A 57,671-nucleotide genomic window follows, 5' to 3' on the forward strand; every position below is an offset into this window, starting at 1 on the left:
CATTGTGTTTATTCGCTTTTATCAGCTCACGCTTTCATCATTGATTGGCAATCAATGTCGCCATCTACCCACATGTTCTGAATATACTTATGAAGCAATAGCGCGTTTTGGACTTTGGAACGGCGGTTTTATGGGGTTATTTCGTATTATGCGTTGTGGCCCGTTTGGAACCCATGGAATTGACCCTGTGCCGGTTGTTTTGGATGATTATTATAGATGGTATTTACCATGGCGGTTTTGGAAAATTGCAAAGCAAAAAAAAGATTCGAAAAAATGCAATTGCAAGGATAAGGTTGAGTGATTATTTATTCAAAGCAATTGGTTAAGTTTGAATTTCAATCTTGTTTATGAATGTTTTTAGCCTGATTTTTCTAATTGAAAAAGGCTTCATTAAAGAATGAAGCCTTCTTATCATTTTATAAATTTTATATATCTTATTGCAGTCACTTGTTATGGTTTAAGCAATTTCACCAAGGCAAACATATTTAATCTCAACAAAGTCATCAATGCCGAAATGTGAACCTTCGCGGCCAAGTCCAGATGACTTGATACCTCCAAATGGTGCTTCTGCCGTTGAAATGAGGCCGGTATTAACCCCAACCATGCCATATTCTAATGCTTCACTAACGCGGAATACGCGGGCTAAGTCCTTAGCATAGAAGTAGGATGCAAGACCAAATTCCGTATCATTTGCCTGTTGGATAACGTCATCCTCATTGAAAAAGCGGAAAAGAGGTGCAACAGGGCCAAAAGTTTCTTCACTGGCAACTAGCATATCCTTGGTTACATCGGCAAGAACGGTTGGTTCAAAGAAAGTGCCACCAAGGGCAGATGGCTTACCACCGGTTAATACACGTGCACCTTTGCTGACCGCGTCTTTAACATGCTGCTCGACCTTTTTAAGGGCAGGCTCATCAATCAGCGGTCCAAGAATAACATCTTTCTCCATACCATTGCCAACTTTTAATTTGGCAATAGCATCAGTTAATTTTTTAGCAAATATGTCATAAACGCCATCTTGTACGTAAATACGATTGGCGCATACGCATGTTTGACCATTATTGCGGAATTTGGCAATAATGCTACCGGCAACAGCTGCATCAATATCGGCATCATCAAAAACGATAAAGGGTGCATTGCCACCAAGTTCTAGGCCAAGTTTTTTAATTGTCGGTGCGCATTGCGCATAAAGCTTTGCACCAACTTCAGTAGAACCAGTAAAGGTCAGTTTGCGCACAATTGGGCTATCGGTGATCACCTTACCAATTTCTCTCGCGCTACCAGTCACCACAGAAAAAAGACCGGCAGGGATACCGGCACGCTCGCCAAGTATGGCAAGGGCAATGGCTGAAAACGGAGTTTGAGACGCAGGTTTTAACACCATGGCGCAACCAGAAGCTAAAGCAGGGCCGGCTTTTCTGGTAATCATTGCATTTGGAAAGTTCCACGGTGTAATAGCGGCTACTACACCAATTGGCTGCTTCATCACGAGGAGACGTTTGTCCCGCTGATGGCCGGGGATGATTTCACCATTAATGCGGCGTGCTTCTTCAGCAAACCAGTCAATAAAGCTTGCACCATAGTCAATTTCGCCAATAGCTTCATTAAGTGGTTTACCTTGTTCAAGGGTGAGAATTTTGCCAAGATCTTCGCGGTTCTCTACCATAAGATTGAACCATTTACGCAAAATAAGCGAGCGTTCCTTAGCCGTGCGTTTTGCCCATTCTTTTTGAGCCGTTTCAGCAGCTTTAATCGCTTCCAGAGTCATTTCCTGTGTACAGTTAGGAATATAGCCTAAAATTTCGCCCGTTGCAGGGTTAGTAACTTCTGTGCCATTATCTTTGCTGCCTGCAATCCATTTGCCAGCGATATAGGCGGCCTGTTTAAAAAGTGTATTGTCTTTCAACATAATATCAATCCTATCCCATTGCTTCTTATTCAATATTTTTGGCTTTACGGGAAAGCCAATCTGCTTAATTACAGCGAGAAAACTAGAGCACCTAGTTGTTGTAACTTAAATAATTGTGCTCTAGTGTCTTTTGTATTTAATGCTAGGTATTGAAAAAGCGCAAATTAACTTGTTGCTTTAACTTCGCGGATTGATTGCTCTAAAATATCAAGGGCTTCATTAAAAATCTTATCATCAACCGTGATTGGCGCCAAAAAGCGGATAACATTGCTATAGACACCGCAGGTAAGTAAGATAAGCCCTTTTTCAAGAGCCTTAAGGCGGATTTTTATTAGCAAAGTCAGCTGATGGCTTGCCGTTTTTGTCAAAAAATTCAACTGCGGTCATGAAGCCTGGACCACGGATATCCTTGATTTCCGGTACATCGTCCTGAATGGAAGCCAAACGTTGGCGCAAGCGCGAGCCAAGCTGGTTTGCTCTTTCACAAAGCCCTTCTTCTTCAATTACATCAAGCACAGCTAGAGCTGCTGCAATGGCTAATGGATTACCGCCATAGGTGCCACCAAGGCCGCCTACGCCTGGGGCATCCATGATTTCAGCCTTGCCAGTAACCGCTGATAGTGGGAAACCGCCAGCTAAGCTTTTTGCCATAGTGATAAGGTCTGGGGCGACGTCATAATGATCCATGGCAAAGAGCTTGCCTGTTCTGGCAAAGCCTGTCTGTACTTCATCAGCTATCATAACAATGCCGTGTTCATCACAGATTTCGCGAACTCGGTTCATTAATTCTGCTGGTGCTTGATAAAAAACCACCTTCACCCTGAACAGGTTCTAGAATAATAGCTGCAATGCGCTTTGGATCAATATCTGCTTTAAGCAGCGTATTTAACGCATTTATACTATCTTCAACCGTTACACCATGTACTGAATAAGGGTAGGGAATATGGTAAATATCACCAGGCATTGCGCCAAAGCCAACTTTATAAGGGACGACCTTACCAGTTAAAGCCATGCCCATAAATGTACGGCCATGAAAACCACCGGAGAACGCAATAACGCCATCACGCCCTGTATGTGCGCGAGCAATTTTAATCGCATTTTCAACTGCTTCAGCGCCGGTAGTTACAAAAACAGTTTTTTTCTTAAAATTACCGGGTGTTGCTGCATTGAGTTTTTCAGCAAGCTCCACATAATTCTCATAAGGCACAACCTGATGGCAAGTATGGGTAAAGCGATCAAGCTGCTTTTTTACCGCTTCAATAACTTTTGGGTGGCGGTGGCCAGTGTTAAGCACTGCAATACCCGATGCAAAATCAATAAAGCGGCGGCCTTCTGCATCCCAAAGTTCAGTATTTTCTGCTTTATCTGCAAAAATTGGCGTAGTTACACCAACGCCGCGCGCAACAGCATCTGAGCGGCGCTTTGAAAGTTCTGCATTTCCCATGATTAAATCCTCCATATTCGCTTAAAAAACTGTATGATTGGATCAAAAGATAATTTAAGTGAAACTATTAGGGATCGACACTGCACTTATCATTTTGACACTTGTTGAGGATAGATTAACCTATTTTTTGTCAAAAAATATAGACAATCTGTATAATTATATTTTATTATTTATACGTTTGGGATATTGGTTGGCTCTTTTATTATTGAAATTACACGGAAAATATTTTGGCAATTTTTAAAGCGAGCCATATTTTATTGCGGTTATCAGCATTTTGGATATCAAGACCGGTAAGGTCATTAAAGCGTTCCATGCGGTTGCGAATAGTGTGGCGGTGGACATTAAGCTTTTGTGCCGTTTCATGGAGGTTAAAACCACTATCTAGCAACATCTCGATGGTCGTAAGTAATTCAGCAGATAGGTCTTTGTGAAGTATGGCGTTTTTGAAAGCTTTGGCTGAGATGGGATCCAATAAACCAAGCATGGTTTCAATTGCCATATCATCGCTATCATAAAGGCCTGCTGTTGAGTTTTGCGCCAGCATTTGTGCTTGCCGTAAGCCCGTATGTAACTGATCTGCTTTAACTGGTTTACTTACCCCTATGCTACAATTGGGACAAATAGTCAGCAATGGTGCTAAAAGCTGTTTAGGAGGTAATCGTGATGAAATTGCAAAAAAAACAATAATTTCATTGTTGTAAATCTGAATTATCGAGTCTTTTGGTAAGTTAGTGGCAATTAAATCTGCTGTCTTTTTCAAATGACCATTAAGCGGTTTTACAAAAGCAAATCCGAAATTGCTATCAGGGTCAAAGCCAAGTGAAAAAAGCTTATGCCTTATTTCTTGTAAAGGTAAAAATGATTGCATCAGCATGGAAAATATATCAATTTTTAAACGGCTTTCAGCGCGGTTTACCGCATTGGTGCGATTGATAATAATTCTTGCTGCCAAAATCATTTCATGGATAAATGCCTTATCGGTTAATGAAAAATCTTGCGATTTGCGTTTAATGCGCAATTCAATTGTATTGGTGCAAGAAAAGCTGGTAAAATCATTATGTTGGTTTATTGCTTCCTTTGCTTTGGCGCCCTTACTGCGTACCGCCTCGGCTAAGATATTTTTATCCTGCTCAATAATTTGGCAGTCCGCCAATAAGCTATTGGCTAGCCGCATAGTAATATCGGAAAGCTGTAATTTTTCATCAATGGCATCGTCAAGAATTTGGCTGTAATAGGATCTATTGCCAAGTTGGCTTGGCTTATCGACAAGCTGTTCTGCTGCAATCTGTGTTATATGGGCAAAACTTAATTCATAAGGCACTTCGCATAAGGGTAGTTTAAGAGCATTTGCTCTTTCAATCATGATGGCTGGAATTTTACTAAATTTAAGCCCTATACCAAACCCAATGCCAGCAACTCCACTTGAATAGAGTTGATCCATGTAGCGGATCATTGCCGCATCATCATTAAGGTTCCAACCTGATATGAGATTAAACTCACCACCTCTTAACCAACGGCGTGGTTCGGGATTATCGGAAGCAATTACCCAGTTAATACGGTTTTTAAGCCCCTCAAGACCTGCAATGGGAATGAGAGCAGGTTTAGTCATGCTACAAAGGCGTTCAACGGTTAGGGGCATAATTTATAATCTTTAAGTTTTGCTTTTAGTTATTTACAATTAAATGAACTATAAATTTTTACATCATTTCAGCATATTCATTTATAGTATTTGCTCTAAAAATGTTTTTGTGCGTGCAATTTGCGGATTGGTAAAAAGATTTTTTGGGGTATTTATTTCCATAATTTGTCCCTCATCCATGAAGATAATGCGATCTGCTATTTCGCGAGCAAAAGCCATCTCATGGGTAACACAAATCATTGTCATACCAGTTTTGGCAAGTTCTTCGATTGTATCTAAAACTTCTTTTATCATTTCAGGATCAAGCGCCGAAGTCGGTTCATCAAAAAGCATGATTTTAGGGCTCATACACAAAGAACGAGCAATTGCTGCACGCTGCTGTTGTCCACCCGATAATTGTCCGGGATATTTATTGGCTTGATCCTTGATGTGGACCTTATCCAAATAATCCAGTGCTAAATCATTCGCAGTGCTGCGGTTCATATGGCGAACCCAAATTGGGGCTAAAGTACAATTTTCTAAAATGGTTAAATGGGGGAAAAGATTGAATTGCTGAAAAACCATACCAACTTCACTGCGAACCTTATCAATATGGCGGCTACTGGAATCAAGCTGGATACCCTCAACCGTGATTTGTCCGCTTTGATAGGCTTCCAATGCATTTATGCAACGGATCATAGTTGATTTACCTGATCCAGAGGGACCGATAACCACAATTTTTTCACCCACCGTGACAGATAGATTAATATCACGCAAAACATGGTTGTCACCAAACCATTTATTGACCGTTTTCATTTCAACGGCAAGTGGACTGTCATTTGTTTGGTCAATCATGATGTTATTCATTTCATTAGTTTTGTAATTTTCTTGAGGCATTGAGGTGGCGCTCGATAAAATGGGCATAGCGTGACATGGCAAAGCAAAATAGCCAAAAGATAAAGCCGGCAAAAATATAGGCGGTTGCAGGTGTTACGGGACTTATCCAATTGGGTTGTAAGGTAGCATTTTGGGCGGCACCCAATAAGTCTTGCATATTAATCGTATAGATCAAGCTAGTATCTTTAAACATTCCAATCAAAATATTGATGACACCGGGAATAACAAGGCGAAAAGCTTGTGGCACAATGATAAAGCTAATCATTTGCCAATAACGCAGCCCAAGCGACCATGCAGCTTCATATTGTGCCTTAGGTACTGCTTGCAAACCGCCACGAATAACTTCTGCAATATAGACTGAGGTAAAAAGCGCTACCGCAATAAGCGCTCTTAAAAAATTATCAAAATTTAAATCTTGCGGAAAAAACAATGGCAACATGACATTGGCGACAAAAAGCACTGCCACCAAGGGTACACCACGCAAGGTTTCGATAAAAATTACACATAAAAAGTGAATGATTGGCTTTTTCGATTGCCGTCCAAGTGCCAGCAAAGTGCCAAGCGGTAGCGAAACGATTATGCTGGAATAGGCAATGATTAAAGTTGCAAGTAAACCACCCCAACGCGCAGTTGGCACGCTCGTTAATCCAAATGCACCACCATAAAGCAAGATATAGCAAAAGATTGGTACAAAAATAAACGATAAAAGGGCGTTGATGACTTTGAACCTTACTCTCGGCATCAATAGTGGAATATTGACTATAATCACCAATAACAATGCGCAATGAACCCGCCATAATTCACTTTGTGGGTAAATACCATATAAAAATGAACTCATATTAGCGCGGACAAATGCCCAGCATGCGCCTGACCAACCATTGGGTTGAATGCCGCCTTGTATGATAGTTGCGCACGCCGCACGATCATTGCCTATCCAACTGGCATCAATAAACAACCAACGTAAAGTTGGAATGGAGGTGTAGATCAAGGCTATTAACAAAAATATGGTTATTAAGCCATCAAGTGGATTTGCAAATAGTCGGCGTTTTAGCCAGTGCAAAATACCACTTTGGCGTTTGGGTGGTGGCAGGGCAGGTAGCAATTGCTTACGAGTAAAGGCGCTAATTTTTTCCATTTTTAGCGTCCTTTCAAACTGGTTTTATAATTAAACCAATTCATGATCAGTGAAATAAGCAAGCTAAGGCTTAAGTAAACGATTATCCAAATAACGGTTACTTGGATGGGCTGCCCTGTTTGATTGTAGATGGTGTTACCAATGCGCATAATCTCGGTATAACCAACAGCTGTTGCAAGTGAAGTGTTTTTCATCAAGCTCATATATTGGCTGGAGAGTGGTGGAATAATGATGCGCAAGGCAAGTGGCAAAACAATAAGCCTTGTAATAAGGCGAGGCTTTAAACCAAGTGAAGCTCCAGCTTCCTTGTAACCATAATCGACACCTTGGAGGCCACTGCGCACAAGTTCTGCAATTAAAGCCGATGTGTAAATGGAAAGAGCTAAAAATAATGCGGTAAATTCTGGTGTTATACTTGTGCCGCCGCTGATGTTAAATCGCCCTGCTTGCGGTATATTAAAGCCTGAAAATTGTAAAATTGGCATAAGAAATAAAAAAGTGGCAGTAATAACTAAAATATAAAATGGCCATAAAATCTGGGCTTTACCGCTTTGCTCAAAGCGCTTTTTGCCCCAATGACGCAAAGAGATACATAATAGAAGGCTAATAATAACTGCTACTGCAAAACTCAGCATAATCAGCCAACCACTTTGGCCAAATATTGGCTGCGGCAAAAAGATACCACGTTGATTGATAAAAACATTAAACGGTAGTGCAATACTGTCACGCACCGATGGTAGTAAAGCTTGAATTATTGCAAAATACCAAAAAAATATCACCAAAAGCGGAGGAATATTGCGAAAAGTCTCAATGTAAAACAGGCAAATTTTTGAAACTAACCAATTATTAGACAGCCGACCAATGCCAATTAAAAGCCCCAATAGGCTTGATGCTATGATGCATAGAACGGCCATCACTATTGTATTGACAAAGCCAGCAGCTAGCGCTGTGAGATAGTTGGAATCTTCGCTATAGGGAATAAGACTATTGGGAATAGAAACACCCGCGCGCTGAAGTAGAAAGCCAAAGCCCGCAGTCATATTATTGGCTTGCATATTGGTAATCGTATTGGTGATAATCCACTGTGCCGTTAGTCCAATAAAAACAATTACTAGCAATTGAATAAGAAAACTAACACTCAATATGGAATGCAAAAAGGTGCGAAACGCACCTTTTTTTATCGGGGAGGGCCGTGGTTGAATAGGTACCAAGAGTACAATGCCTCATAAATTTATATTGGTAAGTAAAACAAATTTTAAAACAAAACGGGTGCGCAATACCCGATTTATTTACAAGGTTTTAACGAATAGGCACGCCATATTGTAAACCACCCTTGGTCCATAAGGCATTGATACCACGTGAAATTTTAAGCGGCGTATTTTGTCCTATATTGCGCTCAAAAACTTCTCCATAATTACCAACATTTTTAATGATTTTGATAACCCAATCCTGATCAAGTCCTAAGTCCTTACCAATATCGTTACCTTGTTCTGCACCAAGCATGCGCTTAATGTCGGGATTATCAGATTTTGCCATATCATCAACATTAGAACTGGTTATACCAAATTCTTCAGCGTTAACCATTGCATAATGAGTCCAACGAACAATATTTGCCCATTGTGCATCGCCTTGGCGTACAGCAGGACCAAAAGGTTCTTTTGAAATGATTTGCGGTAAAACAACATTTTTATCAGGATTTGCTAATTGCAAGCGAGTTGCATAAAGCGATGATTGATCTGTCGTATAAGCGTCGCAACGGCCAGCATCGTAAGCCGCATTGACTTCAGTGAATTTTTCAAAAACCACTGGTTCATATTGCATTTTATGGTTGCGGAAATAATCTGCTAAGGTCAATTCAGTTGATGTACCAGATTGAACACATATAGATGCACCAGAAAGTTGCAAAGCAGAAGTTACGTCTTTTAACCGGTCAGAATTTATCATAAAGCCTTGGCCGTCATAATAATTAATTCCAGTAAACTCGATACCAAGTGACGTATCGCGGCTCATTGTCCAAGTTGTATTGCGGATTAGCACATCAATCTGCCCCGATTGAAGCGCAAGAAAGCGCTCTTTGGCGGAAAGAGGCACAAATTCTACTTTGGATTTATCTCCAAAGATAGCCGAAGCAACTGCGCGGCAATAATCAGCATCAAAACCTGTCCAATTGCCTTTCCCATCTCTGATCGCAAAGCCAGTTAATCCTGTATTGACACCGCATACCAAATGACCACGGGTTTTTACTGCACGCAAGGTCGCACCAGCATTTTCAAGCTTAGGGTCGCCCAATGTTACTTTCATTTCGCTGGTAACAACAGTGCCTTTAACTGGTGCTTGAGCTGCTTCAGTTTGTGCATTTGCCAATTGACTTTGAAAGCCGCTTATCGTTGTTATCGCCAATAAAGCTGTCAGAAATTTGGTATTTATTGCCATAATCACCCTCTTAGATTTAGTTTGCAGTTACAATATCCATTTGGAACGTAGTTTGATTGCAAGTTCAAGCAATTTTTTTCCATTGTTTTCTTGCAAGTTAGCATAAAAATAATCTAACCTAAACATCAAATTTGGTTCCATAGGTCGTAGAGCCTAAAAAGAGGATAATAAGGCAATGGCAAAAACTAAAGATATGGATAATTGGGGTGTTAATACAAAACTCGCTCATGGTGGATATAATCCCCATGATTATCACGGTTTTGTTAATCCACCAGTGGTCCGTGCCTCAACCGTTCTTTTTCCTGATGCCAATACAATGGCTTTGGAGAACCAAGCCTATACTTATGGTACCCATGGTACGACAACCACCGATGCGCTTTGCCATGCAGTTGATCTTCTTGAAGGCTCAGCGGTTACCGTGTTAACGCCATCTGGTCTTGCAGCCATTACTATGCCGCTGCTTGGTGCGCTAAGCAGCGGTGATCACCTACTTATTACGGACTCCGTCTATTTTCCGACGCGTCGTTTCGCTGATACGATTTTAACGCGCATGGGAGTTGAGGTTGAATATTATGATCCGTTAATTGGTGCCGGTATAGAAAAGCTCTTTAAAGACAATACACGAATTGTCTTTACCGAGTCGCCTGCATCCAATACCTTTGAAATGCAGGATATTCCTGCAATTGCCGCAGCTGCCCACAAAATTGGCGCTATCGTTATGATGGATAACACGTGGGCAACGCCGCTTTTATTTAAAGCGTTAGATTATGGGGTTGATATTTCGATTAATGCGGCGACCAAATATCCTGCAGGTCATGCGGATGTGCTGATGGGGATGGTGTCCGCCAATCAAAAATATGCTGATCTTATCAAGGATGCCCACAAAATTACTGGCATGAGTGTATCGGGTGACGATGCTTATCTCGTTTTGCGTAGTATGCGCACCATGAATATACGCCTTGCTCATCAAAGTAAAACAACAATTGCTCTTGCTTCATGGCTAGAAACTTTACCGCAAGTTGCTGAAGTCTTGCATCCGGAATTGCCAAGCAATATGGGACACGCAATTTGGTGTCGTGATTTTAAAGGTTCAGCCACTATTTTTTCCATTGTTTTGAAAAATGGGGGTATAGAAGAAGCAAGTCGTTTCCTTGATAGCTTACAGCTTTTTGGGCTTGGCTATTCATGGGGCGGTTATGAAAGCCTTGCAGTTCATGTTAACTTAAAAGACCGTGTAGTCGCCAAAAAAGATTTTGCAGGGCCTGTTTTGCGCTTGCAAATAGGTATTGAAAATTTTGAAGATTTGCAAAAAGACTTACAAAATGCAATCAATGCAACTGGCTTATAATAACTCCATTTTTTAATTAATACCCAATGAAGCTATAAGACAATGTCTACTGATTCATTGGGTATTTAATGGATGGGAAGTCGATGAAGATGTGCAAAAACTGTCCCTTTACAACTGGCTTTGTGGCTTTCCTTGCTGTAATATCTATGTTAGCAAGCCTAGTTGCCAATGCATGTACTCGTTTTGTATATCATGGTGCAGATGATAAAGTTATTTCTGCTTGTTCCATATTCTATGTGAATGCAATACCAAAAAGTGAAAGTCCAATTGAAGCCATTGCAAGTGTTTTCAGTGTTATTTGCAATATATTTGTTCCTTATGGAATTACGACACCAAATGAGCCTAATATATCGTCAACGCGCTGGCGCGCAGTGCCGCATCATAAACGTAAGCTCTATTTTTTTAAGCAACCACTACTCCCAATATATTCTGGGCGAATTTGACAAAGGTAGATTTTACTAAGGTTACTGGTAAGGTCATGAAACTTGATTGGGGGCTCAACCATACGCATATCTATTCAGGCATGGCCAATAAAAATTTTTAAGGAAGCTGCTCCATTCAAGTTTTTTTGGACTATAATTTTTTTAGGCTATAAATTAAAGTGATTTGCACCCAGTTAAATTACAAAGCTATATCGAATAATTACATAAAATGGCTTTCGATCTTGATAATAAGCTAAGTGTGATAACCAACTTTATTGTGGCCGATGATAATGACAATATAATGATTGAACTGGTATCATTATTTAAAATGGGGGCAGGTTGAAATGACAAAGTTGGCAAAAGTTGAAGATGTTGTTAATTCATCAGAGTTAAAAAAGCGGCTTTATGAAGTCATTGGCGATGAAAAATCGAATTGCACCGATGTACAAAAACGCGAAGCTATAAGACGCGAATTAAAACAAGCTCTTGTTGCTGGACAAAAGGGCTGTGAAATTCAACTTTTGCTTGATGGTCACGGCCGTTTATGTGCCAAGCGTCTTAGCTTGTTAATTGATATTATTATCGATGCACTTTATGATGTGGTGATAAAAAAAATATTCAAATTGCAAAATCCGTCAAATGGTGAGCGTATAGCTTTAATCGCTGTTGGTGGTTATGGTCGCGGTACGCTTGCCCCTAGTTCCGATATCGATCTTTTGTTTTTGCTTCCCTATAAGCAAACGCCATGGGGCGAACAAGTCATGGAATTTATCCTTTATATGCTTTGGGATATTGGCTTAAAAGTTGGACATGCAACGCGCAATATTGATGAAACGATACGTATGGCGCGTGAAGATATGACCGTTCGCACTGCACTTTTGGAAATGCGTTTTTTAAACGGCAATCAACCACTCTTTCAACAATTATCTGATCGGTTTAACGCAGAAATAGTGAAAGACACAGCACCACAATTTATCCGCGCTAAATTGATTGAGCGCGATGAGCGACATAAAAAAGCAGGACAAACACGCTATTTGGTTGAACCCAATGTTAAGGAAAGTAAGGGGGGGCAGCGCGATTTGCAAACACTCTATTGGATAACGCGATATTTTTATGGTGTTAAAACCCCAGAGCAATTGGTTAAAATCGGAATTTTATCGCGTCAAGAATCCAATATCTTTAAAAAGGCCGATGATTTTTTATGGGCTGTGCGTTGCCATATGCATTTTTTAGCCGGCAAAGCCAATGAACGTCTGTCTTTCGACATTCAGCGTGATATCGCACATCGACTTGGCTATACTGCCCATCCAGGCCAAGAAGATGTCGAACGCTTTATGAAGCATTATTTTCTGGTGGCTAAACAGGTTGGCGATCTAACCCGCATTATTTCAGCAGCGCTTGAGGAAGATCATGCTAAAGCAGTGCCAGGCATAAACCAAATATTTTTAACTTTTTCTAAGCGAAAGAAGAAAATTAAAGGTAGTGATGATTTTATCATTGATAATCAGCGTATTAATATTGCCAATGCCGATGTTTTTTCAACAGACCCAGTTAATTTGATCCGTATTTTCCAAATCGCTGATCAACATGGTTTTGAATTGCATCCCCATGCTATGCAACAAATGACGCGATCTTTGAAGTTAATTACCAACGAAGTGCGTGAAAATAAAATTGCCAATGGTCTATTTTTAGATGTTTTAACCTCGCCACGCAATCCTTCCCTTATGCTGCGCCGGATGAATGAATCGGGTGTTCTAGGTAAATTTATACCCGATTTTGGTAAAATTGTTGCTATGATGCAATTTAGTATGTATCATCATTATACTGTGGATGAACATTTGTTGCTATGTGTTTATTATTTAAGTGAAATTGATAAAGGGAATAATCTTAAAGAACACCCTTTAGCAACTGGTCTAATCCCCCAATTAAAAAATGAACGGCGGCTTTTATATATTGCTGTATTCCTGCATGATATTGCAAAAGGGCGACCAGAAGATCATTCTATTGCTGGCGAAAAAATTGCCCGAAAACTATGCAAAAGATTTGGTCTATCATCCACAGATTGTGAAACGGTTGCATGGCTTATTCGCGAGCATTTGACCATGAGTATTGTAGCGCAATCACGTGATTTAAATGATCGCAAAACCATCAATGATTTTGCCGATGTTGTTCAAACAATGGATCGGCTTAAACTACTGCTAATCTTGACAATTTGCGATATTAAAGGGGTAGGGCCAGGCGTTTGGAATGGCTGGAAAGGGCAATTGTTACGGACACTTTATTATGAAACAGAAATTGTTTTAACCGGTGGGTTTTCAAAAGAAACACGCTTTGAGCGAATTTTGGAGGCTAAGGCTGAATTAGCTGTAGCCCTGCGGAATTGGCAAGAAGAAAAACTTAATGCCTATATTGAGCTTTTATATCCCAATTATTGGCTCACCGTATCATTGGATGATAAAATACGCCACGCTAATTTTATTACCCATGCTGATGAAAATGAAAAGACCTTTGCTTTTATGGCAAAATTGCATAATTTTGAAGCGGTAACTGAACTTACCATTCTTGCGCCAGATCATCCAAGGCTTTTATCAGTTATTACCGGTGCTTGTGCAGCAGCCGGAGCCAATATTGTCGATGCCCAGATTTTTACAACTTCTGACGGGCGGGCTCTTGATACGATTTTGCTTAGCCGTGAATTTGAACTGGCTAGTGATGAAGAGCGTCGCGCGCAAAAGATCGCTGATGCCATTTCATCACTGTTAAGAGGAGAGGCGCGACTAACTGAGTTTATAGCAGCGCGCGCTAAACCCAAAAAAATGGCAAAAGCTTTTTCTGTTGCCCCACGTATTGAGATTAATAATACGCTGTCTGATAAGTTCAGTGTTATCGAGGTAAAAGGTTTAGATAGACCGGGTTTATTATCAGAGTTAACCGGGACAATTTCTAATTTGTCACTAGATATTGCATCTGCCCATATTACTACTTTTGGCGAAAAAATTATGGATACATTTTATGTGACTGATTTAGTCGGGCATAAAATTGATAATATAGCAAGACAAAGGACAATAAAGCGAAGATTAAATCAATTATTTGGTGATGTAGGTTAGTTATTAAAAAGCGGCAATTTAAAAATGACAAATTTATTAGTAGTATTATATAAATGTCACTTAAACCAAAATATTAAATTATTTTAATGAATAAAAATTAAGTGTTAAAATATATCAAATCAAAGTGAATAATAAATTTGCAGTTTTTTAGCCATAAATGATTTATAATTTTACGAATTCTAAAGATATAAACAAGCTGGTAAGATCAGGAGCCAGAATATGATAAAAAAATATTTAGCCTCTTCTATTGTACTTTTAACGGTTTTTTCTGGCAGCTTTAGCGCCAACGCGCAAGATGCCCAAAGACAAGTTCCGCAAAGTCCAATGGAAATGCAGCTTTCCTTTGCACCTTTGGTTAAAAAGGCTATGCCGGCAGTGGTTAATGTTTATGCGGCAAGACAAATTCGGCGCCAAGCAACGCCTTTTGATGGAGATCCCTTTTTTGAGCAGTTTTTTGGCGGCCGCTTTCAAAACCAGCCTCCTCGTGTTCAATCTTCACTAGGATCTGGTGTTATTGTTGATCAAAGTGGTTTGATTGTTACAAATTATCACGTGATCCGTGGTGCTGACGAAGTAAAGGTTGCATTGTCAGATGGGCGCGAGTTTGAAAGCAAGGTTTTATTGAAAGATGAGGCAACAGATATTGCTGTCTTAAAAATAGATCCGCATGGTTTGCAATTTCCGGTTTTAGCGCTTGCAGATTCTGACAAGGTTGAAGTTGGCGATTTGGTTTTAGCGATTGGTAATCCTTTTGGCGTTGGGCAGACTGTAACAAGTGGTATTGTGTCGGCACAGGCACGAACTAAGGTTGGAATTTCTGATTTTGACTTTTTCATTCAGACCGATGCTGCAATTAATCCAGGTAATTCTGGTGGCGCACTTATCGGTATGGATGGAAATCTTATTGGGATTAATACTGCAATTTATTCACGCACTGGCGGTTCTATTGGTATTGGGTTTGCTATCCCTTCCAATCTTGTGCGATCGGTAGTCGAAACAGTAAAGCGTGGTGGCAGTAATTTTGAGCAGCCTTATCTTGGCGCATCGTTTCAAGGATTAGACACCGCATTGGCTGAAAGTCTGGGTATGGAGCAGCCTTATGGCGCATTAGTAACTGATGTGCAAGCCAATAGTCCTGCAGCTAAGGCTGGTTTATCGGTTGGCGACATTATTTTAACCGCTCAAGGGCAAAAAATTGAAAATCCCGATGCACTCGGTTATCGTCTGTTAACCACTGGAATTGGTAAAAGCATTGATTTTGATATTATGCGCAATGGCAAGGTGGCCAAAATAACAGTTGTGCTTACAGCTATGCCAAATGATGCTTCAGGTGCTGCCGAAGTACTTACTGGCAATTCACCCTTTACAGGCACTGAAGTTTCCAATTTGACGCCAATTAATGCTCGGCGCTTTAATCAACCACAAAATGCTAAGGGTGTGGTGATAAGTAATGTGGATGATAATTCACGCGCAGCAAATATTTTTGCTAAAGGTGATGTGATAAGGGCGGTAAATGGCCAGCTTATTAATACAGTTAATGATTTGAAAAAAGTTTTAAATGCGGGTCAGCCGCAAATTTGGCGACTAGAATTTGTGCGTAATGGCGTTTTAATCCGACAATTCTATCGCTAGACTTAAATTCTAAGCATTTTAATTGAAAAAAAGCGTATTTAAACCCAATTAAATACGCTTTTTATATTTATAAATGATGAAATACTAATTAACCAATCATTAGGTTTAGATTTTGTACCGCAGCACCAGAGGCTCCTTTGCCAAGATTATCAAGAACTGCAACGACATTTACAAGACTATCATTACCTGTGATATAAATTTTTAAACGATCAGTATTCACTAATTCCTCTGCATCTATACGGCTCATGGTTGCAGTTTGTTCCAAGGGATCAATCTCAACAATATCTTGGCCGCTATAATTTTGGCAAAAAAGATCATATAACGCCTTTTTGTCTATCTTACCATTAAGGCGATTGAGATAAAGTGGCACATTAACAATCATACCTTGCGCAAAACGCCCGACACTTGGAGTGAAAATAGGACTATGCCCCAAAAGCCCGTGCATGGTTATTTCGGGAACGTGCTTATGTTTTAAATTTAGTCCATAAAGAAAATCATTGGCATGAATTGCGTCTTCACGTGTTAGATCTTCCATTTGTGCAATAAGTTGTTTGCCTCCGCCAGTATAGCCAGAAACAGCATTAATAGTTACAGGATAATCCTCTGGAAGAACGCCAGCTTCGCGTAATGGACGCAAAATCGATATTGCGCCCGTTGGATAACAACCCGGATTTGCAACATATTGCGCATTGGCAATGCGCTCGCTTTGTCCTCTGCTCATTTCTGCAAAACCATAGGTCCAATTTGGGTCGATTCTAAAAGCGGTTGAACTATCAATAATGCGGGTAGGGCAGTCCTGTAGCATCTTTACTGCTTCTTTTGAAGCATCATCTGGCAAGCATAAAATTACAATATCGGCATTACGCAAATAATCAGCACGAATTTCTACATTGCGGCGATCTGCTTGAGGGATTGACAAAAGTTCAATATCATTGCGCATTTCAAGCCGCTTTGCAATTTGCAAGCCTGTTGTGCCGTGTTCACCATCAATAAAAACTTTTGCCATTTTAGTCTCCAAAAAACCTATTTGATGATTATATACATAGACTAGTCTATTTAAAATAGTATTTTTGAACGGGTTTATAAAAAATGTAATGTGTTTTTGCTAAAAATGTAAAACGAAGATAGATAAGATTTTTGTAGACATTATAAAAAATGTCCTCCCAATCACCACAGTCAATGCTTCCTTTTAAAATCGTTTAAAAAACATATCGGTAATAGCCTATTGGCTTCATTTGTGTTATTGGCAAATGAGTTGCTGTTATAATAGAGGAAACCGCTCATGGTACAGTCCGCAAGCATGTCTTTAGATCGTTTTTTCAATGGTGATTTGGAATCAGTTGATTCTGATGTTTTTAATGCAATTCGTGGTGAGCTCGGTCGTCAGCGTCATGAAGTTGAGCTGATTGCTTCAGAAAATATCGTATCTCGCGCTGTGTTAGAAGCGCAAGGCTCGGTTTTTACCAACAAATATGCTGAAGGCTATCCAGGTAAGCGTTATTATGGCGGTTGCCAATATGCTGATGTTGTAGAAGAACTAGCTATTGAACGTGCCAAAAAATTGTTTAATTGTGGTTTTGCTAATGTGCAGCCTAATTCTGGTAGTCAGATGAATCAGGCGGTTTTTCTAGCATTGCTACAACCAGGTGATACCTTTATGGGGCTTGATCTAAATTCTGGTGGTCACTTAACCCATGGTTCACCAGTCAATATGTCAGGTAAATGGTTTCGTTGTTTCATATGGCGTTCGCCGTGATGACCAATTATTAGACATGGAAGAAATTGCCAATCTTGCTCGCCAACACAAGCCTAAGCTTATCCTTGCAGGTGGTACTGCCTATTCTCGTATTTGGGATTGGGAACGTTTCCGTGAAATCGCCGATGAAATTGGCGCTTACCTCATGGTTGACATGGCTCATATTGCAGGCCTTGTGGCTGGTGGTCAGCATCCTTCCCCATTACCTTATGCCCATGTGGTCACCACAACAACCCCACAAATCTTTACGCGGTCCTCGTGGCGGCATGATTTTGACCAATCATGAAGATATCGCCAAGAAAATCAATTCTGCAGTTTTCCCTGGGCTTCAGGGTGGTCCTTTAATGCATGTCATTGCTGCAAAAGCCGTTGCCTTTGGTGAAGCATTGCAACCAGAGTTTAAAACTTACGCACAAAATGTAGTTGAAAATGCCAAGGTTCTTGCAAAAACCTTGCAGTCTAGTGGTCTTGATATTGTTTCAGGTGGTACTGATAATCACTTAATGTTAGTTGATTTACGCCCTAAAAATGCAACAGGCAAGCGTGCTGAGGCAGCTCTTGGTCGCGCTAATATTACATGTAATAAAAACGGTATTCCATTCGACCCTGAAAAGCCATTTGTAACATCCGGTGTTCGTCTTGGTACGCCTGCCGGTACTGCCCGTGGTTTTATGGCTGGTGAATTTACCGAAATTGGTAATTTAATTGCTGAAGTTCTTGATGGTTTAAAGGCAGCGAATTCTGATGATGGTAATGCAGCAGTTGAGGAACAGGTTCGCAAGAGAATTATCACTCTTACCGAGCGCTTCCCGCTTTATTCTTATTTAGGATAAGCTAAAATATTTTTGATCCTTGCTCCGGTTCAATATTTACTGCAAAAAGTTTATATGCTTTATGCTTTTAAATATCAGACCGGAGTTTTTAAATAATTGCTTTGTTCCATTAAAAACAAAATATAATAATATGCTCTTTAGTTTGAGTGCATATGCTGATTATTTATAGTCTTTTAATATCACCAGTTAATCATTAACTTTAAAAAAAGACTGAATGAAACTGATTTTATGTTTTTAATTTTTCCTGACACTATTAAAATTTTAATTTTAGACTAGAATAAAGAGAGTTACCACAATATGCGCTGCCCCTTTTGTCAATGTGAAGATACACAGGTTAAGGATTCGCGTCCAACAGAAGATGGGTCGGTCATTCGCCGGCGCCGTATTTGCTCGGTATGCGGCGGGCGCTTTACCACCTTTGAGCGCGTGCAACTTCGTGAATTAATGGTGATTAAAAAAAGTGGTCGACATATGCCTTTTGACCGTGAAAAATTAATGCGCTCCATCGATGTTGCGTTGCGCAAGCGCGAAATAGATAAAGAAAAAATTGATCGAGCAGTTTCCGGCATTGTGCGTCAGCTTGAAAGCTCTGGTGAAGTTGAAGTAACCTCCGAGGAAATTGGTCGTTTGGTAATGGAGGCATTAAAGCGCATTGATGATATTGCTTATATTCGATTTGCATCGGTTTATCGCAATTTTAGTTCGGCGCAAGATTTCCATAATATTATCGATGAGGTAAAAATTTCCCCGATCGACGAGGTTAAGGAATGACATTAGACGAACAGCAGATGCATCAACGGTTTATGGAAGTTGCTATTCGTTTGGGGCGACAAAATCTTGGGTGTACGGCAGAAAATCCAAGTGTTGGCGCGGTAATTGTTAAGGAAATGAACGGCAAGCCAATTATTATTGGTATTGGTGTTACAGCCGTTGGTGGCCGCCCCCACGCAGAGCCACAAGCCTTGCAGCAAGCTGGGGCTAGCGCAAAGGGTGCAACTGCTTATGTAACTCTAGAGCCGTGTTCTCATCATGGAAAAACACCACCTTGTGTTGATGCATTAATCGCGGCAGGAGTAAAAAGGGTAGTGATAGCTCGAGATGATCCCGATCCGCGTGTGAGCGGACGAGGGATAGCGCGGCTTAAAGCTGCTGGTATTGATGTTGTTCAAGATATTGCAAGTCGAAAGGCTTTTGAAGGTTTAGCAGGCTTTTTAACTAGAATTACAAAAAAACGCCCTTTTATAACCCAAAAGCTCGCCTTATCTCAAGATGGTTATATTGGTAGAATTAACGCGGCAAATACCCAGATAACTGGAAGTTTATCAAAAGCACGCACCCATATTTTAAGGGCTGAAAGCGATGCCATTTTAGTAGGTATTGGTACAATAATAATTGACGATCCAATGTTGGATTGTCGCTTGCCGGGCCTCGAAAAGCGTTCGCCATTTCGTATCGTGCTTGATAGTGATTTAAGTATTTCAGTTGAAAGTCGTATTGTGCTTTCGGCAAAGCAAATTCCACTTTGGATTATTTGCAATGAAAATAATGATCAAAATAAGCAAAAATTACTCGAGGCATTAGGCTGCCGTATTATTCCATTTGGTGAAAATATTCATAATCATTTAAATGAGCTTATGGAATTTTTCGGGGGCGAGGGTATTAATAATTTGCTTGTTGAAGGTGGTCGTAAAGTCGCACAATCTTTTTATGATGGCGGTTTAATTGATAGACTTATATTATTAAAATCAAATCAAAAAATTGAAACTAATGGCTACGCCGCACCAAAATTTTTAAATTTGCAAAAAGACTATTGGCAAAGCAGTCAAAAAAGCTATGACAATGATATTTGGTGCATATGGGAAAGGATTTAGTTATGTTTACGGGTATTGTTACTGATATGGGTCGCATTGAACAAATAACCCCGCTTGATGAAGGTTTACGCTTTCGCATTGCAACGACATATGATCCCTCAACCATTGATATTGGCGCGTCTATCGCATGTAGTGGCATTTGCTTGACCGTTGTTGCCCTGCCTGAAGAAACAAGCGCGGAATCATGGTTTGAAGTGGAAGCTTGGGAAGAGGCTTTGCGACTTACAACCATTGGATCGTGGCAGATTGATAAACAAATCAATCTCGAGCGTTCGTTAAAGCTTGGTGATGAAATGGGCGGCCATTTGGTTTCAGGCCATGTCGATGGTACAGCAGAAATCATAAAAAAAGATGGCGAGGGAGAGGCGACAAGATTTACCATTAAGGTAGATGAAAAATTAGCGCGCTTTATTGCACAAAAGGGTTCTGTTTGCCTTGATGGAACATCGTTAACGGTTAACAAGGTGGAGCGTACTACTTTTGACGTGCTGATTATTCGTCATACGCTCGAGGTTACAACTTGGGGACAGCGCGAAGTTGGTGATATTCTTAATATAGAAATTGACCAATTGGCTCGTTATGCCGCCCGCTTAGCAGAATTTTCTTAATAGTAATTATCTCAAGCTCGAAAAGGGCGGATATTAAGCTTATAATTCGTTGATGCAATTATCATTTAACTCGCTTAATAATGCCAAAAATGGAGAGTTTTTCTTTTCATTTTGCCACATTGGGAGTATTGATAGTTAAAACACTTTTTGGAGATGGCAATGAATTCGAAAAAAGAACGCCCTTTGCATTTATTGATTGTAGAAGCTCGTTTTTATGATCATTTGGCTGATAGTTTGCTTGAGGGCGCTAAAAAACACCTTGATGGGGTAGGTGCAACCTATGATGTTGTAACCGTGCCAGGTGCATTGGAAATTCCGGGTGTTATTGCCAATGCTTATAAAAGCTATGATGTACATTATGATGGTTATATTGCGCTTGGCTGTGTTATTCGTGGCGAAACCTACCATTTCGAAATTGTTGCTAATGAGTCTTGTCGTGGCATCATGGAATTGACAATGCGCAAGCGTCTTGCTATCGGCAATGGTATTCTAACAGTTGAAAATGAAGAACAGGCTATCGCGCGCGCCAGTGTCCTAGATAAGGACAAGGGTGGTTTTGCTGCAGATGCCGCATTAAAAATGATTGCATTAAAAAAGCAATTTGGAGTAAGTGAGTGAGCGAAGAGAATAAAAAGCCATCTGTGCGGCCGGCAAATAAACGAGGTGCAGCGCGTCTTGCGGCCGTGCAGGCGCTTTATCAAATGGATATTGCCGGAAGTGGTGTGATGGAAACAGTGACCGAATATGAGAGTTTTCGGTTAGGCAAAGATATTGATGGTGATCAATATCTGGAAGCTGATGCGCAGTGGTTCCGCTCAATCATTGCAGGCGTTGTTGCCGAACAACGCGAAATAGATCCACTCATTCATGATTTTTTGCCTGAAGGTTGGCCTTTATCGCGTATTGATACAACCTTACGTGCGATTTTACGCGCGGGTATTTGGGAATTAAAGAATCGTCCAGAAGTTCCGCTTCCTGTGATTGTGTCTGAATATGTTGATATTGCAAAAGCATTTTTTGGCAAGGAAGAGCCAAAGCTTGTTAATGCCTTGCTAGATAATTCAGCTAAGCAATTGCGAAAAAGCTAAATTATATTTTTTAAATTATCATAAAAGGTACTGTTTCGTTTCGGGAACAGTGCTTTTTATTTTGTTTATTATATGTTGGATGAAAGTTCATCTATATTTACTAAATTATAGCTATTGGTTTAAATCTACGTTACTGCTTTAACAGTTTATTGATATGATTTAAAATTTCCATTGCATCAATATCGACCATACCTGTCTTACTTTTTTTGTCATTATTGCGGCTGTATAAATCGATAAGTTGATAACCAATGCTATATCCTGCCCAGCGTGGCAAATCACCCGTGCCGAAAAACCATTCATAATGGTTGTAATTTTCATTCTTTAGCTGACTTTTTGCAAGCTTGATTATTTGATTTGTTATTTCAACTTTGCACCAAGGCGGTACAGGCATCGAAGTAATAAACGTTGAAAAATAGTCGGCGAGACCTTCGGAAATGATTGCTTCGCCAAGCGTTTCTCCATAGCCATGTCGTGCCCATCGCATCGCATGATGCAATTCATGTGCAATGGCTTGGGCAAAATGACCTTCCGCAAGTTTAGCTGAAAAATTTTCGTTTTGTGAATCAATGCTAATGGAAATAAGTTCAGCTTTATAGCAGCTACCGCCCACGCCAATTTCGGGAATAATATTAGTGGGATCATTGCCGATTAAAACATCAATGGCAATATTATGATCCTTAGCAGGTACAATTTTTTCAATCTTTAAGCGTAGTGCTTCGATCTGAGTTCGAATAATATCTTTCCAAGACGATAAATCGCCTGCGGCCTCAAGAAAATGCAACCGTAAATCCATTGTTAAATTCCAGTGTTAATATTCAATTTACGTAAAAAACATATAAAATTTTACCTGCTTTGCCAATTATTTTCATTGGATATCAGTATCTTATAGCAAAATTTTATTTTTTTTGATGTGGGCATTTTTTTTAGTATTTTTCTTCATACTGTCATTTAATCATGAGACAATAGGCGATAAATTAATAAAGTACGAGCTTTTTTTTGCATGATTTAAATATTGATTTGGCTAATTAATTGATTTTTATAAAATAATAATTTTTTTCTAAAATTAGTTTTCCTAACAAATTGAAGTGTTGGCGATAAATATATTGTAAAAAAAGTACTTTGTTTTGACCTATTTCGAGGCGGGGCTTTTATGGAAAAAAATTTTGACGTCTTTATTATTGGTGGCGGTATCAATGGTTGTGGTTTGGCTCGTGATGCTGCGGGACGAGGTTTTAAAGTTTGTTTAGCCGAGATGAATGATATTGCATCGGGTGCGTCTTCGGCATCAACAAAGCTTATTCATGGTGGTTTGCGTTATCTTGAGCAGGGTGCCTTTAGCTTGGTGCGCGAGAGCTTAAAAGAACGGGAAACTATTTGGAAAATTGCGCCCCATATTGTGCAACCATTGCAGTTTTTACTGCCGCATCATAAGGACATTAGACCTAAATGGTTTTTAAATATGGGAATGTTTATTTATAGCCGTTTGGGTGCGAGAACGGTACTTCCCCACTCGAGAGCGGTTGATTTTTCAAAAGCAGTTAGTAATCCGCTGAAACAAAATTATAATAAGGGTTTTGAATATTATGATACGCGTGTTGATGATGCGCGTCTTGCCATTCTTAATGCGCGCCACGCTCAACAATTGGGGGCTGATATTCGTGTGCGTAGCAAAGTTATTTCAGTAAAGATTATCAATGATCGATGGCATATCACCGTGCAGCGTGAAGGACATAGGCAGGAAACTCATTACACAGCGAGTTTTTTAGTAAATATGGCAGGAGCTTGGATGGATAATATCTTGGGCGATGTAGCAGGTTTAAAGGTTCATTCGCCGATAAGATTGGTGCAAGGCTCTCATATTATTGTGCCGCGTCTTTATAAGCATGAGCATGCTTATATGTTTCAAAATGTCGATCGAAGGGTTCTTTTTGCTATACCATTTCAACAAGACTATACACTGATTGGCACTACGGATATTGATTATCAGGGTGATCTTGGCAAAGTGAAAATCACCACTGAAGAGATAGATTATTTATGTGCTGCTTCAAATGAATATTTTACCCAACAAATTAGCCCTGAAAAGGTAGTTTGGTCTTTTTCAGGCGTTAGGGCTCTATATGATAACGGTGAGAAAAACGCTCAGGAAACAAGCCGTGATTATCTTTTAAAGCTTGCCGATACAAAATTGCCTCTTTTAACCCTATATGGCGGAAAAATGACAACTTTTCGTAAGCTTGCTGAAGATGCAATGAGTTTTGTTGAAAAATATTTAGGAAAACGCAAAGGGAAATGGACCGCAAATGTTTGCCTGCCCGGTGGTGATTTCCCTCATGGAGATTTTGAAGGTTTAGAAAAAAGCGTTGCTAAGATGTTACCAATGCTAGATCACTTTACGGTTAACCGTTTAACAAGCTGTTATGGAACAGATGTATTCCATATTTTTAATAGGGATAATAGAGATTTTGGCATTGATTTTGGGTACGGGCTATTTGAGGTGGAGGTTGATTGGCTTATTAAAAGAGAATGGGCGCAAACCGCCAATGATATTTTGTGGCGTCGTACCAAGTTGGGGCTAAAATTTGATGATGATCAGCGTGAAGTATTAGAAAACTACTTATCCGATCGTTTGATCCAACCATAGTTAATTGCTGAAAAATTTGCATATATATTAAGATGTTTCTTATAAAAAGCCTCCTACAATATTATTTGTAAGAGGCTTAATTTTAGATCAGATAAGTTATTTAAATTTAGCGCTTATCAACTGGAACGTAATCGCGTTCGGCGGCGCCTGTGTAAAGCTGACGAGGGCGGCCAATTTTTTGTGCAGGATCTTCAATCATTTCCATCCATTGTGCAACCCAGCCAACACTGCGAGCTAAGGCAAATAGAACAGTAAACATATTGGTTGGGAAGCCAAGAGCCTTCAAAGTAATGCCTGAATAGAAGTCAACATTGGGATAGAGCTTCTTTTCAACAAAATATGGATCATGCAGCGCAATTTTTTCAAGTTCCATAGCAATGTCAAGAAGTGGATCATCTTTAATGCCAAGTTCTGTAAGTACTTCGTGGCATGTTTGCTGCATGATACGAGCACGAGGATCGTAATTTTTATAAACACGATGACCAAAGCCCATAAGGCGGAACGGATCATCCTTATCTTTAGCGCGCGCAATAAATTCGGGGATACGATCTACAGAGCCAATTTCTTCAAGCATTTTTAAGCAAGCTTCATTGGCACCACCATGTGCAGGGCCCCAAAGACATGCAACGCCGGCAGCGATACATGCAAAAGGATTGGCACCAGATGAACCAGCTAAACGCACCGTTGATGTTGAAGCATTTTGTTCATGATCCGCATGGAGCGTAAAGATTCGATCCATCGCGCGGCCAAGTATCGGGTTAACAACATATTCCTCACAAGGCACGGCAAAACACATATGCAAGAAATTTGACGCATAATCAAGCGAGTTGCGTGGATATACGAAAGGCTGGCCGATCGAATATTTATATGCCATTGCAGCAAGGGTTGGTACTTTCGCAACCAGGCGGATTGAAGCAACCATGCGCTGATGCGGATCAGTAATATCAATTGAATCGTGATAGAAAGCTGACATAGCGCCAAGACAGGCAACCATGACTGCCATTGGGTGAGAATCGCGGCGAAAGCCTTGGAAGAAGCGAGCAAATTGTTCGTGCATCATATTGTGGTGTTGAACACGATAGTCAAAATCTGCCTTTTGTGCAGCTGTTGGTAGTTCTCCATAAAGAAGAAGATAGCAAGTTTCTAAAAAGTCGCCTTTTTCTGCCAATTGTTCAATTGGATAACCGCGGTAAAGAAGAACACCTGCATCACCATCAATATAAGTGATTTTTGATTCGCATGATGCGGTGGATGTGAAGCCTGGATCATAGGTAAAAGTACCCGTTTCCTTATAAAGAGGGGCAATTTCAATAACATCAGGTCCCAAGGTGCCTTTTCGCACTGGTAATTCGATCGATTTACCCTCGACCATAATATGAGCGCTATTATCCGACATAATTTTCCCTTTCAAATCCTCATCCCATTGGAATAGAGTATGCAATTTCATTGCTAATAAAAATCATTTTATTCATTGAGTATTCTTGTTAGCCTACTCAAAATCATTTCAGTTGCAACGTCAAATTTGTATTATTTTAGTGTTATGTGTCTCAGCTCCGTGATAAATTTTGTTAAATTCTAATAGATCTAATTACTGCTTACATTAAAATGAAAATTTTGTGATCAAAACCGCTGCTTAGCTTGAGTTTAGTTGTTTTGACCATCCAACCTACCGAATTAATGTTAGTTAATATCTATTTTAACAACGAAGGTTTATCCCCTAGGTAATGCATATTAAATTATAAGGGGATTTAATTACATAACAAAACATTGCATGTTTATAAAACTCCTCCCAGTTTTACAATAACAGCTTCGACGCATATTTAAAGCACTTTGGTTAAAATATTTGCTTACTTTCCAAATACTCTAAATGTGCTAAGCAAGATTATATATTCCGCGATATCAAAATTTTAGTTTGCAGAACATATAATCTTACACAGTGGTGATTTAGTTGCAATTAATTTATGATAATTGGTCCCTTACGCGGGCAATAGATTCGTCTCTTCCAAGTACAGCTAACACGTCAAATACACCTGGCGATACAGCTCTACCAGTTAATGCTGCGCGTAAAGGCTGGGCTATTTTACCTAGTTTTACGCCACTTGCTTCGCTATGAGCGTTAATTGCAGCATGTAGTGCGTCATCACTCCATTCAATGCAATTTTCTAAAACAGGTAAAGTGTTAGCAAGAATGGCTTTGCCGTCGTTGTCAAGAAGGGACGCCGCTTTTTCGTCAAGCTTTAAAGGGCGCTCTGCAAAAATAAATGCAGCACCATCAATTAATTCAACCAGTGTTTTGGCTCTTGATTTTAATCCTGGCATAGCGGCAAGAAATTGCGCTCGCTTTTCATCGGTAAGTTTTGCAAGAATATCAGCTCCACCTTCAATTTCAGGCAAGATGTCAATTGCGCTTTCAAATAAGAACAAATCATCACTAGCTCGAATATACTGGCCATTAATCGCTTCAAGCTTTTTGAAATCAAACCGCGAAGCCCCTTTATTGATGTCATCAATATCAAACCACGAGATCATTTCATCCATGCTCATAATTTCATCATCGCCATGGCTCCACCCCAAACGGACGAGATAATTACGTAAAGCTACTGGTAAATAACCCATAGCGCGATAGGCTTCAACACCAAGAGCACCGTGACGTTTAGACAGTTTTGCCCCATCAGCACCATGAATAAGTGGAATATGCGCCATTCGCGGAATATTCCATTCCATTGCTTGATAAATAATGGTTTGGCGGGCTGAATTGGTTAAATGGTCGTCACCACGAATGATATGAGTAACGCCCATATCATGGTCATCGACAACAACCGCATGCATGTAGGTAGGGGTGCCATCTGAGCGTAAAATAATAAAATCATCAAGATCTTTGTTAGGAAAGCGCACTTCACCTTGTACATGATCATGCACAATAGTTTCGCCAACCGTTGGTGCTTTAATGCGAATTACTGGTTTAATGCCTTGAGGTGCTTCAGATGCATCACGATCTCTCCACCGCCCATCATAGCGCGGTGGCCTACCTTCTGCGCGTGCAGTTTCACGCATTTGGGTTAGTTCTTCTGGGCTTGCATAGCAGTAATAGGCTCTACCCTTAGCAACCAACTCCTCTGCAACTTCTCGGTGCCGCTCAACACGGCTAAGTTGTGATATAGCATCGCCATCCCAGTCAAGGCCAAGCCAAGTTAGGCCTTCTAAAATCGCATTTACGGCAGCATCAGTGGAGCGCTCGCGATCGGTATCTTCAATGCGCAGTAGCATTTTGCCGTCAGAATGCTTGGCATATAACCAATTAAATAAAGCAGTCCTTGCACCACCAATATGCAAAAAACCTGTTGGTGAAGGGGCAAAGCGTGTGACCACCGGTGCAGACATATAATACTCCGAATTTCTTACCCAATTATCATGGGTCAATTTTTATAAGCTTATAGCGACTCTTTTGATATTTAATGCTTATCATTTTAATTGTGCTATTCCAACGAATAGGGAAAAAATTTTTTAATTCCTAATATAGTGCATAACCAGTATAAATTTGCGTTATAAAATACAAGAAAACTTGCTTTTCAAGGCTTGCATTCATATCAAGATTTCGCTATTGGAGTTTTGCTTAATGCTAGCTCTTGCTAAAGAGCAAGATAGGCCGCAGTAGCTCAGTCGGTAGAGCACATCATTCGTAATGATGGGGTCGTAGGTTCGATTCCTATCTGCGGCACCAAAAGGTCAATAAAAACAATGTATTGATCTTTATTGAGATGTGGCCTTTAGGTTTATTGAATTTGTTGAGAACTCATAAAGCCCAGTTTCAAGTGCATTTTTAGCTTTTCATAAATCGTCTGGTTAAAACTGTGCATAGACTTTTTCTGTTACCGATATATTGGAATATTTTAAATATGGTGTAATTTCACTCATACTGATTCCAGCTTCTGCCATCCATACAGCATCAGGGAGCCTGAATAAATGTGGGTTAATATTTGCAACGGCGTTGTCGCAAAGTTTGAGTTAGAAGCATTTATGCCTTGAGCACCTAGTCTTTAGCTATAGTTAACCATCTTATTCCAAATATATCGTGGTGTATGTGGTTTTGCTCTAGTGTAGTCCATGCGCCCTTTGACCTAGTTCTGACTTAAGCTTGAAGCTGGATCATAGCCAATTATTATTCGCTTGCAGTCTTAGATGATTGAAAGCCACCATTTGGCGACATTGGTCTTTTAAGCCGAGAGTGAACGCTTTCAATGCTATATGACAGTATCTTAGGTTACATAATGGATATGCTTTCCAATAAGCACATCATTTTCAGTTAATAACTGTAAGACACTAGAAAAAGCCTTTGCTTTATCTGTTCTAATCTTTGCTAAGGGTATTAATGGGCAAAGAACCTATCATCTTTGAAAGCCTTGAGAAAAAAGCGTATGGCAGCATTTCTATCCCTCTATGTTTTCGTCAACAAATCAATGAAAACACCATGTTTATTGATTGGGAGATAAAAATATTTCATAAATCTAACCCTTGGTCTTTAACCTTAATATAAGTCTCATTAATGCGAACAGACTCACAATGAGGCTTTTTGAATTTCCGTCAGCGTTTTTCATGTTTTAGTGCATATTTAAATATCCAAAAGTTGATTTAACTGAGATTAATCTTGATACCGTAGTCCAATAACAGTTCTTCAATATCCCTATAGCTTAAACATTAACGCAGATACTTGGCTGCCACCTGAATATGATTGTTGCATCAAAGTGCCAGTATTTGAAACTGGCTTTAAAATTATTTTTTGCCCAATTACTTTTTAAACGCGGACATAATATATTTTTTAATCTTTTGAGTCTTCATGGCTCCTTTCAATAGGCAAACCATATGTCTCAAGGTTTCATATTTTTATGTTAAACCGATTATGAATAATATTTGCAACAAAACAAAAAAGTGATTGACGAAATAATTGTTGATCTGCTTTGGCCTTATTTAAGCAGAAATTTGTCATATATGTGTTTTAATAGGTTGAAAAATGGTGCTGTTAATCATATTACGCTTGCAATAGTATATTAGCGTTGGCTTTATTTTTTTACAATGATTGCAATTGGGAAAACAGATGTCTTTTATAAAAAGGTAATTACTTTTAGTTGCACCTTTAAGCACCAACAAGCCGACCTATATTAAATAGAGATGCAATTGAATTAAAAATAAGTAGTAGCTAATATATTTGTTTGTTTGCTATAAATATTTTTAAATTTAGTTAGAATTTTAGCAGGAGAATCTGGTGAAACCCGAAGAAATTAAAAAGTTAGATGCTTACTTTAAGCGAACATTCGGTAATGCGGCGATTAGTGTTAAGCCTCGTCCGCGTAAAGATGATTCATGCGAAGTTTATATTGATGATGAATTCATTGGCGTTGTATATGTTGATGATGACGAGGGTGAGCTATCCTATAATTTTTCCATGGCAATTTTGGATATTGACTTATAAGCATAGCCAATTGATACATGAAACGAAAGCCAACTTTTTCAATCGGAAAGTTGGCTTTTATTATATGAGATTAAGGGATTTTAGACTGACATGGCCATTTCTTCCGATAATCAGATGATCTATTATGGTTATATTTAAACCTTTGGCAACTTCCATCAGTTTTATGGTCATGGAAATATCCTCGCGTGAGGGAGTAGGATCTCCCGATGGATGATTATGGACAAGGATTATAGCAGCAGCAGCAAGTTCTAAAGCCCGCTTCATTACTTCTCTTGGATAGACAGGGATATGATCAATCGTTCCGCTTTGATGGACTTCGTCAGCGATTAAACCATTTTTTTTATCAAGAAATAATATACGAAATTGCTCAATAGTTTCATGCGCCATGACAGATGTGCAATAATCTATAACCTTATCCCAAGATGAAAAAATATTGCGTTTATTAATACTTGCCCTATTGGCTTTTGTGATTGTTGTACCAATGATTTTGAGGTCTAAAGCAATTGATTCACCACACCCTTTTACTTCGATTAGGCGCTTAATATCCGCACCGAGCACATCTGCTAGCGTTCCAAAGTGATGTAAGAGAGCTTTTGCAAGTGGTTTTGTGTCCGCACGAGGTAATGAGCGAAATAACAGGAGCTCTAATAATTCGTAATCAGCAAGCCCTTGACCATCTGTTTCGATAAAGCGTTGGCGTAGTCTTTGTCGGTGCCCTTCATAATGCATTTTTTCTTTGGGTGGTTTTGTCTTAATGTTTTTTGCATCCGGTGATTTAACACCTTTTGGGGAATTCAATTTTACCTGTGGTACTATTTGACCTACAAGGTTAAAAAAATCAGATTCTTGAAAAGTGTCTTTATGTTCCTTACCCGACATGGCTTCCCCCTTACATGTCTGTATAAAGTTTTTATGATCAATTACGGATGGCTTGTATTTTAATGCAAGATAAAAACGCTAGATTTCAATAGTCCTTTCCTGCTTTTTTGCGTGATCAAACAGGAAGGAGTATTGAAAGATAAGTGGTACAAGTTTCAATCAGCTTTTAGGAGGAATATAAAACATATTAGCAGGCGAAAGTGTAAATATTTCGCAACCATTTGCCGTTACCCCCACCGTATGCTCATATTGCGCGGTCAATGATTTATCATTAGTAACTGCCGTCCAGCCATCGTTCAAAATTTTTACATCGGGCTTGCCGAGGTTAATCATTGGCTCAATTGTAAAAATCATGCCTTCACGCAGTTCTGGACCATCACTTGGGATGCCATAGTGAACGATATTGGGTGTATCGTGGAATAATTGCCCAACGCCATGACCGCAAAAATTTCGCACAACTGAGCATCGCTGGCTTTCAGCATAGGTTTGAATTGCATGCCCTATCGCACCTGTTCGAGCGCCTGGTTTTACTGCCGCAATAGCAAGCATGAGAGATTCGTGGGTTACTTCCATTAAGCGTTCGGCCGCGCGCTTAATCTTGCCCACCGGATACATGCGGCTTGAATCGCCATGCCAGCCATCAACAATAAAAGTGACATCAACATTAACAATATCACCCTCTTTTAATATGCGCGCTCCTGGAATACCATGACACACCACGTGGTTTAGTGATGTGCAGCAAGAATGTGTAAAACCGCGATAGTTAAGATCTGCTGGCAAAGCACCTTCTTTGGCACCAAAAGCAAAAACGAAATCGTCAACGGATTGGGTTGTAATGCCTGGTTTAATGAAATCGATCAATGCATCAAGGCAGCGAGCTGCTAAATTGCAAGCTTTGCGCATACCCGCAAAACCTTCCTCATCAAAAATTCGGATCTGCCCTGTATATTCAATTGGTACTTTTTTATAATCTATATAGGAAACCATTAATTATCCATCGATTCTATGTTTGGCGATTCTATGATTGGTAGGGCCCGATAAGCCTCAATTTTTTCAATATCTATTTTGCACCCTATAGCAAAAGCCTCAACCCCTTTTTTACGTGCAAGTTGAAATTCTTCACCATAAATAAGATCTAAATCTGCGCAAATTGCCATTTTGTCGCAATCTTCGCGTTGAATAACAAAGAGCATGACCGCTCGTTTACCTTGTTCTACCATCTTAACTAATTCACGCAAATGCTTAGCACCGCGCGCGGTTACCGTGTCGGGAAATTCCGCCAGGCGTTGTTCTCTCATAAAATGAACGTTTTTAACTTCGACATAAGTATCAACTCTATTAATATCTTTTAACAATAGATCAATCCGAGAATTGCTGCCATAGCGCTGTTCGCGCAAAACAGTACTATAATTTGCCAAGTCGCCTACAAGACCATTTCGGATAGCTTCTTCCGCAATTTTGTTGGTAATAGATGTGTTAATGCCAACTAAAATATTATCAGATTCAACTATTTCCAGTCGATATTGGTATTTACGGGTGGGGTAACTAGAATGTGAGAGCCAAACCTTGCCATTTTCATGAAGTAGTCCGCGCATGGAACCTGTATTTGGAACCGACACCGTTATTTCATCGCCATTTTCAAGAATGACATCGGCTAAAAACCGTTTATAGCGTTTAATGAGACGCGCGGGTGTAAGAGGAGAGGTAAAAAGCATAGCATATGATAGGATATGGCTAATGAAAAAGCAAATCGCTATCCATGGGAGAATTAAAATCTCTTTAGATTGAAATATCTATATATATTTTCGTCAATTAATTAGTTCCACTTGCAGCTTTATCATAAATAATAATAGTCAATGATAATAAGTTAAAATCTGCTATTATTGAACAAAGTAATGAATAACGTCTGAGATCGTAAGATTTGCGCCAAAAACCATAATTATAGCAATAAGTCCTGTTGCAAAAAGCGCGACGGTCGTTCTTGTTTCACTTTTCATTTTGAACCTCATCAATCTGTCTATATCAGTTAAGTTAATTATTTCTGTTTTCATGAAACCAAAACTGGACTGCAAACAAGGCTGCAGTTAGGCAAAAAAATGATTATCTCTGACCGTTTTTGTGATTTTTTGAGGAAGAAAATAAATAACTTAGATTAAGGTTGCTAAAAGGTTAATATCTATTGGTGTTGTAGGAAAACACTTTAATCGATATTGAAAAGCGCATGATTGATTGAGTTAGGAATGCATAATTGCAAAACGACATTATATATTGCATGGTTAAGTAGATCTTGCCTTAATTAGCCATACTAAGTTTAGGTTCGCTATTGACTTTACCATGATAATGTCAAAAAACGATCAAAGGTTTTTTAATCTCTTTTTGTTGGTGATATTGATCTTTCAACAATGTTTAATTCAGGTAAATTAGAGAAAATTATTATTATGGCTGGTACAGATAAAAATCGCGCAATGATTAAAGAGGGGCCTGCAATCATTCTTGTTAATCCGCAATTGCCAGAAAATATTGGCATGGTAGCACGTGCAATGGCTAATTTTGGTTTGGCGGAGTTGCGTCTTGTTAATCCACGCGAAGAATTTCCTAGTGAAAAAGCTTTTTCTGCAGCAAGTAAAGCTGATCATATTATCGAAAATGCGGTTGTTTTTGATGATTTGCGTGATGCTGTTGGTGATTTGACTTTTATCTATGCAACGACAGCCCGTGAACGCGATGGCTTTAAACCAGTACGTAGTCCTGTCGAAGCAACCCAAAAGTTACGAGCATTAGAAACAAATGGTCAAAAAACAGGCATTTTATTTGGGCGTGAACGTTTTGGACTTTCTAATGAAGAAGTTAGCCTTGCTGATGAAATTGTAACTTTTCCGGTCAATCCTGCATTTGCCTCTTTAAATATTGCGCAAGCTGTTTTACTTATGTCTTATGAGTGGATGAAGACCTCGTTAGATAAGAGCACTGACACAGCTTTTCGTGGCCCAGAGTATGTACCTGCTGAAAAACATAGCCTTTATGGATTTTTCGATCAGTTGGAAGATGCTTTGGATGTTAGGGGCTATTTTAGGCCGGTAGAGCGCAAGCAAGTAATGGTTGATAAAATTCGAGCGGTTTTAACGAGGGCAGATTTTGGCGATTCAGAGCTTAAGCTTTTACGTGGTGTTATCTCGTCACTGGATAGGTTTTCGCCGCAAAGGCCACGCGGGGCAGGTGCACCCGAAGGTGAAGCACCGCGCAAGGGTAGGGTAGATATAAAGCCAATCAGTGATTGCGAGTAGGAATTTATGAGCGAGCGTATTCGTCCTGTGCTGTTTTTTGATAGCGGTATCGGTGGCCTATCGGTACTGCGTGAAGCACGTATTGTAATGCCCGATCGCCACTTCATCTATGTGGCTGATGATGCGGGTTTCCCTTATGGTACTTGGGATGAAGATGCGCTGCGAGAACGTATTCTTATTCTTTTTGAATGGCTGATACGCCGTTATGATCCCGAGCTTTGCATTGTCGCTTGCAATACAGCTTCAACGCTTGTTTTGGCCGATTTGCGACGACATTTTAGCAGTGTGCCATTTGTAGGAACTGTTCCGGCAATTAAGCCTGCAGCCGAGCAAACATTGAGCGGGATTATTTCTGTTTTAGCGACACCTGGAACCGTAAAACGTGCCTATACTCGCGACCTTATCGCGTCTTTTGCACAGCAATGCCAAGTGCGCTTGGTAGGGAGTGAGAGCCTTGCAATGATAGCCGAAGGCTATTTGCGTGGCATGGATATTGATTATGAATTGGTACGCAGAGAAATTGCAGGTTGCTTTATTGAAAAGAGCAATGGCCGCACCGACATTGTTGTGCTTGCTTGTACTCATTATCCATTTTTAATTAATGTTTTTCGGAAAGTTGCTCATTGGCCAGTTGATTGGCTTGACCCTGCCGAAGCGATTTCTCGGCGTGCTGCTTCTCTGTTAACGCCTTTATCGGAACAAATGGATCCTTCTGCAGATTTAGCTTTCTTTACATCGCAAACGTCAGATTTTGCAACGCGTCGTTTATTGCATGGCTTTGGACTGCAATGTGATTGGTAGGGGGGATTGGTTGGAGGATCGCTAAAGTTGAGTGGCAAGGTTAACCATATTATTAGGTCATAATTGGCCGCTTAGCCGCCAAGTTCTGACATATGGCGTGCAATACCAAATACCTTGTCTTTTTCTATCAAAAAATTATGGCCTTTTGGCTTTCCTGCAATTGCGGAATAGATTTTTTCAATCAAATGCTCATTTGCTTCACTTGAACGTAGAACTTCACGCAACTCAACCATGCCAGTTTGCCCCATACATGGATATAAACGACCGGTTGATCCTATGCGAACGCGATTGCAGTTCGCACAAAAATCGCAAGAAAGTGGTGTTATAAAGCCAAGCTGACCGCCGGTTTCTTCAACTGTGACATAACGGGCTGGGCCACCAGAGCTTTTAGCCGATGAGTTAAGCGTCCAACGTTGCGAGAGACTTTCGCGTAGCTTAGTAAGTGAAAGGTGAGTCTCGACTCGATCATGGCCTGTATAGCCAAGAGGCATTTCTTCAATTAATGTAAGGTCCATGTTGCGTGCATGGGCAAAGCGAATAAGTTCATCCACCTCACTTAAAAAATGCCCATTCATAGCAACGGTATTTATTTTAACTTTCAGCCCTGCTTCCAGTGCTGCATCAATGCCACGGAAAACTTTAGCAATATCGCCTAACCTGGTTATATCCTCATAGCGTGCAGGGTTCAACGTATCCAATGAAATGTTGACCCTTTTTACCCCCAATGAGGCAAGTTCGCCTGCATGGCGGTCAAGCAAGGTACCGTTGGTAGTTAATGTGAGTTCTTCAAGATCTTTGCCAATATGGGGCGACAACATGGCGAACAACTGCATGATGCCGCGACGAACCAATGGTTCACCACCGGTTAGACGAATCTTTTTAATACCAAGATTAATCATGGTTGAAGAAACACGATAAAGTTCTTCAACAGTTAATAGTTCTTTTTTAGGCAAAAAAACCATATCTTCAGACATGCAATAGACACAGCGTAAATCACAACGATCTGTTACAGAAAGACGTAAATAGCTTACATTTCGTCCAAACCCATCTTGTAATTGTGAGGGCTTTAAAGCTGATTTATTGTTTTTGACCGTGTCAAGCATGTCTTTGGCTTTCGATAAGTGTGATTATAAATAACACACTTCTAAAGTGATAGTAAATATCATTTTATTGCACTAATGGTCCATCTGACGGCAAAACTTCAATGCCTTCAATTTTGGCGTTTCCTGCTAAAATTAATATATATTGCGAAACAGCTCGCGACCAACTTGATGCTTCTAGCCAAGCACTGACACGATCTTTTACAGCTTCAAAGGGAAGAGGGGTTCCTGGAATTTTACGAATAATGTCAACGACATGAAAACCGTAACGGGTTTCAACTGGGCTTTTGAGGAGTCCTGCACCTTCAGCAATTTTCAATGCTTGTTCAAATTCGGGTACCGTACTACCGGTGGTTAATTGTCCAAGGTTGCCACCATGCATAGATGAAGGACAGTCAGAATATTCCTTTGCAAGCTCATTAAAACGTGATGGACTTAATTCGAGGTTACGGATAATTTCTGTGGCGATTGTTTTTGCGCCATCACGGTCAGCCTGTACTTTTGGATCTGCACTAATAAGAATATGGCGAGCTTCCACAATCATATCGGATAGGAAACGGTCGGTATTATTGTTATAAAAGCGTTGGCAATCTTCAAGAGTTGCATTGGGAACAGATATTTCTTGATCCATTAATTTACTGATTGCAATGTCTTGCGGTGTGTCACTACGTTGATCGCTTGATAGTTCATCACTATAAAGATCAAGGCGTTTGGCTTCTTGTAATAGTAATTCGCGGATAACTAGGGCGCGTGCTGCTGCTGTAAGCGCTTCACCTGGATTTTCTGCGGGATGATTTTGCGCTTCTGCCAAAATATCTGCTTCTTCTATGGTAATTCCATTGACACTAATCTGGTTGAAAACCGGTTTCGCCTTTGGCGGAATGCGAGTGTCAACATCCTGTTTTTTGCTATAGGGTTTTGGTGTATTATCTTCGGTTTTACTATTGAAAAGGGTTACCATAATTTACTCCATAGCGTTTTCATGGTCTTTCATCAATTGAAACAACGCAGTTTCAGGTATGAGTCTGCAGATAAATGACGAAAGTTATGCTTTTTATAATAGTTATAACTTAAATTCTGCCTTGTCGCTAAAATTAGCGGTGAGAGTTGAGTTTATAACCGTAATTTATCGATTTGACCGTTTTAAACGCTTGATTGATCAAGTTGTTCCCAATTTGGAACATAATATAAAATCTTAATCATAGGTTTTATTTGACATTGGTTTGATACCCTTAAACTGCGGGGGAAATTCAAGGGTATCAAATATTTTAGCTTAGAAAATTAAGCTTAAAAGTTAAATTCGTTATCGGGTAGGCACCCTCAAAATGCGGGGGGGGGATTGAGGGTGCCAAAGCTATTAAACTTCTAAAACCAATATGCAAATTTGGGAAGATTTGGTCGGGGACCCCTTAACGGGTGTATGGGAGGTAAAGGATCCCCTAACTGTTATTCTGCGGGTTCACGCACCATAGGTGCATTTTTTTCAGCCTTACGCACAATTTGATACCCTGGACGCCAAATATAACGGACAGGAACGCTCAACATATGAACAAGACGAGTGAATGGGAAAACCAGAAGAATAGTAAGTCCAAGGAAAATATGCAGTTTGAATACAGCCGCTGTATCAATAATATAGCTTGATGCAGCAATGTTGAATGTAAAGATTCCTTGAGCCCAATTCATGAATTTCACCATTTCATGACCATCAAGATGTCCAAGTGATAATGGAATGGTTAGAAGACCAAGCATCAATTGAATCCAAAGTAAAATGATAATCATCGTATCAGAAAAACTTGAATTGGCACGAACACGGGCATCAAACAAGCGGCGGTGAACAAGTAATGTTGCACCAACAATACCCATAGTACCAGCAACACCGCCAAGACAAATAGCTAGTAATTGCTTAAATGTATGGCTAATTCCTAATGCATCAAAAAGCGCAAGAGGTGTAAGAAGACCAACAAGATGGCCGCCAAAAATCAACAATACACCGACATGGAATAAAACAGAACCCCAGATAAGCTGTTTGCGTCTTAATAATTGGCTTGATCCTGAACGCCAAGTATAGGGATCAAGATCATAACGGGCAATACAGCCTAGGACCAAAACAGTGAGGGCAATATAGGGATAGATCCCAAATAAAAGTGTATTAATATACGAATACATGGGGGTTCTCCTTAATGTTGGCTATGGGTCGCGTCGCGATTTGCCGCCCGCAGCCTTGTACGTAAACGATCTGGTCCACAGGCATTCTCACCTTGATTTGCACCAAATGTTACGGCTTCTTCTTCCCAGATGCGGTCAAGCGCTTCAAGGTCGTTTGGATCATCTTCTTCCATATTGCGAAGTTCATCTAGCAATGCCTTATCCGCACCACCATTTGATAGGGCTTCCAATGCGGTAAATGCTGCAGCATAAGGAGAATTGCGTTTTTGTAAACGCTCGCCGATTGCTGTTACAATGTGCAGGATGTCGCTGATGGATTGACGAGCTTCATCTGCGGTTCTTGTTGAAAGATATTCAAGGAACATGGGCAGATAGTCAGGTAATTCACTGGCATTAATTTCAAGACCAGCTTCTTCATACATGATTTTCAAATCAACCATCGCTTGTCCACGATCACGGCTTTCGCCGTGAACATGTTCAAAAAGATGTAATGAGAGTGAGCGTGTACGGTCAAACAAAGTGACATATTCTTCTTGGCTTTCAAAAATATCACGTTCACCAAGGGTTGCAATCAAGTGTTTGACCTTAGCTAATGTTTGCGCATCAAGCTCACTTGTCTCTTCTAACGTTGCGGCAAGAAGGCTTGCATCATGCTTTAGTGCTTCTTCAGGGTAAGCTAATAGAATGGATAGAATTTTAAGATCCGTATGCATTATGCGCTCTCCTTCAACATTCCGCTTGCTGTATGGTGGCGAGGTTTTTTGCTACCAAAAAGCTCAGCAGTAGAACTACTACCTGAACAACCATTACCAAATGAAAAGCCGCAAGATCCGCGCATTTCATAGGCATCTTCACTGACTTCGCGATGGGCTGTTGGCACCACAAAGCGGTCTTCATAATTAGCAATCGCCATGACATGATACATGTGTTCAATCATTTCGCGGTCCATGCCAACTTTTTCAGGAATTGATGGATCAATCACCCCATCAACCGTTTTTGCACGCATATAAGCACGCATGGCTAGCATACGTTCAAGAGCGGAAATAACTGGCTCTTCCTTACCTGCGGTCAAAAGATTGGCTAGATATTTAACCGGAATACGCAATGAGCGAACATTTGGAATAAAATCATCCATTTCAATTTTACCAGCTTCAGCTGCTGACTGCAGTGGTGAAAGTGGTGGAATATACCAAACCATTGGCAAGGTGCGATATTCTGGATGAAGTGGGAATGCCACTTTCCATTCCATTGCCATCTTATAAACGGGTGAATTCTTTGCAGCGTCCAACCATTCTTCAGAAATACCATCCTTGCGAGCCTGATCAATTACAGCTGGATCATTCGGATCCAAGAACATCTTCAATTGTTCTTCGTACAGATCTTCTTCGCTCATAGTGCTAGCTGCATCAGAAATCTTGTCGGCATCATAAAGAATAACACCAAGATAACGAATACGTCCAACGCAGGTTTCAGAGCAAACTGTTGGCTGACCACTTTCAATACGTGGATAGCAGAAAATGCATTTTTCTGATTTACCAGAAGACCAGTTATAATAAATCTTCTTATAAGGGCAGCCAGAAACACACATGCGCCAACCACGGCACTTATCTTGATCGATTAAAACGATACCATCATTGTCGCGCTTATAAATAGCGCCTGATGGGCATGATGCAACGCAAGCAGGATTGAGGCAATGTTCGCAAAGGCGTGGCAAATACATCATGAATGTATTTTCAAATTGTCCATAAATGTCTTTTTGAACGCCGTTAAAGTTATAATCCTTTGAGCGCTTTTCAAATTCGCCACCAAGAATTTCTTCCCAGTTTGGACCCCATTCAATTTTTTCCATGCGCTGTCCGCTAATTTTTGAGCGCGGACGAGCAACTGGCATTGCTTTGCTTTCCTTAGCGGTTTGCAAATGCTCATAGTCAAAATCAAATGGTTCATAATAATCATCGATTTCAGGTAGGTCAGGATTGGCAAAAATCTTTGCTAATACCCGCCATTTTGAACCGATTTTAGGTTCTAACTTACCGTTAGACTTTCTAACCCAGCCGCCATTCCAACGTTTTTGGTTTTCCCAATCCTTAGGAAAACCAATGCCTGGCTTTGATTCAACATTGTTAAACCAAGCATATTCTACGCCTTCACGATTTGTCCAAACGTTTTTACATGTCACCGAACAGGTGTGACAGCCGATACATTTGTCCAAATTGAGGACCATACCTATTTGTGCGCGGACCTTCATTGTGCCGCCTCCTTTGCTGCATGTTCGGGTAATTCATCATCTAACCAATCAACTTTTGCCAATTTGCGAACGACAACGAATTCATCTCGGTTGGCACCAACTGTGCCGTAATAGTTAAAGCCATAAGAAAGTTGAGCATAGCCACCAATCATATGGGTTGGTTTAGTAATAACGCGGGTAACCGAGTTATGGATGCCGCCACGTTGGCCAGTTAATGGTGAGCCAGGGACGTTAACAATTTTTTCTTGCGCATGGTACATGAACATTGTTCCGTCTTTCATGCGTTGTGAAACAACTGCACGGGCAACCAAGGCACCATTGCTGTTATAAACTTCAACCCAGTCATTATCGATAATGCCTGCACGTTTAGCATCTGGCTCTGAAATCCAGACAACGGGGCCACCACGGTTAAGCGTAAGCATAAGCAAGTTATCAGAATAGGTTGAATGGATACCCCATTTTTGGTGAGGTGTGATGAAGTTCAAGACAAGATGTGGCTGCCCATCGGCTTTAGCTTGCAATGCAGGTGTTACAGTTTTGGTATCAATTGGAGGACGGTAAACGCAGAAGGCTTCACCAAATGCCCGCATCCATAAATGATCCTGATAAAGTTGTTGACGGCCACTAATTGTACGCCAAGGAATAAGCTCATGAACATTGGTATAGCAAGCATTGTAGCAAACTTCTTCAGATTCCAATCCTGACCATGTAGGTGAGGAAATGATCTTACGCGGTTGGGCAACAATATCACGATAGCGAATTTTTTCATCTTCTTTTGGGATAGCAAGATGGGTATGGTCGCGACCAGTAATTTTACTTAAAGCAGACCATGCTTTAACTGCAACTTCACCATTTGTTTCCGGCGCAAGAGACAATACAACTTCTGTTGCATCAATATCACTTTCAATCTTAGGCATACCTTTAGTTACGCCTTCTTCTTCAACAACACCGTTAAGTTTTGCGAGGAAGTCAACTTCATGATCAGTATTCCAGGCAATACCCTTACCGCCATTACCAATATTTTTAAGTAATGGTCCAAGAGCAGTAAAGCGCTTATAAAGATTTGGATAGTCGCGTTCTACAACAGCCACTGTTGGCATTGTCTTACCAGGGATTGGTTCGATTTCGCCTCTTTTCCAATCTTTAACATCAAATGGCTGTGCAAGTTCATTTGGAGTATCATGCAAAGTTGGTACAAGAACAACGTCTTTTTCAACACCAAGGACTTCAGGAGCAATTTCAGAAAAGCGCTTTGCAATGCCTTTAAAGATTTCCCAGTCGCTACGTGCTTCCCATGCAGGGTCGGCAGCACTTGATAAAGGATGGATGAAAGGATGCATATCCGAGGTGTTAAGGTCGTTCTTTTCATACCATGTTGCGGTAGGCAAGACGATGTCAGAATATACACAAGTTGTGGACATACGGAAATCGAGCGTTACCAAAAGATCTAGTTTACCTTCTGGAGCTTCATCATGCCAAACAGCCTCAACCGAGCCGGCACGACCTTCTTCACCCAAATCTTTGCCAAGTACACCATTTGAAGTGCCTAGCAAATGCTTGAGGAAATATTCATGTCCCTTACCTGATGAACCAAGCAGATTTGAGCGCCAAACAAACATATTGCGTGGCCAATTTACTTCCGCATCTGGATCTTCACATGACATTTTCAATTTGCCTGATTTTAGGCTTTGCGCCACAAAATCCTTAGGCTCCATGCCAGCTTCTTGAGCTTGTTTTGCAAGATCAAGTGGATTGGTTTCAAGCTGCGGTGCAGATGGCAACCAACCCATGCGCTCAGCTCTGATATTATAATCAATTAATGAGCCTTCCCATGGACCTTCAGGCGCAGTAGGTGAAAGCAAATCGCTTACCTTAACTGTTTCATAACGCCATTGATCGGTGTGGGCATAGAAGAATGAAGTTGAATTCATGTGACGTGGTGGGCGTGCCCAGTCAAGACCAAATGCAAGAGGTGTCCAACCGGTTTGCGGACGGAGCTTTTCTTGTCCAACATAGTGGCTCCAGCCACCACCAGATTGACCGATACAACCACACATAATCAGCATATTAATAATGCCGCGGTAGTTCATGTCCATATGGTACCAGTGATTCAAGCCAGCGCCAAGAATAACCATTGAGCGACCATTGGTCTTTTCAGCATTACGCGCAAATTCACGAGCAACAGAAATAATATTTGCACGTGGTACGCCAGTAATTTTTTCGGCCCAAGCTGGGGTGTAAGGAATGTTTTCATCATAGCTTGTGGCACAGTTAGGATCTTTGAAACCGCGTTCAAGACCATAATTAGCAACAAACAAGTCAAAGACTGTCGCAACCATGACTTCCCCTTCAGGAAGTTTCAATTTGCGGGCAGGGACCTTGCGTGTAAGTACGCTATCGTGGTCTGTTCCTTCAAAATAATCATGTTCCTTATTGCCAAAATAAGGGAAATCAACATCGGCAACGGCATCATGGTCACCTTCAAGCATAAAGCTCATTTCCAAAGTGATGTCGCGACCCTTGCTATCTTTTTGTTCAAGGTTCCATTTGCCATCTTCACCCCAACGGAAACCGGCAGAGCCAGTAGGTGCAACATATTCGCCAGTTAAACTATCAACCGCAATTGTTTTCCATTCTGGGTTATTGTCTTCACCGAGGTTTTTATCAAAATCTGAAGCGCGCAATAGACGATCAGGAATATAATGACCATTTTTACCAGTGAGGCGAACAAGCATTGGCATGTCGGTATAACGACGGCAATAATCATCAAAATATTCAGCTTGGCGGTCAAGATGGAATTCACGCAAAATAACGTGACCAAATGCCATTGAAAGGGCGGCATCAGTACCTTGTTTTGGATGAAGCCACATATCAGCAAATTTGGCTGCTTCAGAATAGTCTGGACAAACGACAACTGATTTCGCGCCCTTATAACGAGCTTCGCTATAAAAATGTGCGTCCGGTGTACGCGTTTGTGGAACGTTAGAACCCCAAAGCATCAAGAAGCCAGCATTATACCAATCAGCAGATTCAGGAACGTCGGTTTGTTCGCCCCATGTCATTGGTGATGCTGGTGGCAAATCACAATACCAGTCATAGAAAGACATGCAAGTACCGCCAAGCAATGACAAATAACGTGCACCAGCAGCATATGAGATCATTGACATTGCAGGAATTGGCGAGAAACCAATAACGCGATCTGGACCGTATTTGCGCACAGTGTAAGCATTTGCAGCTGCAATAATCTCGTTCATTTCTGCCCAAGTTGCACGGACAAATCCACCAAGACCACGTACTTTTTGATATTCACGACGCTTTTCAGGATTTTCCTGAATGGCAGCCCATGCACCAACAGGTGTTTTAAGAACGCGTTCAGTGCGCCAAAGTTTTAAAAGGCGTGCTCGAATAAGTGGGTATTTAACGCGGTTTGCTGAATACATATACCAGCTATAGCTTGCGCCGCGCGGACAACCGCGTGGTTCATGGTTTGGAAGATCAGGCCGAGTACGTGGGTAATCGGTTTGTTGGGTTTCCCAAGTAACGATACCGCCTTTTACATAGATTTTCCATGAACATGAACCCGTGCAATTTACACCATGGGTTGAGCGAACGATTTTGTCATACTGCCAACGCTTACGATAGCTATCTTCCCAGCTGCGGTCTTCATCGGTAGTAATACCGTGGCCTTGGGAGAATTTTTCGCGCTTATGGGCAAGAAAGTTGAGACGATCGAGTAAATTACTCATTTGTTTTGGTCTCCTGTCGATTGGATACGCTTTGCGCGTTGACCTTCAATGTGTAGAATTGCGCCCTTACGGGTGTAGCAAAACCAAGTAATAAAAAGGCAGATGAGGTAGAAAATTAGGAAGCCGAATAGAGCTGCTTGTGGACCACCATAATAAAGCTTTGAAGCATTAAAGCTGATTGGAATGATAAAGAAAGCATAAGCAGCGATTGCGGCAGTAAAGCCTGTGATTGCAGCAGATTCACGCTCTGTTTGATGGCGTTTTTGTTCAGTTGTTGCATTTGGCATAGTGTTATCAATAACGCGGCTCATAATTGCTGGGATCATTTGGAATGTAGATGCATTACCAACACCTGTTGCAAAGAACAGCACCATGAATGAGGTAAAGAAGCCACCAAAAGCAATTGGATTTTCAGGATTTGCTACAAAATAGAGTGCAGCAAGAAGAGCAGCCATCATAATGATGAAAGAAATCAATGTCACACGGCCACCGCCAACGCGATCACTCAAGCCACCAGAACCAGCACGTGCAAGAGCTGAAATTAATGGCCCTAAGAAAACATAATTTAGAACATTTACTTCAGGGAAAGTAACTTTCATCAAAAGAGGAAATGCAGCAGCAAAACCGATAAACGAACCAAATGTACCCATGTAAAGAACGCACATTAACCAGTTGTCTTTGCGCTTAAAAATAATTGCCTGATCAGCGAATGAAGCTTTAGCATCAGCAATATCATTCATACCAAACCAGCTAGCAATCGTACAAATAATGATGAAAGGCACAAAGACAAAGGCACCGTTTTGTAACCAGATTGATGATGTTGCACCATTAGCTTGGGTGATTGTCTGTGGGTTGCCGCCGAGCCAGCCAAAAACGCTAGTGGCGATAACAAGAGGAACAACCAATTGAACAACTGATACACCAAGGTTACCAATGCCAGCATTTAAGCCCATTGCTTTACCTTTTTCGCTCTTTGGGTAGAAAAAGGAAATATTAGCCATTGATGATGAGAAGTTACCGCCACCAAAGCCACAAAGCAATGAAAGTGCAACCATAACCCAATAAGGGGTTTCTGGGTTTTGCACGGCAAAACCAATACCAATTGCAGGAATTAAAAGCGATGCAGTGGTAAGAGCTGTCCAACGACGGCCACCGAAAATGGGTACCATAAACGAATAGAAAATGCGAAGAGTACCACCTGAAAGACCGGGAAGAGCCGCAAGCCAGAACAATTGCGTTGCTGTATAATTAAAACCAGCTTTAGGCAGTTCTGATACTGTTACGGACCAAACTTGCCAAATAGCAAAAGCTAAAAGAAGTGCAGGAATTGAGATCCAAAGATTTTTATTAGCTATTGCTTTACCAGTCCGTTGCCAGAATGACGCATCTTCAGGGTTCCAAGTAGTTAGAACGTATTTATTATTAGGATTAGACATTAGCGTAGCTCCGGAAATTCGGCAAGGGTCTCACCCATTTCGGCAAGGCGTTGTTGTTCCATGCGGCGAATTGAAAAGTGCATCCAAAGGAGGGAAACGGCGGCAATTGCGAAAAGCACCATAAAACAAGTGGTATAGACGCCGGTAATTTCAAGAATCTTTCCAAATATGATAGGAAGGATAAAGCCGCCAAGACCACCAATCATACCGACAAGACCACCAACAGCACCGACATTTTCAGGGAAATAAACCGGAATATGCTTATAAACTGCGGCCTTTCCAAGTGCCATGGCAAAGCCAAGGATAAACACAATAATGGTAAAGGTAATGTAACCTGTTGCCATATGGAACGAGATTGGACCATTTATGCTTTCAATAGTATATTGTGTTGGTGGGTAGCAAAGGAAAAAGGATGTGATAACCGATACAGTAAGCGTCCAATACATCACCTTACGAGCGCCAAGAGTATCAGAAAGATAACCACCATAAATACGGAACAAGCTGGCAGGGATTGAGAAAAATGCAGCAACAATACCTGCGGTTCTTAAATCAAACGCATAAACATTCATAAGATATTTAGGAAGCCATGCTGCAAGGGCGATAAAGCCACCAAAAACAAAGAAATAATACAGTGAAAAGCGCCATACTTGCAATTTGGCGAGCGGGGAAAGCTCTAGCCAGCTGCTATTAGGCTTTTGACCACTTTTACGTTGTGCAACAAGTGTAGGATCGTCTTTGGTGAAGACAAAGAATACAATACCCGTCACAGCAAGGGCTATGGCCCAAACAATCGCCACCGCATGCCAGCCACCGCCAATATTGGAAACAGTTGGCGCAAAAAGCTTTGTAACTGCTGCACCAACATTGCCAGCGCCGAAAATACCAAGTGCGAGACCAAGGCGCGGGCTACCTTTAAACCAGCGAGCAACATAAGCAACGCCAGAGGAGAAGGCGCCACCAGCAAGACCAATACCAAGAGCTGCTAGAAGCATTTGATTATAGGTTGTGGCAAAGGTCAGAAGATATGTAGCAATAGCAGCTAGAAGCATTGTTATAAGAGTAACAAGACGTCCACCATATTGTTCGGACCAGATGCCGAGCGGAATACGAACGAGCGAACCGGTTAAAATTGGTGTACCAACTAAGAGTCCAAATTGGCTTTGGGATAAACCTAACTGGTCTTGGATCTGAACGCCGATAATTGCGAATATAGTCCAGATGGCGAAACAAATGGTAAAAGCAAAAGTGCTCAACCATAACGCGGAGTTTTGCCCAGCGGGGGCCTTTATTTGTTTGTTTTCCATTTTTTTATCCAGCAAATTTAGTCTGGTTAAAACGCATCACGATAAAATTCGTTGCGTCGATGCTGGCAATATGAACTTAGAATAAATACAGTCGTTGATTTGAATCAATCTAAAGAAGGAAAGCTCTTTGAAAGCTATCAGATTGATTTACTTAGTTTTGTATATGAATAATGTTGCATATACGATTGATTTTTATTATTTTTGCGATTGATTTTTATCAATCATAATTGTGGAGAAATTGCTAATAAGCGACTCTTCTTATCGGGTAAGGCTTGTAATTGTTCACAATCAATAAAGGTGATTAGATTTTAATATTTAGATAAAAACGCTGAGGGTTTTAGGCGTGAATGACATTAACTGTTTAAATGTTAATTTTGCTCATCACGCAACTGATTGATGTTGTTTATCGATGGTGTTGCAAGATAAATCTGGCGGAAACTTTTTTGGGTTGCATCCATTAATTCATCTTTTGGCCATGTGTTGGAGGATTAAGTTTAACAAGTGCCGTTGCTGAAAAAAGTGGATGGCTAAAATGCGGATTAGGGAACCCGTGCATTTTGCGCAGTCTTAATGTAGCTAATATTATCTATTGGATAAAGCCAAAATACTTTAGTTCAAAATCAACGTGAAGTTCATTTCGCTCAAATTTTATTGGTTTTGTATTGGATAAATGATAATCAGCCATTTAACTCATTAATTGGTTGACAAAAATCATATTTCGCTATGCCAGTTTTGCAATGCTTTATCCTTAACCGGCCCTAGCAATTTAACCTCAATCTTGCAAAAATTTGTCATGAAGTTATTGTCTTTGGTTTTAACCAATCCTTCGCTAGCAGCAACATAAACCAACTAAGATATCTTGCGCCTATGCCGCCATCAAAAACCATGTTAATTTATTTTAATGCAAGACGCGCGCATAATTCAGCTTCTTTTCCTAACCCAATAATAACACACGGGGTAATATTTTTCCAAATGAAGTTAAATGTTATATACTCAAATTTGGGGAGTGATAATCGTAGACTAAAATAGTATAAAGCAATTCTGCAATACTTGCTCGTGTAGAATAATCTAATAAGTCAGCCTTTAGTATATAATGCAGACTAGAAGTAACGTAAGGGAATAGCACATATCTACCAATATCTTCATGATACATGGAAACACATTTTACTTCAATATTGACATTACCTTTTGTGTCTATTCTTTCAATTCATCAATTGAAGGATACATCGTTTTTTGTATATGGGCCAGAGTCTTAGGCATTGTGATATTCATTTTGATAGCTTGAAAGTGTTTATAGACATAAAGATATTTTCATTGATCTTTTACATAACTTCCATATATATCCTTTTTCCTGATAAAAGGGGAAAGTGATATGACGCTTGACTAATTGAAATAACAACTGATCGCTCATCAGGGTTTGCATAACAAATCCAAAGGAATTGCGGAAAATGCTTTAACTGCTTTTTACATCGCTGCTGATCAAAATTTCCCTATAATGTTGGATGGTTGCTTAACCAAAGATGGCGCGGTTATTGTTTGTCATGACCACTTGTCAGCTTTATCATTGGAAGCTAAAATCATCAGTTGCCTTGCAAGGGTATTGTCGGACAAAGAGTTAGTGATAGCAATGATGTTATTCAAAGCTTGGAGGACGTTCTTGAAAAGCTTCAAGGTCGAACACCGGTATTAGTCAATCTGATGGCAATCCTCCTCATTTTAATGAAGATTTAGCAACCGCTACGAATGATATATTGCGCCTTTATGGAAATAATGCAGCAATGCTAGCAGGGGACTTTCATATATTAAGACGCTTTCGCGTATCGGCTGAAGGTATTGCTCATGGTATGCGTGCAAGCAGCATTCAGCGCAGCGCGATTGAATGGAATTTTCTATGCTGACCCGTGATGTTTAGTTTATTTTATATAATAAGAAGGACTTGACTAATGTTTTTGCACATTTTATGCGCCAACGCGTGCAGGTGCCTATTATTACCGGTGTTATACAAAAAATCGAGCAATGGTTGGCGATTGAAAAGCTAGTCGATCAAATGGTTTTTGAGGCTTTTAATTCCGATGATATAGAGTAAGGGTTGTTCAGATAGTCAAAATAATTATTATTTGACTTGCAAAATGCCCTAAATTAGCCCATTTAAAGCTTTTTATTATTGCTTATTGTATCATATCCATTACTATAACTTTTTTGATTTGACTGCTGATAATTGGAAAAGCTGAAGTGATGTTGAGGAGAAGCACTTATAGCATAATTAATTAGAGAAAATATTCATTAATTATACGATCTAATAATTAAACTGCGCCAAGGGCTTGAATTTGATTCTTTTGGCAACCAATTATCTGTTCAGAAGCGTGATGCATGTTTGCAAAAATTGGGGCATGCATTATGGCGGTGGGGGCCGTTGGTCCCAGAAAGGACATGAAATGCAAAATAACGAGAAGACTAAAAAAGCCGAGAACGGGCTTTACGCCGTTCTGCCGCTAAGAGATATTGTTGTCTTCCCGCATATGATTGTGCCGCTCTTTGTTGGGCGTGAAAAGTCAATTAAAGCTATTGAAGTGGCTATGCGTGAAGATAAGCAAATTTTGCTTGCAACGCAAAAAAATGCCGCCGACGATGATCCAAAAACTGAAGACATTTATGAAATTGGCACTTTAGCTAATATTTTGCAATTGCTTAAACTACCTGATGGTACAGTTAAGGTACTTGTCGAAGGTGTGGCGCGTGCTCAATTATCGGTGTTCTCAGAAGATGATGGTTACATTCAGGCTGAGGCATTGGTTCTTCACGAAGGTGAGGAAGATAAGGTTGAGATTGAGGCGTTAGCACGTTCGGTTGTTGCTGATTTTGAAAATTATGTGAAATTGAATAAAAAGATTTCACCAGAGGTTGTAACGGCAGTTAGCCAAATTGACGAGCCCTCAAAATTAGCAGACACCATTGCATCGCATCTTGCTATTAAGCTTTCTGAAAAGCAGGAAATGCTATCGCTCCTTTCTGTTGCCCAAAGACTTGAAAAAGCGCTTTCTTTTATGGAAGGTGAAATTTCAGTTCTGCAGGTTGAGAAACGTATTAGATCGCGTGTTAAACGCCAGATGGAAAAAACTCAGCGAGAATATTATCTCAATGAACAGATGAAGGCGATCCAGAAAGAGCTTGGCGAAGGCGAAGATGGCCGTGATGAAGTATCTGAAATTGAAGAGCTTGCAAAAAATACCAAGTTAAGCAAAGAGGCTCAGGAAAAGACCGCAGCTGAGGTTAAAAAACTTCGCTCCATGTCGCCAATGTCTGCTGAAGCAACTGTGGTGCGTAATTATCTTGATTGGTTGCTAACGATTCCTTGGGGCAAAAAGTCCAAGATTAAAAAGGATCTCAATTTTGCGGAAAAGGTTCTTGATGAGGAGCATTTCGGCCTTGATAAGGTAAAAGAACGTATTGTTGAGTATCTCGCAGTGCAAAGTAGGATTTCTAAAATTAAAGGTCCAATTCTTTGCTTGGTAGGCCCTCCTGGCGTTGGTAAGACGTCGCTTGCACGTTCTATTGCTAAGGCAACGGGTCGTGAATATGTTCGTATGTCGTTAGGTGGTGTACGTGATGAATCAGAAATTCGCGGTCATCGTCGTACGTATATTGGTTCAATGCCCGGTAAAATTATTCAATCAATGAAAAAGGCTAAGCGTTCTAATCCGCTTTTCCTTTTGGATGAGATTGATAAAATGGGACAAGATTTCCGTGGTGATCCATCATCTGCTTTATTGGAAGTGTTGGATCCAGAACAGAACTCAACCTTTATGGATCATTATCTAGAAGTTGAATATGATTTATCTGACGTCATGTTTGTGACAACAGCTAATACACTTAATATTCCAGGTCCATTGCTTGATCGTATGGAAATTATCCGCATTGCTGGTTATACAGAAGATGAAAAAGTTGAGATTGCAAAGCGTCATTTATTGCCTAAAGCCATTAGTGATCATGCAATTTCAAAAGATGAGTTTTTTGTTGATGAAAGTGCTATCCGCTCGATTATTCAATATTACACTCGTGAAGCAGGTGTAAGAAGCCTTGAACGTGAGCTCATGAAGCTTGCTCGCAAAGCAGTAACCGAGATTATTAAGACAGGTAAAAAATCGGTTACAATCACTGCTGATAATATTGACGAATATCTTGGTGTTAAGCGTTATCGCTTTGGCCAAATTGATGGCGAAGACCAAATTGGTATTGTTACTGGTTTAGCTTGGACTGAGGTTGGTGGTGAGTTGCTGACTATTGAAGGTGTCATGATGCCAGGTAAAGGTCGTATGACTGTAACTGGTAACCTACGTGATGTTATGAAGGAGTCGATTTCAGCTGCTGCATCTTATGTACGCTCGCGAGCTGTTGATTTTGGTATTGAGCCACCTTTCTTTGATAAACGTGATATTCACGTCCATGTTCCAGAAGGTGCAACACCAAAAGATGGTCCTTCAGCTGGCGTTGGCATGATGACAGCAATTGTATCTATTATGACTGGCATTCCTGTGCGTAAGGATGTCGCCATGACGGGTGAAATTACATTGCGTGGCCGCGTATTGCCGATTGGCGGTTTGAAAGAAAAGCTGCTTGCTGCATTGCGTGGTGGTATTAAGACAGTTCTTATTCCAGAAGAAAATGCCAAGGATTTGGTGGAAATTCCAGATAATGTTAAGAATAATATGGAAATAATACCAGTATCTCATGCAAGTGAAGTGCTTAAGCATGCTTTAGTCCGTCAGCCAGAGGCTATTGAATGGACAGAGCCATTGAGTCCAGTTTCAACGGCTTCAGATACAGATGAAGACAAGGGGGCTCATGCAATAGCGCACTGATTCACGTTAAAAAAAGAGGAAAAGAGCGGTTTTTACCGCTCTTTTTTTTGTTTTGAATGAAATTTTGTTGCTTTTTTGCAAGTAAATAATGAAAAACGCCAGAAAACTGGTGGTTGCAGCATTTTTTTCTTCAAATTGCTGTAGATTTGAATAAACTTGCTTTATAGCTAAAATTGTATTGTTTTGTCTCCGGTAAATCAGGAAAGGAAATACCGAATGAATAAGAACGAACTCGTCAGCTCCGTTGCAGAAAAAGCTGGTCTTACAAAAGTGCAAGCTGGTGCAGCTGTGGATGCATTTATTGCTTCTGTTACCGAAGCACTGCAAGCTGGCGGTGATGTACGTTTGCCTGGTTTTGGTGCCTTCGAAGTATCTCATCGTGCCGCTACTAAGGGTCGTATCCCAACAACCAATGTAGAAATTGATATTCCTGCTCGTAACGTGCCAAAATTTTCAGCTGGCAAATCTCTTAAAGAAGCAGTTAATACGAAATAATTTTTATTTTGTTTTAGAAAGAATTTAGGGCGGAGATATCCGCCCTTTTTGTTATTCGCTCTTTTATTGTTTTCTGTCTAGCATTAAGATGAGTATAGCGTTTATATATTATGGAATAAAAACTCTAAGGCCGTCCATATTTTCGGTTAAAAAGATTTGACATGCTAAACGAGAATTCTCATTAGTCTCATCGGCAAAATCTAACATATCAATTTCCATTATGCTTGGCTCCGGCAATTCGTCTTGCCATTTTTGATCAATATAGACATGGCATGTGGCGCAAGCACAGGCGCCACCACATTCACCAATGATTCCTTTTATACTGTTGAGGACTGCCAATTCCATTAATGATGTGCCAATTTCGCCATTTATTGCTATTTCGTTCATTTCTGGCAAAGTTATAAACAATATTTTTACCATAATAAAATTATCCTATTAATAACTGAAATTATTTGCTTTTACGTTAATTCTCACTTAAGGTGTTACGTAATTATGTAATTGATTTGTTCTGTTTTGTATCGCGTTTTGTTCAGAACTTCTTCCTTTCACATTTCTTAACAGGCATAAAGCGACTAGTCTTGCAGAAATGATTCTTGCAGATTAATAATGGTGATGAGACGGATTATGGCACGTAGAACCAAAGCAGATAAGTTTGATATCGATGTTGAAGCCGCTTTAGAGGATGCTCTTGACTTTAATTTTGATGATGATGCTTTGCGCTCACCTTCAATAGAAGAAAACGCAGTAGAACAAAATACATCTCAAGAAAAATTGTCTCATAGCAGTTCATCCGATCATATTGATGGTGCAAAAACTTCAGATCAAAATAGTCATGATGACGAATTGTTGCAAGAGCTTGGCTTGGAAAGCGCTTTTGAAGAAAGTATTCTTGATGAAGTTGATTCAGAGCTTTTCGATCTTGAAAGTCTTGAACAGCAAATGGCATTGGCTGCTGAAGAGCTTGTTGCTCATACCAATAAATCTGAAAGTATTGCTGAAGAGGTAGTTCCTGGTCAGGTAAACGAAAAGCTAATGGATAATGATATTTCTGTATCATTCATGGATGCAGTCGCTGATGAATTATCAAATGGCATTAGTTTGACGAATGATGAAATGGCTCCAGAAGTCACCAATGTGCGTCCTGTTCCACGTGTAGGTAGTTTGTCTAAAAGTGGCAATAGTGATCATTCGTCTTTAGCTGCGGCTTCGATTGATTCTGATGTTCAGGATGCAATTAGCTCTAAAGCACCAAGCTCGACCGTTTCTGCCCATTCAAATACCCGCGATTTAGGTCGTATAGGTCTAAATGTTGCCAGCAATGAAAATGGTGCTACGGAGATTAAAGAGATTAGGGCGTCAAAAAAAGAAGAGAAAGCTAAGGAAACTGTCGCTAATTCCGAGCGGTCCTCTGTTTTTTCACGGCCTGATATCGATTCTGGCTCGCAACATACGACACAGAATAAAGAGCGTCGAGAAATTTCTTTGGCTAGCACCTCTATGCGAGATGCTAGTTTCCCAGCTTTTAAGGGTAAAAGGAAATCCAAGCTTGGACCGGTATTTTGGAGTACTACTGCCTTAGGAGCCTTGTGGTTTGTGGGTGGGGTCGCGACAGCTTATAAGCTTGCTGCGGATAGTTCTTTGGGAGGTTTTTTAACGAGTGCTTCAGGCTTGCTTGTCACAGCAGGAACGATTGTCCCAATATTGATGTTTACCGGTTTTGCACAGCTGGCTAGGCGCGCGCGAGAACTTCAAGATGCAGTTGAAGAAATTAATATTGCTGCGCGCCGTTTGCTTGAGCCCGATGTGGAATCAAAAGAGCGCGTTCAAAGCCTTGGTTCTTCTATTCGTCAAGAAGTTGAAGCGATGGGTGATGGTATTGATCGTACTATTTCTCGCGCGAGCGAACTTGAAGCGTTATTGCAAAGCGAAGTCAATAATCTTGAACAAGCTTATAGTGAAAATGAAAATCGCATCAGGTCGCTTATCATTGAGCTTGCAAATGAAAGAGAAGCTGTTTCCACACATGCTGAGCATGTAAAAACAACCATTACAGGGGCTAAAGATCAGCTTACGCGTGAATTTAACTCGATTGCAGACCATATAAATGCTTCGGCTGAATCTTTTACGTCGACTCTATCCGACACACTTAATATGCGTTGGGGCGAATTGGTCGATGAATTTAATACAGCAAATGAGGGCGTCGCTCAGCAATTATCAAACAAATTTGTTGAAACTGTTCAAAGCTTTGACGCGTCACGTGGTCGGTTCTTTGAGGAGCTTGATACGCGTTTTGCGCAAATTGACCAGCATACAGAGCAAGCAAGTAACGCTGTGGCAGAGCGGCTTGGTTCTAAAATGGATGATTTTGTTAAAATCGTCCATGATAGAACGGAAGATGTCGAAGTCCGCTTTAATAGTCTTACAGGGCGCTTAGCCAATAGCGGTGAAAAGATTATCGAAGCTGTTAATGATAGTGTTTCTGATATTGAAAAGCGCTCCGATGATATTGATACAAGATTGCGCTCAACTGCTGATAAGGTTCTTAGCGACTTCCAAAATAAGTTTGATAGTCTTGATGAAGCGATTGAAACACGCGGAGAGAAGTCACTTGCTACATTCTCGCAACAGATTGCAAGGCTAGAAAGTCGCGCTCAGGATCTTCCATTAACGCTTGATAACCTTGCGGTATCTTCTGTTGATCAATTTGCCCAACAGATCACTAAGGTGGAGGAGCAATTTGCTCTTCTTTCGGGCCGTCTTGCTAAAAACGGTACTAGCGTAACAGATGCTATTTCAAGTAGCCTTAGCGAAATTGAAGAACGATCAGAAGATATTGATGCACGTATTAAAGCCTCGACTGATCGCTTAGTAAATGAATTTAATGACAAATTTAGTCATGTAGACAATACCATTAACCAAAAAACTAAGGGATCTTTGCGTCAGTTTACCGATCAGATCTTGGATTTAGAAAAGCAAGCTAGCGAACTTTCAACAAGTTTTGATACTGCGACCAATTTGGCTATTCAAGCATTTGAAAAGCGTCTAGATCAGGTTGACGAATCTCTAAATGATCGTAGTACCTCATTAATTCGCTCGTTCATTGCTCGCACTGAAGCTTTGGAGGAAAGTACTGATAAACTAAATGTGGCACTAGATACTCATGTCGGTCGCATTAATGATGCATTCCAACAGCGTACTCGCGACATTGCCCAGACCTTAACTGGCGGGCGAGACGGTATTTTATCAGTGGTTGAAGAAACCAAAGTGCGGCTTTCCCATGAAATGGAAATTGTTGGAACAACTATTGCTAAGTTGGTTGACGAGCGGGCAGGTGGCTTTATCCATCAGTTTACGGAAGGGCGTGAGCGCCTTTCAAATACTTTGGAAAAGGAAGCCGCACAAATTGTTGCGACCGTTTCGACCCAATTAGGTCTGCTTTCTCGTCACGTTGGCGAGATTGAAGAAAAGCTTTTAACGAATATCCAGTCTGTTGATGAAAAGACGACCTCTCAGTCTGAGGAGTTTTTAATTCGTAGCGCCAAGTTCGAAGAAACTATTTCTCGAGGCTTCGAGACTGCGCGCGAAGCAATAGAAGTGCAATCGCAAAACCTTGATGCGCGTTCAACCGCCTTAAATGATTCACTTAAAATGAATAGTGAAGCGTTAAATGCAGTTCTTGGTGAGCAAGCTGGGGTAATTGAAGCGCGTATTGCTCATATTCGCGATATGATTGCTCAAGGTAATATTTCATTTACGGAAGCCTTGGGACAGCATGTAGATCTCGTTCAATCTGCTGTTTTGACAAATGATGATGTGTTGAAATCAACATTTATGGCACAGCTTGAGCGTCTTGAAGACCAGACTTCGAGACTTAAGGATGTATTTGCTGAAAATCACGTTCACTTGGCGCAGGCAATTGATGAACGGATTATTGGTGTTCAAGAAACGCTTACGAAAAGCGAAACTGCTATTGGTGACGCTATTTCTTCTGGGCAAGAAGATATCAAGCAGGTTCTTGGTGCTGGCCAACATGCATTAAAAGAAACCTTGTCTGGTCATCAGGCGATGTTTGAAGATACTTTAAGTGGTAGTCAGGCAACATTTAATAATATCATGCATAATGGTCACCATGCATTAAAAGAAACCTTGTCTGGTAATCAAGCTGTCCTTGAAGATGCTTTAAGTCAAAGCCAGGCTAATTTTAACAATATCATGCATAATAGTCAGCATGCTCTTAAAGATACTTTATCCAACGGTGAAGATATATTAAATAATCTTATGCTCAATGGTCAAAGTAATTTGAAGGGTGTTATTGAGCATAGCCATGGAGTTATTGAAGAAACTCTTTACAATCACGGCAATCTTATTTCTCAACAAGCGATTGAATTGAAGAATAATATTGGCGGTATTCTTGAAACTGTTGATGAGCGTTTAGAACTGCAAGGTAAAAAACTTGATCAACGTGCGTTAAGTTTGAGAGAAGTTGTTGAGCATAATAGTGCATTACTAGATAAAGCTTTCGAGACACAAACAGCCGTAATTGATGAGCGTTCTGCAACAATGCAAAATGCGTTGGAGATCGGTGTTACGAATGTTCGCGCAGTTCTTGAACAAAATGCCTTGTCTTTGTCAGAAACTTTAAGAGAACGTATTTCAGAGGTCTCCGGTACATTGGCATCCGAGGCTGAGCGAGCTGAAAACCAGATTGCACGTGCGGGTGATAAGTTAAATGAATCTGTGCTTGAGTCGGTTTTTGAGGTTGAGCGCAAATTGCAAGAGCGTGCTGTATATCTCAAGGAGAATGTTGCAGATATTGAGCTACAACTTAGCAATGGGTTTAGCGTAATCGAAAATCGCGTATCTAACACTGCTGCAAACCTTAGTAATGAAGCAGAAAAGGCCCACAACATTATTATGTCTGCTGGTCAACGCTTGTCAGGTTCAGTTGTTCAGGCAGCACAAAATGTTGATGAACAATTTAATGTTCGAGATCAGATGCTCAAGAGCAATATGCAGGAAATTGAGGGGCAAATTCATGCCGGTCTTGATTTAATCAGCAGCCGTATGGCTGATGCTGCTGCAAATTTGACCGATGAATCTCGTATTATCGAAGGTAATATTCATTCAGGTTTAAATCTTATTGC

The 57,671-nt window shown here is 40.5% G+C and carries 39 protein-coding genes, 1 tRNA gene and 4 pseudogenes (2 of these 44 cut by a window edge); 22 read left to right on the plus strand and 22 right to left on the minus strand.

Translation table 11 applies throughout. The annotated features are described in order from the left end of the window. Positions 1-301, plus strand: partial view of a membrane protein insertion efficiency factor YidD gene (yidD, locus tag H3299_RS05620; RefSeq protein WP_182419304.1) — the 3' portion only. It extends 71 nt beyond the left edge of the window; only the last 301 of its 372 coding nucleotides appear in the window; its start codon lies beyond the left edge, outside the window; the stop codon is at positions 299-301. A gap of 156 nt (positions 302-457) precedes the next feature. Here yidD and H3299_RS05625 read toward each other — a convergent pair whose 3' ends face one another. From H3299_RS05625 to H3299_RS05655, 7 genes and pseudogenes are all read right to left on the minus strand, one after another. Then, complete coding sequence (locus H3299_RS05625; protein WP_305852536.1) at positions 458-1,912, minus strand: NAD-dependent succinate-semialdehyde dehydrogenase; 1,455 nt, start codon at positions 1,910-1,912, stop codon at positions 458-460. Positions 1,913-2,073: 161 nt separating this feature from the next. Further along, a pseudogene (locus H3299_RS05630) lies at positions 2,074-3,353 on the minus strand (4-aminobutyrate--2-oxoglutarate transaminase). A gap of 211 nt (positions 3,354-3,564) precedes the next feature. Then, positions 3,565-4,992 carry a PucR family transcriptional regulator gene (locus H3299_RS05635; protein WP_182419306.1) on the minus strand — a complete coding sequence of 476 codons (1,428 nt, stop codon included), beginning with the start codon at positions 4,990-4,992 and terminating at the stop codon, positions 3,565-3,567. Between the two features lie 81 nt (positions 4,993-5,073). After that, positions 5,074-5,826, minus strand: coding sequence for an amino acid ABC transporter ATP-binding protein (locus tag H3299_RS05640; RefSeq protein WP_210276143.1), 753 nt, complete (start codon positions 5,824-5,826; stop codon positions 5,074-5,076). Between the two features lie 16 nt (positions 5,827-5,842). Next, positions 5,843-7,003 carry an amino acid ABC transporter permease gene (locus tag H3299_RS05645; protein ID WP_182419307.1) on the minus strand — a complete coding sequence of 387 codons (1,161 nt, stop codon included), beginning with the start codon at positions 7,001-7,003 and terminating at the stop codon, positions 5,843-5,845. 2 nt (positions 7,004-7,005) lie between these two features. Beyond that, positions 7,006-8,145 carry an amino acid ABC transporter permease gene (locus H3299_RS05650; RefSeq protein ID WP_182419308.1) on the minus strand — a complete coding sequence of 380 codons (1,140 nt, stop codon included), beginning with the start codon at positions 8,143-8,145 and terminating at the stop codon, positions 7,006-7,008. A gap of 157 nt (positions 8,146-8,302) precedes the next feature. After that, entirely contained in the window at positions 8,303-9,304 is a 1,002-nt protein-coding gene (locus H3299_RS05655) for an amino acid ABC transporter substrate-binding protein (RefSeq protein ID WP_182419668.1), read from the minus strand. Between the two features lie 307 nt (positions 9,305-9,611). Here H3299_RS05655 and metC point away from each other — a divergent pair, with 307 nt between their 5' ends. The 4 genes and pseudogenes from metC to H3299_RS05675 all read left to right on the plus strand — a co-directional run bounded on the left by metC (position 9,612) and on the right by H3299_RS05675 (position 15,945). Beyond that, the gene (metC, locus tag H3299_RS05660) at positions 9,612-10,784 is read left to right on the plus strand and encodes a cystathionine beta-lyase (protein ID WP_182419309.1); all 1,173 of its coding nucleotides are present in this window, start codon (positions 9,612-9,614) and stop codon (positions 10,782-10,784) included. Between the two features lie 230 nt (positions 10,785-11,014). After that, positions 11,015-11,389 (plus strand): annotated as a pseudogene (locus H3299_RS15640) (linear amide C-N hydrolase); the annotation flags it as partial. A 161-nt stretch (positions 11,390-11,550) separates the two neighbouring features. Next, positions 11,551-14,313 carry a [protein-PII] uridylyltransferase gene (locus H3299_RS05670; protein WP_182419311.1) on the plus strand — a complete coding sequence of 921 codons (2,763 nt, stop codon included), beginning with the start codon at positions 11,551-11,553 and terminating at the stop codon, positions 14,311-14,313. A 219-nt stretch (positions 14,314-14,532) separates the two neighbouring features. Next, complete coding sequence (locus H3299_RS05675; protein WP_182419312.1) at positions 14,533-15,945, plus strand: DegQ family serine endoprotease; 1,413 nt, start codon at positions 14,533-14,535, stop codon at positions 15,943-15,945. An 88-nt stretch (positions 15,946-16,033) separates the two neighbouring features. Here the strand turns inward: H3299_RS05675 and argC are convergent, their stop codons facing one another. Then, a complete protein-coding gene (gene argC / locus H3299_RS05680) occupies positions 16,034-16,951 on the minus strand; it encodes an N-acetyl-gamma-glutamyl-phosphate reductase (RefSeq protein WP_182419313.1) in 918 nt (305 codons plus the stop codon). A 294-nt stretch (positions 16,952-17,245) separates the two neighbouring features. Between argC and glyA the strand changes: the two are divergent. From glyA to nusB, 6 genes and pseudogenes are all read left to right on the plus strand, one after another. Continuing rightward, a pseudogene (glyA, locus tag H3299_RS05685) lies at positions 17,246-18,534 on the plus strand (serine hydroxymethyltransferase). A gap of 297 nt (positions 18,535-18,831) precedes the next feature. Further along, positions 18,832-19,305, plus strand: a complete 474-nt coding sequence (gene nrdR / locus H3299_RS05690) for a transcriptional regulator NrdR (RefSeq protein WP_182419314.1) — start codon at positions 18,832-18,834, stop codon at positions 19,303-19,305. Next, the gene (gene ribD, locus H3299_RS05695; protein ID WP_182419315.1) at positions 19,302-20,405 is read left to right on the plus strand and encodes a bifunctional diaminohydroxyphosphoribosylaminopyrimidine deaminase/5-amino-6-(5-phosphoribosylamino)uracil reductase RibD; all 1,104 of its coding nucleotides are present in this window, start codon (positions 19,302-19,304) and stop codon (positions 20,403-20,405) included. The genes nrdR and ribD overlap by 4 nt, the downstream gene beginning before the upstream one ends. 2 nt (positions 20,406-20,407) lie before the next feature. Continuing rightward, on the plus strand, positions 20,408-21,013 hold the full coding sequence (locus H3299_RS05700; protein ID WP_182419316.1) for a riboflavin synthase: 606 nt from the start codon (positions 20,408-20,410) through the stop codon (positions 21,011-21,013). Between the two features lie 159 nt (positions 21,014-21,172). Then, positions 21,173-21,631 carry a 6,7-dimethyl-8-ribityllumazine synthase gene (locus H3299_RS05705; protein WP_182419317.1) on the plus strand — a complete coding sequence of 153 codons (459 nt, stop codon included), beginning with the start codon at positions 21,173-21,175 and terminating at the stop codon, positions 21,629-21,631. After that, entirely contained in the window at positions 21,628-22,101 is a 474-nt protein-coding gene (nusB, locus tag H3299_RS05710) for a transcription antitermination factor NusB (protein ID WP_182419318.1), read from the plus strand. The genes H3299_RS05705 and nusB overlap by 4 nt, the downstream gene beginning before the upstream one ends. Positions 22,102-22,231: 130 nt before the next feature. Here nusB and H3299_RS05715 read toward each other — a convergent pair whose 3' ends face one another. Next, positions 22,232-22,894 (minus strand): DUF2268 domain-containing putative Zn-dependent protease, encoded by a 663-nt coding sequence (locus H3299_RS05715; protein WP_182419319.1) that lies wholly within the window; start codon positions 22,892-22,894, stop codon positions 22,232-22,234. A 357-nt stretch (positions 22,895-23,251) separates the two neighbouring features. Here H3299_RS05715 and glpD point away from each other — a divergent pair, with 357 nt between their 5' ends. After that, positions 23,252-24,742 carry a glycerol-3-phosphate dehydrogenase gene (gene glpD, locus H3299_RS05720; protein ID WP_182419320.1) on the plus strand — a complete coding sequence of 497 codons (1,491 nt, stop codon included), beginning with the start codon at positions 23,252-23,254 and terminating at the stop codon, positions 24,740-24,742. A gap of 106 nt (positions 24,743-24,848) precedes the next feature. Here the strand turns inward: glpD and gltA are convergent, their stop codons facing one another. Then, a complete protein-coding gene (gltA, locus tag H3299_RS05725) occupies positions 24,849-26,138 on the minus strand; it encodes a citrate synthase (RefSeq protein ID WP_182419321.1) in 1,290 nt (429 codons plus the stop codon). A 563-nt stretch (positions 26,139-26,701) separates the two neighbouring features. Continuing rightward, positions 26,702-28,123 carry a glutamate--tRNA ligase gene (gltX, locus tag H3299_RS05730; RefSeq protein ID WP_182419322.1) on the minus strand — a complete coding sequence of 474 codons (1,422 nt, stop codon included), beginning with the start codon at positions 28,121-28,123 and terminating at the stop codon, positions 26,702-26,704. Positions 28,124-28,387: 264 nt separating this feature from the next. On the opposite strand from gltX, the gene H3299_RS05735 reads away from it, so the two are divergent. The 3 genes from H3299_RS05735 to H3299_RS05745 all read left to right on the plus strand — a co-directional run bounded on the left by H3299_RS05735 (position 28,388) and on the right by H3299_RS05745 (position 30,209). After that, positions 28,388-28,463, plus strand: a tRNA-Thr gene (locus H3299_RS05735). Between the two features lie 648 nt (positions 28,464-29,111). Then, complete coding sequence (locus H3299_RS05740; RefSeq protein ID WP_182419323.1) at positions 29,112-29,276, plus strand: hypothetical protein; 165 nt, start codon at positions 29,112-29,114, stop codon at positions 29,274-29,276. Between the two features lie 726 nt (positions 29,277-30,002). Continuing rightward, positions 30,003-30,209 (plus strand): DUF3126 family protein, encoded by a 207-nt coding sequence (locus tag H3299_RS05745; protein WP_182419324.1) that lies wholly within the window; start codon positions 30,003-30,005, stop codon positions 30,207-30,209. 60 nt (positions 30,210-30,269) lie between these two features. Here H3299_RS05745 and radC read toward each other — a convergent pair whose 3' ends face one another. From radC to sfsA, 3 genes are all read right to left on the minus strand, one after another. Beyond that, positions 30,270-31,088 (minus strand): DNA repair protein RadC, encoded by an 819-nt coding sequence (radC, locus tag H3299_RS05750; protein WP_182419325.1) that lies wholly within the window; start codon positions 31,086-31,088, stop codon positions 30,270-30,272. Between the two features lie 159 nt (positions 31,089-31,247). Beyond that, positions 31,248-32,075, minus strand: coding sequence for a type I methionyl aminopeptidase (map, locus tag H3299_RS05755; RefSeq protein ID WP_182419326.1), 828 nt, complete (start codon positions 32,073-32,075; stop codon positions 31,248-31,250). Further along, complete coding sequence (gene sfsA, locus H3299_RS05760; protein WP_182419327.1) at positions 32,075-32,803, minus strand: DNA/RNA nuclease SfsA; 729 nt, start codon at positions 32,801-32,803, stop codon at positions 32,075-32,077. Before sfsA ends, map begins: the two co-directional genes overlap by 1 nt. A 723-nt stretch (positions 32,804-33,526) precedes the next feature. On the opposite strand from sfsA, the gene H3299_RS05765 reads away from it, so the two are divergent. Next, positions 33,527-34,372: an RNA methyltransferase gene (locus H3299_RS05765; protein WP_182419328.1), complete on the plus strand. Its 846-nt coding sequence runs from the start codon at positions 33,527-33,529 to the stop codon at positions 34,370-34,372. Between the two features lie 6 nt (positions 34,373-34,378). Beyond that, the gene (murI, locus tag H3299_RS05770) at positions 34,379-35,173 is read left to right on the plus strand and encodes a glutamate racemase (RefSeq protein ID WP_182419329.1); all 795 of its coding nucleotides are present in this window, start codon (positions 34,379-34,381) and stop codon (positions 35,171-35,173) included. 71 nt (positions 35,174-35,244) lie between these two features. Here murI and moaA read toward each other — a convergent pair whose 3' ends face one another. From moaA to H3299_RS15750, 7 genes and pseudogenes are all read right to left on the minus strand, one after another. Further along, the gene (gene moaA / locus H3299_RS05775; protein ID WP_182419330.1) at positions 35,245-36,276 is read right to left on the minus strand and encodes a GTP 3',8-cyclase MoaA; all 1,032 of its coding nucleotides are present in this window, start codon (positions 36,274-36,276) and stop codon (positions 35,245-35,247) included. Positions 36,277-36,340: 64 nt separating this feature from the next. Next, positions 36,341-37,234: a peptidylprolyl isomerase gene (locus H3299_RS05780; RefSeq protein WP_246708155.1), complete on the minus strand. Its 894-nt coding sequence runs from the start codon at positions 37,232-37,234 to the stop codon at positions 36,341-36,343. Positions 37,235-37,719: 485 nt separating this feature from the next. Further along, on the minus strand, positions 37,720-38,439 hold the full coding sequence (narI, locus tag H3299_RS05785; RefSeq protein ID WP_182419331.1) for a respiratory nitrate reductase subunit gamma: 720 nt from the start codon (positions 38,437-38,439) through the stop codon (positions 37,720-37,722). Positions 38,440-38,450: 11 nt separating this feature from the next. Continuing rightward, on the minus strand, positions 38,451-39,152 hold the full coding sequence (gene narJ, locus H3299_RS05790; RefSeq protein ID WP_182419332.1) for a nitrate reductase molybdenum cofactor assembly chaperone: 702 nt from the start codon (positions 39,150-39,152) through the stop codon (positions 38,451-38,453). Further along, positions 39,152-40,687: a nitrate reductase subunit beta gene (gene narH / locus H3299_RS05795; protein ID WP_182419333.1), complete on the minus strand. Its 1,536-nt coding sequence runs from the start codon at positions 40,685-40,687 to the stop codon at positions 39,152-39,154. The genes narJ and narH overlap by 1 nt, the downstream gene beginning before the upstream one ends. Continuing rightward, complete coding sequence (locus H3299_RS05800) at positions 40,684-44,433, minus strand: nitrate reductase subunit alpha (protein WP_182419334.1); 3,750 nt, start codon at positions 44,431-44,433, stop codon at positions 40,684-40,686. Before H3299_RS05800 ends, narH begins: the two co-directional genes overlap by 4 nt. Next, positions 44,430-47,173: pseudogene (locus tag H3299_RS15750) on the minus strand (nitrate/nitrite transporter). The gene H3299_RS05800 and the pseudogene H3299_RS15750 overlap by 4 nt, the downstream one beginning before the upstream one ends. 1,751 nt (positions 47,174-48,924) lie before the next feature. Here H3299_RS15750 and H3299_RS05815 point away from each other — a divergent pair. From H3299_RS05815 to H3299_RS05830, 4 genes are all read left to right on the plus strand, one after another. Then, complete coding sequence (locus H3299_RS05815) at positions 48,925-49,071, plus strand: hypothetical protein (RefSeq protein ID WP_182419337.1); 147 nt, start codon at positions 48,925-48,927, stop codon at positions 49,069-49,071. A gap of 38 nt (positions 49,072-49,109) precedes the next feature. After that, entirely contained in the window at positions 49,110-49,259 is a 150-nt protein-coding gene (locus tag H3299_RS05820; protein WP_182419338.1) for a hypothetical protein, read from the plus strand. 349 nt (positions 49,260-49,608) lie between these two features. Further along, entirely contained in the window at positions 49,609-52,032 is a 2,424-nt protein-coding gene (gene lon, locus H3299_RS05825; RefSeq protein ID WP_182419339.1) for an endopeptidase La, read from the plus strand. Between the two features lie 216 nt (positions 52,033-52,248). Beyond that, positions 52,249-52,527: an HU family DNA-binding protein gene (locus H3299_RS05830; RefSeq protein ID WP_182419340.1), complete on the plus strand. Its 279-nt coding sequence runs from the start codon at positions 52,249-52,251 to the stop codon at positions 52,525-52,527. Between the two features lie 108 nt (positions 52,528-52,635). On the opposite strand, the gene H3299_RS05835 is transcribed toward H3299_RS05830, so the two are convergent. Continuing rightward, positions 52,636-52,947, minus strand: a complete 312-nt coding sequence (locus tag H3299_RS05835; RefSeq protein WP_182419341.1) for a 2Fe-2S iron-sulfur cluster-binding protein — start codon at positions 52,945-52,947, stop codon at positions 52,636-52,638. A gap of 204 nt (positions 52,948-53,151) precedes the next feature. Here H3299_RS05835 and H3299_RS05840 point away from each other — a divergent pair, with 204 nt between their 5' ends. After that, on the plus strand, positions 53,152-57,671 hold the 5' portion of the coding sequence (locus H3299_RS05840) for a hypothetical protein (RefSeq protein WP_182419342.1). It continues 2,584 nt past the right edge of the window; the window shows 4,520 of its 7,104 coding nt (coding positions 1-4,520); it begins with the start codon at positions 53,152-53,154; its stop codon lies off the right edge, out of view.

The sequence above is a fragment of the Bartonella sp. HY038 genome, from assembly GCF_014117425.1.
Taxonomy (GTDB): Bacteria; Pseudomonadota; Alphaproteobacteria; order Rhizobiales; family Rhizobiaceae; genus HY038.

Excerpts from the sequence above, each read along its gene's own strand:
- H3299_RS05635 (WP_182419306.1), bottom strand. The coding sequence starts at position 4,992 with ATGCCCCTAACCGTTGAACGCCTTTGTAGCATGACTAAACCTGCTCTC.
- H3299_RS05640 (WP_210276143.1), bottom strand. The coding sequence starts at position 5,826 with ATGATTGACCAAACAAATGACAGTCCACTTGCCGTTGAAATGAAAACG.
- H3299_RS05645 (WP_182419307.1), bottom strand. The coding sequence starts at position 7,003 with ATGGAAAAAATTAGCGCCTTTACTCGTAAGCAATTGCTACCTGCCCTG.
- H3299_RS05655 (WP_182419668.1), bottom strand. The coding sequence starts at position 9,304 with ATGAAAGTAACATTGGGCGACCCTAAGCTTGAAAATGCTGGTGCGACC.
- metC (WP_182419309.1), top strand. The coding sequence starts at position 9,612 with ATGGCAAAAACTAAAGATATGGATAATTGGGGTGTTAATACAAAACTC.
- H3299_RS05670 (WP_182419311.1), top strand. The coding sequence starts at position 11,551 with ATGACAAAGTTGGCAAAAGTTGAAGATGTTGTTAATTCATCAGAGTTA.
- H3299_RS05675 (WP_182419312.1), top strand. The coding sequence starts at position 14,533 with ATGATAAAAAAATATTTAGCCTCTTCTATTGTACTTTTAACGGTTTTT.
- argC (WP_182419313.1), bottom strand. The coding sequence starts at position 16,951 with ATGGCAAAAGTTTTTATTGATGGTGAACACGGCACAACAGGCTTGCAA.
- nrdR (WP_182419314.1), top strand. The coding sequence starts at position 18,832 with ATGCGCTGCCCCTTTTGTCAATGTGAAGATACACAGGTTAAGGATTCG.
- ribD (WP_182419315.1), top strand. The coding sequence starts at position 19,302 with ATGACATTAGACGAACAGCAGATGCATCAACGGTTTATGGAAGTTGCT.
- H3299_RS05700 (WP_182419316.1), top strand. The coding sequence starts at position 20,408 with ATGTTTACGGGTATTGTTACTGATATGGGTCGCATTGAACAAATAACC.
- H3299_RS05705 (WP_182419317.1), top strand. The coding sequence starts at position 21,173 with ATGAATTCGAAAAAAGAACGCCCTTTGCATTTATTGATTGTAGAAGCT.
- H3299_RS05715 (WP_182419319.1), bottom strand. The coding sequence starts at position 22,894 with ATGGATTTACGGTTGCATTTTCTTGAGGCCGCAGGCGATTTATCGTCT.
- glpD (WP_182419320.1), top strand. The coding sequence starts at position 23,252 with ATGGAAAAAAATTTTGACGTCTTTATTATTGGTGGCGGTATCAATGGT.
- gltA (WP_182419321.1), bottom strand. The coding sequence starts at position 26,138 with ATGTCGGATAATAGCGCTCATATTATGGTCGAGGGTAAATCGATCGAA.
- gltX (WP_182419322.1), bottom strand. The coding sequence starts at position 28,123 with ATGTCTGCACCGGTGGTCACACGCTTTGCCCCTTCACCAACAGGTTTT.
- H3299_RS05740 (WP_182419323.1), top strand. The coding sequence starts at position 29,112 with ATGGGCAAAGAACCTATCATCTTTGAAAGCCTTGAGAAAAAAGCGTAT.
- radC (WP_182419325.1), bottom strand. The coding sequence starts at position 31,088 with ATGTCGGGTAAGGAACATAAAGACACTTTTCAAGAATCTGATTTTTTT.
- map (WP_182419326.1), bottom strand. The coding sequence starts at position 32,075 with ATGGTTTCCTATATAGATTATAAAAAAGTACCAATTGAATATACAGGG.
- sfsA (WP_182419327.1), bottom strand. The coding sequence starts at position 32,803 with ATGCTTTTTACCTCTCCTCTTACACCCGCGCGTCTCATTAAACGCTAT.
- H3299_RS05765 (WP_182419328.1), top strand. The coding sequence starts at position 33,527 with ATGGCTGGTACAGATAAAAATCGCGCAATGATTAAAGAGGGGCCTGCA.
- murI (WP_182419329.1), top strand. The coding sequence starts at position 34,379 with ATGAGCGAGCGTATTCGTCCTGTGCTGTTTTTTGATAGCGGTATCGGT.
- moaA (WP_182419330.1), bottom strand. The coding sequence starts at position 36,276 with ATGCTTGACACGGTCAAAAACAATAAATCAGCTTTAAAGCCCTCACAA.
- H3299_RS05780 (WP_246708155.1), bottom strand. The coding sequence starts at position 37,234 with ATGGTAACCCTTTTCAATAGTAAAACCGAAGATAATACACCAAAACCC.
- narI (WP_182419331.1), bottom strand. The coding sequence starts at position 38,439 with ATGTATTCGTATATTAATACACTTTTATTTGGGATCTATCCCTATATT.
- narJ (WP_182419332.1), bottom strand. The coding sequence starts at position 39,152 with ATGCATACGGATCTTAAAATTCTATCCATTCTATTAGCTTACCCTGAA.
- narH (WP_182419333.1), bottom strand. The coding sequence starts at position 40,687 with ATGAAGGTCCGCGCACAAATAGGTATGGTCCTCAATTTGGACAAATGT.
- H3299_RS05800 (WP_182419334.1), bottom strand. The coding sequence starts at position 44,433 with ATGAGTAATTTACTCGATCGTCTCAACTTTCTTGCCCATAAGCGCGAA.
- lon (WP_182419339.1), top strand. The coding sequence starts at position 49,609 with ATGCAAAATAACGAGAAGACTAAAAAAGCCGAGAACGGGCTTTACGCC.
- H3299_RS05830 (WP_182419340.1), top strand. The coding sequence starts at position 52,249 with ATGAATAAGAACGAACTCGTCAGCTCCGTTGCAGAAAAAGCTGGTCTT.
- H3299_RS05835 (WP_182419341.1), bottom strand. The coding sequence starts at position 52,947 with ATGGTAAAAATATTGTTTATAACTTTGCCAGAAATGAACGAAATAGCA.